Genomic DNA, 57671 nt, shown 5'->3' on the forward strand with positions numbered 1-57671 from the left:
AACTCCATAACTTGGCGCGCCATAAGGGTATCTAAATTACCCGTAGGCTCATCTGCCAGCAAAAAACGGGGTTTTCCGGCGAGCGCTCTGGCTATCGCCACCCGTTGTTGTTGCCCACCAGATAGCTGCTGAGGTAAGTGCCTGGCGCGGCTAGCTAGCCCCACCTGTTCTAAACATTCTAAAATTCGCACTTTACGTTCTTTTGCTGGTACTCCACGGTATCGCAAAGGCACTTCCACATTTTCGTAAATATTTAAATCAGGAATTAGGTTAAAACCCTGAAAAATATAGCCTATTTTTTGGTTGCGGATATCCGCGCGCTGATTATCAGACAAACCACCAATGTCTATACCGTCTAATGTATATTGCCCTGACGTAAAGGGTTCTAATAACCCTGCAATATTTAAAAAGGTGGTTTTCCCCGAACCCGATGGTCCCGTTACCGCAATAAATTCGCCTTCGTTCACCGTAAGAGAAAAGTCTCTTAATGCATGGGTTTGTACACTGTCTGTTTGGTATATCTTGCCTACGTTGTGCATGGTTAACATTGTGTGTTCCTTGTTTTAGCGTAACAGCACCGAAGGCGCTTGGTTGAATTTTTCATAATTAGAAATAACTATTTCGTCGCCTTCATTCAGGCCACCTAAAATCTCTATTTCGCGCATACTGGTTGCCCCTATTTGAATAGCCACACGTTCAGCTACATCGCCATTCACTAAATAGGCCGTATGTCCCCCTGCCTGCAAGAAGCTACCTCGCGCCACCTTTAATACATCTGTTTTGTTTTCCAGCAGAATGCGAGCAGATACCTGCTGATTTTGGCGAATAGATTGCACACTGTTCTCAGGAAAGCGAACCCTTGCTGTGACTTGTCGTTCTACCACCTCTGGGGAAATAGAAACCAGAGTACCAAGTACCGTTTGCCCTCCCATGGTGAGCTCAACGTCCATGCCAATACCAAGATCACCGGCGTAGCTTTCGGCCACATTAAGCTGTGCTTCATAGGCGGAAAGGTCCACTAGTGTCATGAGTAATTCGTTTTTGGCAACCAGGGCATTGGGTTGAATACGCACATTCCCCACCACGCCAGACACAGTGGCCTTTATCTGCAAATTGGCCAATTGACGGGCTAGTTCTACTACCACGAGCTCCTGCCTAGCCACTTTCTCTTCGGTGGTTTTAAGCTCAAAAGCCAGGGTATCGGTTGCCAATTCAATTTCGGCAAGCGCATGCTTGTGGGTCACTTTCGCTCGCGCTAAATTATCTTGGGCCTCTTCAAAATCAATTTGGCTAATAAGGTGGTTTTGAATGGATAAGGACGCCCGTTTGTCTTCACGCATTGCTGCATCAAGTTCAACTTTTGCCAAATCTGCCTGCTTGTTAAGTAGTAACGTTTGACGCCTAACATCCAATTGCTGTCTGGCGAGATCGCTGCGTAAGCTTGCAAGTACCAGTTGCTCCTGTTTCAGGTTGCTTTGCAATTCAGGGGAGTCAACAATGGCCACAGTGTCTCCCACTTCAATAAAATCCCCGGGGGTCACTTTGAGTAACACATAGCCTTGCTCTGGGCTATAAACCTGCGGCGCGTTAGCGGCAATTATTTTACCCGTGGTCACAATATCTCGAACCAAGTCGCCCTTTGACACCGTGTGTACTTTTAATGAGGCTTTCGCTACAGAAATAGCCGCAGGAGGCGCAGAAACGGCCACGTACCCCATGCAGACAATGGCAATCACACACACGCTAAAAACTATCCAAGGCGTGCGGCGACGCTGCTGCTTTACCACGACATCTTGACTACTTGTATCCTTAATCATCGCGTTGCCCTATATCCCTTGTTTTTCGACATTGGCGAGAACCAAGCCAACAATCAAAACCAAAACTGGAAGACTTATGTAGTGAAAAAGCATCATCATCATGGTCTAGCCCTCTAAATAGTGAATAGGTTCGCTAACAGACATAGACCCTTGCTTACCTTGTTGCGAGTGAATGCAATCCAATTACACAAGAACACGTACGCTCATTAGCCGTTTTATTTTTCTTACAACGACTAATACGATTTACATGCCATAATTTAAAGCAATGATAAATAATGATTTTTTAAATGCAGGAAATAGAAAAGTGTCCGCAGCGGACACTTTTGACTGTCCGATTTAGAACAGTGTCCGCGGGATCATGCAGTGGGGTGTGTGAGAGATTAAGCGGTATAGAAAGTTAATTCGCGCAGGGTAAAGGCTAGGTAAACAGTTTCATAAACCAGCCTTTCTGCAAGTCTTCTTCGCAGGTTTTAAGTTGGGTTGCGTAACGCAAAGAACGTGCTTTTACTTTCGCTGCCACCTTTTTTAACCAAGGCTTTCTGTCATAACTTCTGCGTTTGTATCCCCCCCCAGCCTTCATGGTAATTCAGGTACTGCGCGTAGGCGTCCCATTTAGACACACCATTAACTTTTTGAGACTTATAGATAAACCAGCCCATAAAGTCGATAGCATCTTCAAAGTCGTCTCTATCTGCACCGCGATTTCCCGTTTCGCGAATATAATCTGCCCATGTTGGTGTTTTAGCTTGAGAGTAACCATAAGCAGAACTCACGCGGCCCCACGGAATTAAGCCAAAAAATACATAATCTCGGGGAGGCAAGGCATCATGTCTAAACGAACTTTCCTGATACATCATTGCCATTGGAATGTGAATAGGAACGCCCCATTTATCCCGTGCGTCAGCGGCAGCGTCGTACCAATCGTCTTTCTCGTAAAAAATTTCGCAAAGGTTACTAATGTCCTTAGGAGGCGTGGTGGCGCACCCAGCGATGAGCAGCGGAAAAACAACGACCAATGTCGCTAAAAAAAGAACCCACGGTTTGAACTTTTGATGCATGACTTGTCTTAATTAATGTTCTAGTAAAATGTGTGTTTCCCTGGAACCTTTCAATGCCTGACACTTGTCAGGCATTTTTTTTTGCTGGCGGTTCGTTAAAGTAATCACGAATAAAGCTATCGAAGTCTTTGCTATCTGCAGCTTCAACATCGGCTTGGGCATCAAGGGAAGCTTGTGAAGCGGCTTGAAAAGCGTTTGCGTCGGTATGGGTATAAGCATAGCCCGCCATCTCCGCTTTGTAACGCTCTGCAAGTTCTAACCCGAATACACTATTATCTTTGTCGTCTTTAAGCAATGCATTCAATAGCACGCCTGATGGCGTTTTAGCTGGGTCTATTACTTTTTGCCATTCTTCGTCTACCGCTGCCATGTATTTATCGGTTTCATTAGCGGTATCGAGTAAAGCGGCTACTTGCTTAAATTGTGCGAACAAGGTTTCACACCAAGCGGGTAAGCTTATCTCCTCCCCACCTTGAAGCAGCTTTAACTCTGGGTTTCGCCCTTCCAATACCACTTTGTTCATATTGTCTTTTGCTTCAGTCAGCTGGGACTCATCAAGCGCTTCACTTGGCATAAGAAGACAGCTGAGTAAAAACACATCAAGAAAATGAAACTGACTTTCACTAATTCCAATAGCAGAAAACGGATTAACATCTAACGCCCGCACTTCAATATAATTGATGCCCCGCTTTACTAATGCATCAGTGGGCTTTTCCATAGACTGAGTGGGTTGCTTAGGGCGAATAGGAGAATAAAGCTCGTTCTCTATTTGCAATATATTGCGGCTTAACTGCTGATAATTACCCTCTTCTCCTGCAGCAAACTGACTAAAGCGAGAAGAAGGTGTCCCCATCGCTTCACGAAGTAAGGCAACATAATTATCGAGTTTGTTATAACAGATTTTTAGCGATGATTGTTCGGCGCTGGTGTACCCTAAATCGCTCATTCTCAATGAAGTAGCATAGGGCATGTAGTAAGTGCCTTGACCCACTTTTTTAAACGGAAGCCCGTGACTTTTACCCGCGAGAAATGAGCCACACAATGCGGGTGAAGCACCGTATAGATAAGGAATAAGCCAGCAAAAACGGCGATAGTTTCTAATTAACGAAAAATAGTCTTCTGATGTCTGTTCCTGACTATGATCTTTTCCATTAAGTTGCGCCCATAATGCCCAAAATGAATCGGGAAATGAAAAATTAAAATGTACGCCAGCAATAGCTTGCATCATACTGCCATACCGGTTCTTAAGTCCTACTCGGTACACCCGCTTCATTTTACCCACGTTTGACTCACCAAAATAGGCAATGGGTATTTGCGACTCATCTTCAATAAAACACGGCATACTCAGGGGCCATATTTGCTCCCCATCAATATTATCGATAGTAAACCTGTGAATGTCTTTTAATTGGGCGATAGTATCTTCAGCACGGCTTTCTGGCGGTGTAATAAACTCAAGTAACGACTCTGAGAAATCTGTGGTAATCGACTCGTGAGTTAGTGCCGCACCTAACGCTTTTGGGTGTGGCGCTTGTGACAACTCACCATTGCTTTTTATTCGCAGCGCTTCACGCTCAACGCCTCGCTTTATTTGCTTGAGAGAAGATAAAAATTCAGGTGATTTAAGCGCATTCAGGCGCTCGTCGAAACAAGATGAGTTTACTGTCAATGTTCAAGTCCATAGCGTAGTTGTTCCCCCGTTATGGGGGAACAGCAAATTAAAATCAAGTGGAAGCGATTAACCTAATGCGAATTAAGTATTAGTTTAGCGCTTCTTTGTGGTTCGCCTCTACCGATAATTCAATTATCGGCATGCCAAGTGATTGCAGTTGGGGCAGTAACGATGCTTTATCTCCCACTACAATGATTTGCATTTTATCGTCTATCAGGTAGCGCGATGCCAATGCTTTAATCTCATCTTTGGTTATGCTTTGAATAATGCGAACTTGTTCTTTTCGGTAATCTTTAGACAAGTTATAATTTTGTAGCTGGCGAAGAAACCTTGCCTTACTGGTGGGGGTCTCAAACTCTAGCGCGTCACTTAGCGTAAACGCATTGCGCATAAATTTAAGCTCATCGTCAGTTGGCCCCTGCTCAATATAGTTTTCTATTTCGGCAAACATCTCGTTAATGGCGACTTGGGTTTGATCTGCGGTTACATCCGCACTCACTTCAAACCACCCCAAGGTTTTCCCACCTAAAAAGGCACTATTAGCCCCATAAGTGATGCCCTTGTCTTCTCGAAGATTAAGGTTAATTCGGCTATTAAACCCGCCTCCCAATGGGAAGTTCATCAGTCTGGCTTTAAAATAGTCGCCCGTGGCGTCGTAGGCGAGCGCCCGTTGAACCACATAAACAATGGATTGCACCGCTGAGGGGCTGTCGACTAAGAAAATGTTGCGCGTATCGTATTCTGGAAACGCTTTGTAGTCTTCGAAACTGTATTCAGGCCCTTGCCATTGGCCAATAAATGCAAGGTTTTTCATTACCTGTTGTTGGGGTAAATTGCCAACCACGACCACGCTGGCCTTACTGGGAGAGTAGTACTTAGCGTAGAAGTCTTTGACATCATCTAATGTAATGCTTTGGATAGAAGCAATGGTGCCTTCATCAGGTAAACTTACCCGGTTGTGGCCGCCAAAGAGCACCAAATCCCGCGCCCGTCTTGCCAAACTTGATGGGGTTTTAGCTTGTTGCTGAAGACCCTGAATCACCCGCTCTTTCATGCGTGCGAAATCCTCGGGCAAAAATGCTGGGGAAAAGAGCTTTTCTTTCAATAAGCTTAACGTTGGCTCAATGTTTTTGGTTAACGAGGAAATGTACACTTGCGAGTAGCGTCCGGCTGAACTGAAACGAATAGAGCTACCAAGTTTTGCCAACGCATTTGCTAACTCTTCGTTGCTGGAGTTTTGTGTGGTTTCGTTCATGAGAAGCGCCGTTAAATAGGCAACACCCTCTTTGCCTTTCGGATCGAGTAGCATCCCACCATCCATGCTTATTGTCATGGTCAGCGTGGGCGTTTCATCCATAGTGACACCTAACACGTCCATGCCATTACCTAGCTTTGATTGCCAATAGTCGGGTACATTCACCACAGGAACATCACCCGCTTCAGGTGCTATGGTTCTGTCGAAACTTGATTCAGGGGTTGTCAGGTTACTAAGCTGATCTTCTGTGGTTTCCCTAGGCTCAGGAAGTGTTCTTACCGGGCGCTGGAAATTGGGCTTCGCGGCTTCAAGCTGCGGCTGCCCTTGAGGTACCACACTTAATACGACGCTATTGGCGTCTTTAATGTATTTTTTGTATACACGCATAACATCGTCGGCCGTTACTGCGTTGTACCTTGCAATGTCTTCAGACACCAAATCTGCTTTTTGGTGAAAGGTTTCGTTTGAAGCAAGGGTTGAAACTTTGCCTGCGACACTTTGTAAGCCAAACACTGTTGACGCTTCAATACTGCCCTTTGTACGCGCAAGGTCGTCAGCTTTCACACCCCGTTGTTCAAACTCAGCCAAGGTGATGTTAATGACCTTTCTTAAGTCGCTCAATGCAGATATTTTTGCTGGGTTGGCGAGTGCGAGTAACTGGAATTCACAAGCCAGCTCTCGACAAGGGTGAGAAACAACCGCTTGCACCGCTAAACCTTCTTTCACTAGGTTTTTGTAAAACAAGGAGGTTTTTCCACCACCGAGAATATCGGCTAGCACATCAAGGGGAGCTTCGTCTGGATGACGAGCATATACCGTAGGAAACGTAATTTGCAGTAACGGAAGATGCACTTTATCTTCTAGGGTCATATACCGCGTTTCCGGTAACGTCACCGGCTGAGGTTCAGGTTCTTCTACTGCTGGTCCACGGGGGATTTCACCGAAATATTTTTCAATCCACGCTTTTGTTTTGGCCACATCAATGTCGCCACCGATGGTAAGCACAGCGTTATTTGGGCCATACCAACGCTTAAAGAATGCTTTTAGGTCGTTAACATTCACTCTGTCTAGGTCTTCTACGTAACCGATGGTCATCCAAGAATAGGGGTGCCCTTCAGGGTACATAGCTTCACCGTTAAGTTCGTGTCTTAGTCCATAAGGTTGGTTGTCGACACGTTGCGCACGTTCGTTTTTAACGGTCTCACGTTGGTTCTCAAACTTGGTTTGATTTACCGCTTCTAACAAGTACCCCATGCGGTCTGACTCTAACCACAATACTTTTTCAAGTTGGTTTGCCGGTACTGTTTCGTAATAATTCGTACGGTCGGTATTGGTAGAACCATTTAGGCTGCCACCTGCATCAGTGATTATTTTGAAGTGCTGTTCATCGGCGACGTGCTTAGAGCCTTGAAACATCATGTGCTCAAAGAAATGGGCAAAGCCAGATTTCCCCACCTCTTCTCTGGCAGACCCCACATGATAAGTCACATCAACATGCACTAGGGGGTCTGAATGGTCTTCATGTAAAATAACCGTAAGGCCATTATCTAATTGATACTTTTCATAGGCGATAGTCACTGCCGTGGTGTCTTTTTCGCCCTTGTCGCCCTTTTTATCACTTGTGTTTTGACAAGCTGCCAAACTACAAAAAACAATAAACACGGTGAAAATACGTGTAGCCCGCATTACTGACATGCTTCATCCTTCTATGGTACGTCTAGTGTGTGACGCTTCGACACACGCTTTTTTAGTCGTTTTAGCCCGACAATTCACCGAAGATTACCAGACTTTTTAGCGCTTTACTTGTATTGGCTTGCTATGATTCTATTAATTTGTGCATTTCTGAAATACACTTAACGCATCACAGTTTAAAGGAACACACATGGATCAGTCGGCAACAGTCTTAGATATTGAATTCGGAATGTCTCAGCTTAGTGGTAATAAAACACTGTTGTTAACCTTACTAAATAAGTTTTCAGACGAATATCGTGGTTTAGACGATGATTTACAGTCATTCATGAAAACGAGTGAGTTTGATAAAGCGTATTCGCTGGTACATACCCTTAAGGGTGTAACAGGCAACCTGGGGCTTTTCGCACTGCACAATGCTAGCAAAGCCGTGGAAAGCAGCGTAAGGAATGAAAAAACCTTGCCGTCAGGTTACCCTGAGTTTATTGCATTATTAAACGAAACACTGGCCGCCATTGCAGCACTTTCATCCGATGCGGTGAAAGAAGAAAAGCCTGCAGTAGACAGCGCGGTGGCCTCACAAGCCAAAGCCCAGCTTATTGCTGCACTTAGAGCCAGCGAGTTCATCTCACAATCGAAGCTAGACGAGTGGTTGGATGCCTTAGCGCTACCTGCAGACACGCGCCAAGCAGTGGAAGATGCGGTAGACGAACTAGACTACGAAGAAGCCATTGAACATTTAGAAAAATAGAGCCTGCAATGATTCCAATATTGTTTGACGATGAAAATATCCTCATCGTCAACAAGCCTGCTGGCGTGGCAATGCACGACAGTGATGCTCTCCCCTCTCATCACCCAGACCAGCCGCCCAAGGGCATCGTCAGCTTACTTAGAGAGCAAACCTCGTTAGATAAGCTGTTTCTGTGTCACCGACTAGATACTGGGACGTCAGGCTGCTTATGCTTAGCCAAAAATGACGTTACCGCCGCCGAAATTGGGGCGCTTTTTGCTGAACGCAGAGTAAGTAAGTACTACTTAGCGTTAAGCAATAACAAGCCCAAGAAGAAGCAAGGTACTGTGATTGGCGATATGAAAAATCGCCGTAACGGGCAGCACATTTTATTAAAAACCACCGATAACCCTGCAATTACTCAGTTTTTTAGCCAGTCTGCTAGACCGGGTTTACGGGGTTTTATTGTGAAACCCTATTCAGGAAAAACTCACCAAATACGCGTGGCGTTAAAAAGTTTAGGAGCTCCCATTCTTGGTGATACTCTGTATGGCGACAAAGGGCAAAATAGCCACGCTGACCGTCTATATTTGCACGCTGCGGTTTTAACGCTGCCATTAAAAACACAAACAATCAGAGTAGAGGCACCGCTTTGCCAAGGTAGCGAATTTGATGACGAGCAGGTAAAAACTTGGCTAGCTTCGGTGAGTCAGCCAGAGCAACTTCCTTGGCCAGTGGTGCCTGATAAATACCAGCACATCAGTGAAAAGCCTGCGTTTACATCATTAAACAAAAACAATGACGAGCATTAACCCTACCCTACATATTGTTGGCGCCGGCGCCATTGGCAGTTTGCTAGCGGCAGGTGCCCAGCGACAACACCTTGCCTACCAACGATATCCACGAACCATGGCGAATATTCCTCATTACGCTAGGTGGCTAGATAACAGCAAGGTGCCTTTATCAATGCAAACAGCACAAGCCAATGTGCTGGCAAAAAACGACGTATTGGTGCTTCCTTTGAAGGTGTATCAGCTGGAATCGGCATTGTCCTATTGGCGGCCTTATTTGGTTCATTCCCCTGCCCTCGTTTTGTTGCACAACGGCATGGGCGGTTGGGAAATAGCCCAGCAGATATTAGGCCCGCATTATCCACTGTTATTGGCCACCACAAGCCACGGTGCATTCAAACAAATAGACGATAAGGGCAAAGCCTTTATTACCTATTCTGGACAAGGTAGCACGCAAATTGGTGCGCCCAATAAAGGCAACCGTCTTTCCCCACTACTCTCCGACGCAATAAACCTTTTGCACAACGCATTCCCCCCTGTTTCTACGCCAGACAATATTGTGCACGCCCTATGGCAAAAGCTCTCCGTCAATATGGTGATTAACCCGCTCACCGCACTTAATCATATTCAGAATAAACACATATTGGACAGTCAATTTAGCGATGTTCGCCGCGCGCTTTGTAAAGAGTTTGTAGACGTCGCCAATGCCTGCGGGCTTGTCTTTAATGAAACCAAGGTTCATGAACACGTATTAGCCGTTGCCAAAGCAACCGGTGAAAACTACTCAAGTATGCATCAAGACGTGCTTCACGGTAGGCCAACGGAAATAGACGCCATTAATGGGTATATTGTGGAAATGGCAAAGAAAAAGGGTATTCACGTTCCCGTGAATACCCTTATGGTAGAGCGTATTAAGGCGTTAAATCTTTAAAGACTTAGCGCCTAAACGTTTATCGATAATGGCCAAAGCCTACGCTTACTAACCCTCTTACTCGCCCGCTTCTTGCGCGTCTTTCGGCGCTTGAGGCTTCATGTGTGGGAACAAGATAACGTCTTTAATCGTTGAGCTATCAGTAAATAGCATAGCTAAACGGTCGATACCAATGCCTTCACCCGCTGTTGGCGGTAAGCCGTACTCAAGTGCACGAATATAGTCATCGTCAAAGTGCATGGCTTCATCATCGCCCGCGTCTTTTTCTTCAACTTGCTTTGCAAAACGTTCAGCTTGGTCTTCTGGGTCGTTAAGCTCACTAAAGCCGTTGGCTAATTCACGTCCGCCTACGAAGAACTCGAAACGGTCGGTAATGAACGGGTTGTTGTCATTACGACGTGCCAGCGGCGATACTTCCCACGGATATTCAGTGATAAACGTAGGTTGTTCAAGCTTCTCTTCAGCTGTTGCTTCGAAGATTTCACACAGGTATTTACCCGCGCCCCAAATACCGTCAACTTCAGGCTCTTTAATATGAAGCTGCTTTGCCATCGCTTTAAGCGAATCTAGGTTCGCCTCTGGATCGCGAATGGCCGCTTCGTCAGCTTCAGGCCAGTATTTAAGAATCGCCTCGCCCATGCTCAAACGGTCGAACGGCTTACCAAAGTCATACTCTACTTCAGACGTTACGTTACCTTCAGCGTCTTTCGTTGTGTTCTTGATAATGCTGGTACCAAGAATGTCTTCCGCTAACGTGCGCAGCATATCTTCGGTAAGGTTCATCAGGTCGTTGTAGTCTGCATACGCTTGGTAGAATTCAAGCATAGTAAACTCAGGGTTATGACGGGTTGATAAGCCTTCGTTGCGGAAGTTTCGGTTAATTTCGAACACACGCTCAAAGCCACCAACAACCAAACGCTTAAGGTAAAGCTCTGGCGCAATACGCAGGTACATGTCGATATCTAGCGCATTGTGGTGAGTGACAAACGGCTTCGCCGTCGCGCCACCTGGAATAACCTGTAGCATTGGCGTTTCTACTTCTAGGTAGTCACGTTCGGTCAGGTAATTGCGAATACCGTTTACGATTTTGCTACGGATCATGAACGTTTTGCGCGTTTGTTCACTTGTGATCAAGTCAACATAACGCTGGCGATATTTAGTTTCCTGGTCGCTCAAACCGTGAAATTTTTCTGGCAACGGGCGAAGTGCTTTGGTTAACAGCTCGTATTGTTCCATGTTTACGTAAAGGTCGCCTTTACCTGACTTGTGCAGGTCGCCCGCTACGCCAATGATGTCACCAATATCTAGCGCACCATATTTTGCTTTAAGTGCTTTTTGCGTGTCTTTATCAGCGTAAGCTTGAATACGGCCTGTCATGTCTTGAAGCAACATGAAAGGACCACGCTTTGCCATAATACGGCCAGCAATGCTTACCTTGTTGCCCTGCTCTTGCAAGGTTTCTTTGTCGAATTCACCGAACTTAGCTTGCAGCTCATCCGCATAGTTTTCACGACGGAAGCTGTTTGGGAAACCGTTGGCACGGCACTGCTCGCGAATAGCGCTCAATTTGGCACGGCGCTCTGCAATCAATTTGTTATCGTCTGTTTGTTGGTCAGTCATAACCTTTCACTTCGTTGTTCGGTTTACAGCCCAGATTTTAGGCTAGCTTCAATAAATTTGTCCAAGTCGCCATCTAGCACGGCTTGAGTGTTACGCGTTTCCACGCCGGTGCGCAAATCTTTAATGCGAGAGTCATCCAATACATACGAACGTATCTGACTTCCCCAGCCGATATCTGACTTGCTGTCTTCCATCGCTTGTTTTTCAGCGTTTTGTTTTTGCAGTTCAAACTCATAAAGTTTTGCTTTTAACTGCTTCATCGCCTGATCTTTGTTTTTGTGCTGCGAGCGATCGTTCTGACACTGCACCACAATGCCCGTTGGCTCGTGGGTAATACGTACCGCAGAGTCGGTTCTGTTTACGTGCTGTCCACCTGCGCCCGATGCGCGATAGGTATCTATACGTAAGTCAGACGGGTTAATGTCAATATCAATATCATCGTCAATTTCTGGGTATACAAACGCCGATGAGAACGACGTATGACGGCGGTTACCCGAGTCAAACGGTGACTTACGAACCAAACGGTGCACGCCCGTTTCTGTACGAAGCCAACCAAACGCGTACTCACCCTGAATACGCAGGGTCGCACTTTTTATACCGGCCACATCACCGTCTGATACTTCAATCAGCTCAGTTTTAAAGCCATGGGCTTCGCCCCAACGCAAATACATACGTAGCAGCATATTGGCCCAATCTTGCGCCTCTGTACCGCCAGAGCCCGACTGAATATCAATATAGCAGTCGTTTTCATCATTCGGGCCAGAAAACATACGGCGAAACTCAAGCACCTCTAGTTGTTCAATTAAGCCTTCAAGTTCACTTTGGGCCTCAACGAATGTATCTTCGTCTTCAGCCTCTACCGCCAACTCCACAAGACCTTCAACGTCTTCTGTGCCTTGGTCGAGTTTATGGATCGTTTCAACGATTTGCTCTAGGGCTACTTTCTCTTTGCCAAGTGCCTGCGCTCTGTCTGGCTCGTTCCAAACGTCAGGGCTTTCTAATTCTCGGCTAACTTCTTCTAAACGCTCTGACTTTGCATCAAAGTCAAAGATACCCCCTAAGCGCATCGGTGCGCTCGCGGATATCTTTTATCGCATTCGTAACGGGGTTTATTTCAAACATAGTCCGCTTATTTCGTTAAAAATTTAAGACCGCGGATAGTACCGAATTTGAAGGAATTTTGATAGGGGTTGGCGCAAATATTGCGGCACTTAAAACGTTTGATAGTTCGCATCGGCCCTGAGCCACTGGATGACACTTTCCTCTAATGCCTCAACGGATTGCACTTTATTGAGGATTAAATCGCTTGTGCCCCGTGTTTGCATGTTTGTCTTAATATAAGCATCCCTTAAAAACTCATTATATTTGACCAGATACTGTTTTATATTCTGACTTGAGTCTAAACCTGACTGCGCTATATTTCTCTGAATAACGCGAGAAAGGCAGATTTCTAAAGGCATATCCAGCAGTACAACTTTGTCTATTAGCGCGGAAATAGGTTCCCTGCATTTTCCAAACGGTTCTTCTACAAAAATGTATTCAGCTTCAGAACGAGATACCAATTCCAGTAATGCTTTATCCATTCGAGGCGTTTCAACATCTAAGACATTTGCACCGTTAGTCACCCATTTTTTGATGTCTTTTGGATAAGTGTGATCATCTACAAAATCGTCGAAGAGAACAGAGGGGCACGACAGAGAATGAGATAACGTTTTAACGAGTGACGTTTTTCCGCTTCCAGATATACCGCTTATTGCTACTACTTTCATCGATTAAATTTTGCCATTTACGTGAAATCTAAGTGCGAACTAACGTTGAGCTAAGAGGGGTGGATACGTGGGGCATAATCGCAAAGCCGCCCCGTTTATTGGCGTAATTTACTGGCTGTTATTGATATGTCGCTTTTCTACGTTGTTACGCAATAACCATTTTCGATACCTCTATCGTAAAACCGATTAAGGCCAAAACCAGACCAACGCCCCCAATAGCATTTCCTCTACCAAGAACAACTCCAAGTCTTACGAATATTTTACTAATATAGATAATCAGCCCGAGAAATACGGTAAATATCGTAAATGCTATGTTTGCGATAAAGCTCATCGAGGGTTCCCAGATTGAGACTACAGCGACAGAAATAACCCAAACGAAAATATAAGAACCTGTAGCTATCCAATGCCAGTCTTGTCTCGTTCCCGGTCTACGTACGAATTGAAACTGAATTCTTTCAAAGAAGACTTTGACGCTTTCCGACAGCTTCGGTAAATAAAGCTCGATCGTAACCAGCAATAAACCGATTGTTTGAATTGTAAATCCAACCCAATGTATTACGTTATCAGCCAAAATATATAACCTCTTACTATGTCGTTTTAACAATCAATATCGTTCACAACATTGGTGTCAAACGATTGGCGACGTAACGCCTTGTTTAATGTGTAGCAACCCATGGGCTAAAATAGGAAAGAAGTGACAGATGCCCACCTGTAATGCCCAGCTTACTTGGTTTGTTAAACCCTACTACTTTGCCAACGCCTGTATTTTTGATACGACTAGTTCTGGATCTGAAATATGTAAATGGTGCTTTTCTGATTCCGAATAGATGATTTCGACATCAGCTGAAAGTGAGTTGAAATAGTCTTCTGCACCCTGTTCTAATGATTCCATTTTTTCCGCAATGACGTCAGGAACAAAAGGAGGATCGTAGGGCTCTTCAGATTGTTTTGAGCGAATGACGATAATGGGCTTAGCGTCAAAATCGTTGGAGCCTGATAGTTGTTGGTAGCTTTTCATATGATCGACATTTTCCGGCACACGTTCGAACATTGGGTTTAAAACACTTTGTTCAAATTCCATATAACGTTTTAACGCTTCGTTATCGGTTTCAAAACCTTGAGGCCAACGAGTTCCCATTGTGTAAAAGTACCCAAGAGTAGGAGGAGCGATAAACACAGCACCCAATACTTCATCTGGGTAAAGGTTATTGTAAGCAGTAATAATATACGAGGCGTAAGAGCCTCCGGCAAAATAGTATGGCGGATGTATGTTTGCAGCAGATAAAAGAGCACGAAGGCGTTTAGCGTTATCGTTAATGGTAAAAGGAACTGGCCCTTTTTCGCTTTTACCCAAACCAGAACGATCATACAGACAGATACTATAGTGGCCTTTGAGCTCTTTAATATTATTCAACCAGACCCCATCAGAGCCAGAACGACCGAACCCTTGTTCAAGTATTAATTTTGGTTTGTCGTTTTCATAGCATTCCAAATAGAGACTAAAGCCTCCGACATCGTACATTCCAGATTTGGTTGGGATCAGTTCATCGGCCGAGACCCCATGGCTAAGCAGTATTAGACATATAGATAATAATTTGTGAAACATCGTGATTCCTTTCTCTTGGGTTTAACGCCCGCAGTCGCGGCTGGTTTGGAGCGATAAAGAAGCGGAAAGGCGTTCCAACAACCTGCGTTTGTTATGCCTTTGCTTTAAGCTCATCTATGGCCTTGAATAGTGCAATTCTGTTTTTTGATGATTTTATCCATGGTATATCCACATTCAACACAAGATGCTCGGACTTTATCTTCCCCGAGAGGAATAACTACAGCTTTACTTGAGCATTTAGGACAAGCAATCAAAACCGGGTCAGCTTATGTAGGTTTGCTAATTGTAAACCTATGCTCTCGCCCATCTTCAAATCGAATATTACTCATTGTTCCGTCGGTGCATAACGTTAAGCTAAGGGGTGCAGATGCGTGGGGCATAATGGCGAAGCCACCCCGCGTGTATGCGTTCCAGCCCGCACAGCGGGCGAACTTCATTTTTTGTTATACACAACTTAATTCGAAGAACTGCTTTCTTGTTGCAAAAAGAGCAGGATTTTTTCTAGAGAGTAGAAAAATAACTGCAAAACTACATTTAAGCCAACAATGATAGCCCCCCAAATAAAGCCATCCTGACTTGAATGGTAATCAAGACCTAGTTCTGAGTGATTACGAATATTTGAATCTATCAGTGCCCAGTTAGCCAATAAAGCAATAATTAAAAAAACAAACAGCCAAAATGATGAAAGAAGTTTGTATCGCTTAACAATTTTTTTGATATTTTCTTCTGTCACGTAGAGTCCCTCCTTGGTATAACGCCCGCCTAACACCCAATGTGTTGGCATGGCTTTTTGCGTTGTTTGCCAAAACCATGACAACAAACATTGTCGTAGTTGAGGTGCGTGTATGGATAATAACTCATGTAAATCATCCTGATTTTAATCAGTGTGAGGTAAAGTGAGACCCAGGCTTTAGCAGCAACTAAAGCTTTCTTTTGTGGTAGTTCGATTGAGCGATGGCTCCTCAGTTGAGAGACCGATAACAAGAAAGAACACCACAAAGGACTCCAAGCTCCACACTCGAATAGTCTACTGGGTCTCGATTGCACCGGTCACCGGACCGCATTATGCAAGCAAGAGTTAGCTTAGTATGAATACAAAAACAAAGCAAAACGTTAGCGTCGGTGTTGATACGGGTAAGTTTCAGTTGGATATTTATATCCGCCCACTCGACATATATTTCACCGTCAATAATGATGAAAAAGGCATTAAAGAAGCCGTTAGAACAATCAAGAAATATTCACCCGGTCGTATCGTTATAGAGGCCACTGGTCGTCTTGAAATGCCTTTTATCATGGCATGTGCAAGCGCTAATTTACCCTTTGTTATTGCGAATCCTATCCACGTAAAACGCTTTGCCGGAGCGTTAGGCCAGCGAGCAAATACTGATAAGCTCGATGCGCAATTATTTGCGCATTATGGTGAAGCCATTCAACCCAATCTCTCTCAGCTAAAGCCAGAAGCGATGCAGGCTATGAGTGATTTAGTCGCAAGAAGAAATTAATTGTTGGTCATGCAAACAAGGTAGGAAACGTTTTAAATTTTTCTTGCACTGGCAAATTACCAGCAATGCTTACTATTTCTCTATTCACCGCTGCGCCGAGTGGAAAGAACGTCGTGAATTGATGGGGCACATTCAATAACTCTGCAAGATCATCTACTTTTTCACGAACTTGAAAGACGCGTAATAAAGCACCGTATTGCTTATGTTTATGCGTATATTGCGCATAACCAGTTCCATTCTCTGATAACGGAATCTCAACTATGTCACCCATTTTTGGACGTTTACTCATAACTTCCTTGGAGGCTAACGCCCGCGTAATAGGCGAGCGGTAGCGAGTCCAGCCCACGTTTTTTGTGGGCGATTTTTAATGTGCTTGTTATGCATTTTCAGGTGGATGCTCCTCATATTGTGGAACGCCCTCTGGAATTACTTCCCAACTTGCTTTGGAGCCCACAAAAATGTGGCGTCCAATTTCTATTTCTGGGTCTTCGTTAAGACAACCCAACGTTACTCCGTGAACTTCACCTTGGTAAACACCACATAAAGTAGAACCACATTTCTTGCAAAACTGTAAACCGAAACCGTGTTCACCAACATAAGAAGTCAAAAACTCCGCACCAGAAACCCATTGAAATTCGGAGGGATCTACGAGCGCGTAAGCTGATGCTTGAGAACTAAAAGCTTTCCTACAGCGAGAACAGTGGCATGATCTAGCATCAAGAAGTTTACCGTTTATTTCGTATTTAATTTCACCACAAAAACACTCACCGCTTAAGTTCATTAAATTCTCCATGGTGCATAACGCTGTTTGAAGCGGCTAAAGAAAGCTGGCTATACTGAGCGAAGCGAACAGCCAGCTTTCTTTAGCCGCCTTGAAACCCCTTGTTATGTGTTGGACTCTTCGCTAGTACTCATTAGAACCAAGCGGAACTCACCAAAGTTTTTACCAAGAATAAGCTTAAATGGAATGATTGAAATTCCTAGGCCGATTAAGAAGCCAATGGGTTGAACAATTAACTTAATCGTATCTGTAGAGGCACCAAGCATACCTAGAATAAAACCTAAAACACCACCGGCAATAGCGCCAATAATAACAGCTCCAATAATTGCTATGATGTTCCGCCAAATATATGACCACCAAATCCGAGCGGCTCGTTTCCATGTTATTTCTAATTCCATTTAATACTCCTTAGTTTGATTGAGATTGACAAATAACGCCGCGCTCTGCGGCAAATTTGGAGCGCAGCGGAAAATTTGTCCGGCAGCAGCGCCTTGTTATATGCATCACGCAATCTGATACTTGTCTTTTCTTAAGGAAAACGCTGGTATAGTACCTTCCAAAACTTCTACTATCTGCTCATTGATCTTGGGATGTTCTATACCACCTGATATGAAGTAGAATTCGTTGCCATTTTCCTTATCTATACCAACTTTTATTACCTGCTCAGAATCAGCTACTACGGCCAAATTCGGGTTATGAGTTACCATGATAATTTGACGAAGTTTCTTAGCCTCTTTTATATAGGGAACCAGTACTTTAGCAACACTATTGTTATCTAAGTTGTCTTCTGGCTGATCGATAATCAGAGGGATATCTTCTTTGTCAAGAACCAAGTAAAACACAAGTAGAAGAGCACCTTTTTCTCCCGGAGATAGCTGTTCTAAACTTTTGCCCTTTTGACGCAAATCATAATATGGTTCGATAAAGCTCAACCCAAAAATATAACTATATAGCTCCTTTCTATCCTTAGTAATTTCCCCGATGAATGTTTTATCATTCTTAGAGCCAGCCCGCTTATCAAACTCCAAATATTCAATAAATCGGCGCAAAAATGTTTCCACGGACATTTCATCATTCCAGTTGGTTGATGCAATCAAATCTTCTTGAAGCAGTGTTGAACCATCTTCACTACCATAAAAAGAACCAGTTCTATTTTGCTTTATATTTCGTAGAATCGTATTTTTAAATTCATTGGAACAATAGAAAGAGCTGGCTATGCTCAGCCCGGAAACATCAGATTGTGATAATTTATTAGAAATTTCTTCTTTTATCTCTTCATAAAACTCTTGAATTTCTTTCTTTTTCGATAATATGTTTATCGACTTCTTAATCCTTAAATCTCTCTTCCCGTTAATATCTGATTCAAGGTTCTTGTCTAGATAAGCTAACTTTTCTTGCATATACTTCAAACTGTCAGCAGTTTCAGAATCCCCCTCAATTTCACTTTTTCTAATCTCCCACTCTGCCAGAGCACTTAAATAATCCTGAAATGCCTTTTGTTCTCCGGTAAATTCGGAATGAATAGCCTTTATCTGAGTTTTCAAAGATTCGAGTTTTGAAGCTGACGAAAGCAACTCATATTCCTTTTTCTCCCAACCTTCATCTACTTTAATAAGCTTGGCATCTTTTTCATTCCTTTCCTTCAGCGAGAGGATGCTGGAACAAATTACACTTTCATCAAACTCAACATGAATCGCTTTAGAAATGTCGAACCCGCACTTATTAGCAACATCGTTACCTTCAGATATAACTGAAACAAGTTCGCTATATTTGTTCTTCAAATCGCGATTTAGCTTTTCTGCTTCAACAATTAAATAGTTCCTATCTGATATTTCCTTAGTTATAAATTCAATCTCTTTTTCTAGCGCTAGCTTTGAAGATTCTAATTCTCCAAGTGCCTTTTTCTTCGCTTTGGTATCTTCTGACTCTTCGTGTTTTGACGGGTCTTCGACAGTTTCTGGCTTTAAAGACTCATGAGCAGTAAGCTCGTCTTCCTTCACTTTAATTTTACTAAGAAGATTTTTTCTATAATTTGGATCAAATTGGTTCTCAAGCTTTATGATTTCATCATTCAGCTCTAGTATCTCTTCGTGGATATGATGAATTTCCTTTTCTGCAGATCTTTTCTTTAGGTCGATAAGTTCCTCAAAAGTAGTTTGTCCCATTTTTTTCTCAGTAGGGACATATTGAAATACGACCTTCTCTATCTCTGCACGAAAAGCATCCACCTTATCAATTTCATTACAAACTTTTTCAAAGTAGCTTTGAGGCAAGTATCTAACAAGCCTTTCTTGGCTTTCATCTATTATATGGGTAAGTAAACGTTCTTCGGACTTTTTCCCGCTTTCAAACTCAACAAAAGCACTAAACCGATCAGCAAGTCCTTTCTTTTTAAACTTTTGCTTATGGAGAAATATATAATCATCAGAATGTTCCGCATCCGAACATATAGCAAGAATATCAGAAAGCGCACTCTTGCCACTTCCTTTATGTCCGATAACAGTGACAAGTTCGCTGTTCATTGGTATGGAAACGTCTTCAAACCAAATTGAACTAGTATCTTCTTTCCCTGTTCTCCGAATGTTGATGGACTTGATGTATTTAGTAGGATTATCCCTAACCCGCTTTAGGATTTCTGGTTCATCGCCAATATAGAACCGACTTTCCGGTTCATTTAGGGCATATTTCAGCCCTTTGAAAGAAGGCTCTCCCTTGATCCATAATTTCTGTTTTATTTGGTATTTATGAATATTGTGATTATCAGAACAAATAATCATTGGTATTGTTTTACCGATGTTCGGAAAAACAAACTTCCTGTAACCATCTTGGTCACTTTCCTTACCGAGCTCATAAATATCAACAGACTTGGCAATTTCTGTTTTCTGAGCAGTTCCATGTGGTAGTGAATGTGTAATATTTTCTACAGTCCCACTCTTCTCACCTGCATGTATTGTGACAATCCCACCTAATTCCTTTACCAATCCTATTGTGTCTTTAAGATCGCAATAAACTTGATTCTCCCTAAGGCCTTCTGAATCCACCTTATTGATATCTGTTCTGTGCTTAATTTGCCCCCAAATATGTTCTATATTTGAATCTTCAGGAAATACACCGATAAAGTGTACTGGATCTTTACCTCTAGCATCCGAAAGAAACTCTATGCCAGGCAAAACGGTGATTCCTTCTTTTTCACCCAAAGTTTTCAGTTCTTTGTATCTATCGATGTCGATCACGTGGTGATCGGTAACAGCAAAAGCCGCTATTGAATTTCTCTTCATTTCGTTGACGATATCGACATTAGAAATTTTCTTATCTTTATAATCATACGAAGATGGAGTGTGAAAGTGTAAGTCCCACCTATTCCATTCCGAACCTTTACTATTCATCACATTCCTTATAAATCAAATTCTTGAAATATTTAAGTATTCACCAGAGCATATAACGCCGCGCTCACCGGCAAATTTGGAGCGCAGCGGAAAATTTGTCCGTGTGCAGCGCCTTGTTAGGTGAGCTCGGTTAGCCGCTATAACCGAATGCTTTGCAAAGCATTACTCTTACCTTTTCTAGATCACCATCGGCGAACTCAAACATTTTTTTTAGGTCGCTAGAAAATTCAACTGCATCACTGCGGTAATCATTAATCGTGAAATAACCATAAAAATTGCCATCCCGATCTACCAGCACTGGTACAGAATTACTTGTACTGTACTCGTTCCATGGGCTTTCAGAGCTGTACTCATTACCAAATCCTGCATACTCGTTAAACATACCATTTGACGAGTATTCGTTCCCATAAGTACCATAACCATTACAAATAGATTCGGAGCTGGTTTCGTTGCAAGTTAAGCATCCTAAGTACTCGTCATGCCCATCTCCACCAAAGAAAAGTAACTCACTTTCTGCATTAGAATAAGCCACTATCGTTGAACTCAAAAGAAGAGCTGTAAGTATCTTTGTAATAATTCTCTTCATCCGCTACTGTTTTCCTCAAAATAAAAAATTGGTTGCTTCATGATTTAACCAGCCGAGATTGCCCACCTAACAGCTTAGTGTGCGGAAAAATTCCTTTATGCAAAACGGCATATTTCCGTATATCACACAACAATGATGTTAACTTTTGCACGAAAAAGCAGAAGGTTCAATATCCTATAAATGAATGCTCGCGAACACTTTCTTAAATACGGAATTTTTCTTTTTTATTTTAAAGCGTAACGAATTTAACTTAATGCCCGCGCTCCCCGCCTCGCAACGGTTAAAACGTTCTTTACCCATTAATAAAAGCTAAGCGCCTCTACCGCCTGGAGAAATGCGCCCCTTTTCCTTTTCGCCTCCCCGAAGTTGTACGACTTTTTCTTCTATCCACTTGACGGGAGAAAAATTAAGCTTACACTTGTGCGCTGAATGAGCGTACACTTGTACGCTTAAACTAATTTACCTTTTTATTATTAAAAAGTGTGTTTCGAAACATTTATAGGTGTGATGTCTACGTTGAAACTATTACTCGATAATTTGGCGCATCGCTTTCTCCATCACGGTTCATGGAGGGGATACTGGGAAGTGCTTATGCAGCAATTTAGGCCTGCGTGGCGAGATGGCTATTTCAGAGCACAAATTGAAGCGGTCAGAAACCTAAGATCTGACATGCTGGAAGTTATTCTAAAACCCGAGAAAGCGTGGCCTAGTCATATTGCAGGGCAACATGTTGCGCTAACCATTGAAGTGAATGGTAGGCTAACTACCCGTGTATTTACCGTCGCTTGCGGTGCAAGCTTTCACCGCAAAACGCAAAAAATTCGGCTTATCACCAAGGTGAGTAACCAAGGCGCACTTACCCCCTATCTTTCCTCAGCTAAGCCTACTACATGGGTGAATATTTCAGCCCCTAAGGGCAACTTCACATTGCCTAATTCCGATAAACCCGTACTTATGGTTGCCGGTGGCTCTGGCATAACGCCGTTTATTGCCATGCTTGAAGACGCCATTGAAAATAAACAATTAAGCAGCGCGCCTGTCCACCTGCTTTATTTTGCCAAACCTAACGAACACGTATTGCTCGGCCAATTATCAGCGCTTCAAAAACGGGACAATCGCTTTACCTATGCATTGCTCACTCGGCAACAAGATGGCCAGGTTGAGGCTCATCTTTCGCACTTTGCTCATGCTCACTGGTTGGTGTGCGGCCCTCATGCCATGTACGAACAGGTACAGAAAGTCGCGAAACTGGTAGAGGCCCCCTTACTCAGCGAACATTTTGCTGCCCTGCCCACTGTGACCACAGGCAGTCTGAGCGAAAAAGAAACCTTTTCTTTAGTTCACAACGGACAACCCTTAGCGGTAAACAACCAAGAAACCCTGCTTTCGCAACTTCAACAAGCCAAACAGCCTGTAACGTATGGCTGCGGTATGGGCATTTGTCATCAGTGCCAGTGTGTGAAAAAGCGTGGTGTAGTGCGCGATACCCGCACTGGCGAGCTTTCCGATAGCGCCGAGCAACTCATTCAGCTGTGTGTATCGCAGGCCGTAACCGATTTGGAGATTCAACTATGAACACTCGCGTCTCAATAAACACGGAGACATTGCAAGAAGCGTCTAGTCAAAGTGACGCGCAATTACATCAAGCAACCATCCCTTCGCCTAGCGTAAGTAAACCCGACTACAACAAGCTAGAAGCCCAGCTTGATGCAATTAAGTCGGAAGTGAAGGGCAAAATTGGCGCTGAAGATGCTGCCTATATTCGACGTATTATTCTCATTCAGCGTATTTGTGAATGGAGTGGCCGTGTATTAATAATGCTGGGGTTCATACAGCCGCTACTGTGGGTCGTTGGCGTACTCAGTTTAGCCACAGCAAAAATACTGGATAACATGGAGATTGGCCACAACGTGATGCACGGTCAATACGACTGGATGAACGACAAACACATCAAATCAAAGGGCTACGAGTGGGATATAGCCTGTGATGGGGCAAGCTGGAATCGGGTGCACAACTACGAGCATCACACCTACACCAATATTATTGGTAAAGATAGAGACTTTGGCTACGGCTTGCTTCGCTTGTCCAACGATTTTAGATGGCGGGTAAAAAACGTATGGCAGTTCGCCACCTATATTATGCTAAGTGTATTGTTTCAGTGGGGGGTGTCGTATCACGAAATGGCGGCAGAGCGCGTGTTCTTTGGTAAGAAAAAAGATAATCGTAAAAACCAAGTTACGCACAGCGAACTCAAAAAACGCTTTTTCAGTAAAGGTGCGCGTCAGTTGGTAAAAGATTATGTACTCTTCCCTTTGCTGGCTGGCCCACTGTTTTTGTGGGTGTTGTCGGGCAATCTTATTGCCAATTTGCTGCGCAATCTATGGACTTCAACCATCATCTTTTGTGGTCACTTTACCGGCGATGTAGAAACCTTTAAAGAAGAGGACTGCAAAAACGAAACTCGTGGTCAGTGGTACTATCGTCAAGCGCTAGGCTCCTCAAATATTCAGGGGGGTAATTTATTTCACGTTCTGACCGGGCATTTAAGCTTTCAGATAGAACACCATTTATTTCCCGATATTCCCGCCAAACGATATAGGGAAATGGCCCCTAAAGTACAAGCCGTATTTAAAGAGCACGGCATGCACTACAACACGGGCGGTTTTTGGAAGCAGTATGCAAGCGTATTAAAACGCATTATTCGCTACTCTTTTCCTTAAAGGCCTGAAACCCTAACCAGCCAGCCATAGCGCTTGCGCTGGTTAGGCAGGTTCCCCACGCCCAATCAATAGTCATAATAAACAAGGTAAAGCCTTCAATAATGCTGTACGCCGTTAGGTTATAAGCGCCATAACTTGCTAAACCTAAAAGTGCCCCATCTATACCTGCGTAAAGTAGTGATTTGTCTCGGTTAGCTACAACCGCCAACACGAACACCACGCCCCCGTACATTAAGTAAAAGACAAGCCAAGGCCAGGTAATAAATTGGCTTCTAAGCAAAGGGGCCATTTCGCTCTGATACCAACTGTCGGCAATAACGCCAAGCCACAAGAAATCGAGTACGGCAAAGCACACAAAGATGGCGATTAAAGCCCCCAAGATGCTTTGTATATAACGTACAATATTTTTAATCATGCTATTTGCCTCAAACGTGAATACTCCCTTGATCTATACGGTGAGATACCGATTTAGCGCTGTAGATAGGCGGCCAGAACTAGGTGCGCATCTTCACCCTGTGAAAAATTGATGAAGATGCGCAGGTAAAAGCGATATACTATTCGTTGTGAGCTTCGCTTTCTAACACCTCAAGCGTCACCCATACCATTCTGTGATCTGAACTGGCGTTTCTATCTTTCACCAGCCGGTAAAGTGGGCTATCACTTGGTGGCCAAAATACGCCTGCGTCTTGCACATTAAACCCATAAGTGGATGGCAATACATAATCAGCCCTTGCCCCCCAATAAGCTGTAAATCGACGGCTATAATCTTGTTCAGATAATGCAGCGCCGCCTTTACTGGTGGGGATTAGTCTATTATTCACATAGGGGCTTTCTGTTAGCTGTTCTATCACATCGGGTCGGTGTTTATCGCCAATATCAGCGGCGTTAAAGTCTCCCACCAGTACAAAGCGCGTGTTCTTTGGCAACGACACCTTGTGCCCAGCGTCATCGTAGATGTAGCTGCCCTTACCCGGCGTTAAGTAATCTGCCATTAAACGAATTTCGTCGTGATTTCTCTTGCCGTTTCTATCTTCTTCCCCATCAAAGTTGGGCGGCGTGGGATGCATTGCAAGCACATGAACCAAGCTGCCATTCACCTTCACAGGTACATCCCAATGAGACTTTGAACTTAACCTCAACGACGTCCACTCTTCCTCGCTGTACCAAGGTTCGCCATTTTCCATACTGCCATCTTCAGCAGGTAAAACGGGAATTTGCGCATTGGGCATATGGTGCCACTTGAACATCTGGAAGGTTCGAATTTGCTCGTATTCAATAGGGTATTTAGAAAGAATTGCCATCCCGTATTGGCCTGGGTAAAGCCCATATCCGTATGCATCACCACCGAACTTCTCTGCCTTACCGTTGTTGTCTAAATCAAACTCAGTGGGCACACCAGTATTAACAGGGGCCACATAGGTGTATGGATAATCTACAGCCGCTTGGCCTGCCTGCGGCACATTGAGAAAATGCTTAACAAAAGCATCTATGCCTTTGGATTTGTCGGCAATATAGTCAAACTCGTTGAGCAACAGGATATCTGGGTTGACCCGTTGAATTATCTCCGCAATATTACGCACCTGCAGGTTATCTTTCGATGACAACACCTGCGCTAACACTTTATCACTCGGTGCCATGCCCAGCGACGTGTAGTTTGTAGACTCCATACTTACATTGAAGGTAGCCACTTTGAGTGTTTGGGCTAGGGTGGTAAAAGAGGCAACGAACGACGCTAAACTCAAGCCAATAATTAGGGTTTTCATGTCACTGTTCTGCAAAGCTAAAAATTAAAAATCCACCATAGCAAGTATTTGATGGGTTTGCCTGCTTCAGGTCGCAAGGTTTGCGTAAATAGTCCCGAAAATCGCCGTGATAAGCAGCTTGCTTTTTTTGTAATTTTTGAAAAAAGACGCAGGAATACTGATATTCTATAACCTCGTTTTTCTCGTTGGATTCATTGTCATGGTGTCGTGGACTTCACAAGCAATAAGTAAAATAAACGCCGATTATCAACGCTCAGCAGATACGCATTTAATTAAACTAGACAGAGTGAAAATACCTGGCGTCGATCTTTACCTCAAAGATGAGAGCACCCACCCTACAGGTAGCTTAAAACATAGGCTGGCACGCTCGTTATTTTTGTATGCACTGTGCAATGGCAAAATCAAACAAGATACCATCATTGTAGAGGCTTCGTCGGGCAGTACCGCAGTTTCAGAGGCCTACTTCGCGCGTATGATTGGCGTTCCTTTCATTGCTGTTATGCCCCGCTCAACGGCGCAAAGTAAAATCTCTCTCATTGAACAATTCGGTGGACAATGCCATTTCGTCGACTGCTCCACGCAAATGCATGACGAAGCCATTTCCATCGCGCGCGCCAAAAATGGGTATTTTATGGACCAATTTATGTACGCCGAGCGAGCCACCGATTGGCGAGGCAACAATAATATTGCCGAAAGCATATTTGACCAGATGCGTGCTGAGCCCCACCCCATCCCCCATGCGGTTGTTATGGGCGCTGGCACAGGGGGCACCTCAGCCACCATTGGTCGCTATATTCGCTATAAAGGTTTACCCACTACGTTAACTGTTGTCGACCCCGAGCACTCTGTGTTTTTTCAAAGCTATACGCAAAACGACCTTACCATTACCGCAGACAGAGGCAGTAAAATAGAAGGGATTGGTCGTCCAAAGGTAGAAGCGTCTTTTCAAGCAGATGTGATTGACCACATGATAAAAGTCCCTGATGCCGCGAGTGTCGCTGCGATGAAATGGTTGGCGACAAAAATAGGTATAAAAGCCGGGCCATCCACGGGTACAAACTTGTGGGGCGCATTAAACATTGCAAAACGCATGAGTGAAGAACGCCAAACCGGTTCGGTGGTAACCTTAATGTGTGATAGCGGCGCGCGATATCAAGATACCTATTATAACAACGGGTGGGTAGAAAAAGAGATTGGTGATATTGCGCATTATGCTGCGCAATTAGATGAGTATCACCTGGCATAATTTCTTTCCTATTGGCAGACTTTATTTTGCCCTTTAAATGTTTTAGCATAATGAATTATCGCATTCGCGATGCCTGGATCAGCAGACAGGGCATAACTGAGCTGGCAACTTAAACGAATGTTATGGAGCCAAGTTATGCCTACTACCTGTTGGATAAAAAACCCACAAGCTATTTTTACTGCGAATCAAGAAGACGCTCGCGGTGGTGTGGTTATTCAAAATGATAAAATTATAGAGTTAGTCGCGCTAGGCAAGCAGCCTAACTCTCACGTTGATGTTATAGAAGATGCTTCAGATTTGGTTATGCTTCCTGGCTTAATCAATACTCATCATCACTTTTACCAAACGCTAACACGTGCCTGGGCTCCTGTGGTAAACCAGCCACTTTTTCCATGGCTTAAAACCCTTTACCCTGTTTGGGCAAAGCTGACGCCTGAGGCCTTATCGTTAGCCTGTGACGTTGCTCTGGCCGAGTTGTTGCTATCTGGGTGTACCACCACCACCGATCATCACTACCTTTTCCCCACAGGAATGGAAGACGCCATAGATGTACAAGTCGATAGCGTAAAACGCATGGGCATGCGAGCTTTATTAACTCGCGGCTCTATGAGCTTAGGGGAAGATGAAGGCGGGCTGCCCCCTCGTCATACGGTACAAACCGGTGATGAAATATTAAAAGACAGCGAACGACTCATTAAAACCTATCACCAACGGGGTGAAGGCGCTTGGATGCAAATAGCGCTCGCCCCATGCTCCCCTTTTTCCGTTACTCGGGAGATTATGGCTGATAGCGCTAAACTGGCTGAAGCGGAGGATGTGCGATTACATACCCACTTAGCAGAAACCTTAGACGAGGAAAATTTCTGTTTAAAAATGTTTGGTATGCGCACGGTCGACTACTTAGAAAGTGTAGGCTGGTTAAGCGATAGAACCTGGCTTGCCCATGGCATTCATTTTAACCAAGACGAAATTCAACGGCTCGGAGCTGCGGGTACCGGTATTTGTCATTGCCCTGTTTCAAACATGCGCTTAGCGTCTGGTATGTGTCCAACCCTTGAATTAATTGATGCGGGCTCCCCCATTGGCTTAGGCGTTGACGGCTCAGCATCTAATGACGCGTCTAATATGATGTATGAAGCGCGCCAGGCGCTTTACCTTCAACGTCTAAAATACGGTGCTGAAAAAATCACGCCGGAAAAAGTGCTGGGATGGGCGACAAAAGGTTCTGCGTCACTGATTGGGCGAACCGACATAGGTGAAATTGCGCTGGGTAAACAAGCTGACTTTGCATTTTTCAAACTTGACGAATTACGCTTCAGTGGCAGCCACGACCCCATTTCCGCACTGCTTTTGTGTGGGGCTGAAAAAGCGGAACATGTGATGGTAGGTGGCAAATGGCGTGTGCGAGAAGGCGAAATTATAGGCGTGGATACCCAAGCCTTAATGGCGCGCCACCGAAAAGTAGCGGCGCAACTTGTAAGCTAGCAGCTAGTTAGCCAGTTCCTGCTGGTAAATTCGCAGGTAGTTTTCCACATCAACATCACAGCAAACTTTTTGTGATGGATAATCTGACCATGCATCAACCGGGTAACGTTTTGTTTGCGTCTTTTGCATGGTATGCCCAATAGCAGGCCCTTCTGTAATCACTCGGATAGGGCCTTCTACTGTAGTAAAGAGATGAGGTGCGCTTACGTACATTATTGCCGAGGAATCATGTACATAAATGCCATCTACCTGGTCGGTTTGTTGATGGAAATTGGCATAAAACCGCGTAATATCGTAAATAAACTTTCCGTACTTAGGCGACGTTTTTTGTAACCCATGTAAGTACGCATTGCTCATTATCGTTTTGGTTGTCACATCTAATCCCACCACAGTGACAGGCCAATCGGCCCTAAGCACTTCGTCAGCTGCGTGAGGGTCGCCAATAATATTGGCTTCTGCAAAGGGGGTTACATTTCCCGTTTTACCATTGTGTCCAAACGCCCCGCCCATGATAACAACTTGCTTAACCAAACTTTTTATTTCTGGGCACTTACGCAGAGCCAGCGCTAAATTGGTCATGCGACCTACGGCAACCAGCGTAATTTCACCTGGGCTTTCCTGTAACTTTTCAATAATATAATCAGGGGCGGCTAAAGGGGCAACGCTGGGCAAGTTGCTTTCGTCTATATCGATATTCCCTAACCCATTGTCTCCGTGAACAAAATCGGCAGGCTCATCCACAGGAATAACTAAAGGCTCTGCGGCTCCCCGTGCAACATCGGCAGCGAGTTTAAATTGCTTTTTCAAAAACAACGCATTACGGGTTGCCGTGGCAATATTTGCATTTCCAAAGCCTGTAGTTATGCCAATTAAGTCGATGTTTGAACACGCTTGCGCGAACAAAATAGCCATTGCATCATCAATACCAGGGTCGGTATCAAATATAATTTTCTCCACCTTATATTCCTTCTTTCATTATATGGCGCACACCTTGATGGCGCTTTTCTAGCCACAGACAGGCGCCAAATAAAAGCGCCACCAGCGAATACCCTAACCATGCCATTGTCATGGCGCTATGAACGCCAAATTGCCCTACCACCCAACCCGACAGCGCCGGTGCAAGCGTGCTTCCAATACTGCCACTAAACAGTAAAAAGGTGATTAATACGGCTGGAGCACGAGGTAACTGTTGCGAGCCCACTGACATAGCAAGCTTATAAATACAGGTAGTCGCAAAGCCAAAAAAGTAACTCAACAGCAAAAACTGCGTGCCTTGCTCAATAAGTACGAAGCCAAGTGTGAACACGCTGGCCAGCACTGCTACTATCATTAAAAAGCGTCGTTGCGGCACTCTATTTACCAAAATTGCCGCCGAAATAAGTCCAAAAATAGACATCCCCCAATAATTACCCACAACGCTGGCAGCCTTAGTTTCACTTAGCCCAAATGCCGCTTGCAGATAATTAGGGGACCAGGTTAAAAAAGTAGTTTGCGAGATTAGATAAATACACACCCCAAGGGCAATCAGGCATACACGTGGCGTAAGAATACCGGTAAACTGCTGCAATGCAGATAGTTCGCCTGTTTCATCGGCCTCTGTTTTCGGAAACGTGGTAAAAAACACTAGCCCCCACAATGCCAACGCAAGCGTACCTACCGCTGCGTAGCTAAGGGTCCATTCGTAGTGGCTTGCTACTATTAGCACGGCTAAAGAAGGGAAAATATAGCCGGCAGCACTAAAGGCACAGTCAGTGGCAATAAACGCTGATGCTCGTTTCGCTTCGTGATACGTTTTAGAAATAATCACCGCACCACCAGATAACCCACAGCCACAACATACACCTAGTACAAACAAAAGTATGGCTAGGCTAAAAAATTGGTTAGGCTGGCTTATTGATAACGCTAACAAGGCACACAGAAACACACTGTAATTCGTTAGCAGTATCGGCTTTAGCGAGAATTTAGCGTATAAGAATAGAGAGATAAAAGTACCACAAAGCGCCCCGCCGGTTAGCCAAGAAAAGACCCCAACGGATTGTGAAGGCGTACTACCAAGGACGCTAGAAACAGCGTTCAAAATAACCCCAATTTGGGTTAATAAGCCCGCCATTATCATATAGCTCATAAAGGCAATAGCGGTAAGGAAAACTCGGTTCAAGGGGGCATCCATGACAATGCTAAAACCATGTTATACCGAGTTATGTTTAAAACAACAATCCCTCGTGATAATTATTTGACCATTTAGTCAATAAAAAAGGCTGGGATTTAGCCAGCCTTTCACTATCAACGCTTAGCCATTACAAGTGTTCGATAAAGTAATCACTTATCAGGGTTTTAAGATGACGAGTGGTATTTTTACCTTCATAAATGCCATGGGAACGATTGGGATAAGACATAAAGTCGAATTGCTTATTATGCTTAATCAATTCGTTGATTAACCGTTCTGAGCCTTGGTAATGCACATTGTCATCGCCAGTGCCATGTATCAATAACAAGTCACCTTGCAGACCATCGGCATAATAAATTGCCGAACTGTGCTTGTAAGATTCAGGATCGGTTTTGGGATTGCCCGAATAACGCTCTTGGTAAATTGTGTCATACAAGCTCAAGTCAGGTACCGGCGCCACTGCCACCCCCACTTTGTACTGCTCTGGATATCTAAACAATAAGTTTAGAGTTTGCGTACCACCACCAGAATGCCCCCACACACCAACACGATCGGTATCGATTACTGACCAACGCTCTGCCATGGCGTTAAGGGCATCCGATTGATCGCGAACGGTAATGACCCCAAGTTCTTTGTATATAGATTTACGCCAGTCTCGCCCTTTAGGCGCACGTGTGCCTCTATTATCCACAGAAGCCACTATATAGCCTTTTTGCGTCATCATAGCGTCCCATAGATAACTGCCACCACGCCAGCTATCTTTTACGGTTTGCCCCCAAGGTTCACCGTAAACGTAGAAGATAATAGGATACTTTTTACTTGAATCCATATCCGGGGGAAACATAATATAGCCATCAAGGGTAACGCCATCTTGCGCTTGAACCTGGAAAAACTCATGGGAAGGTAAGTTTTCTTGCGCCAACTTTTCGTTAAGCTCGTCATTGGTCACAAGGGTTTTTACCGGCTCATGCCCTTCCACTTTAATCACTTGACGCATAGGTGCTGTGGTAAAGTTACTGAAACTATGGCGGGCATAAGATCCGTCTTCCGACATATAATAACTATTCGTACCCGTAAACGATTCTGGCGTAATACGCTGTACAGAAGAAGTCCCATCTAGGCTTGCTTTATATAAGTAGCGCTGCGATACATCTTCTGGAGAAGCAGTGAAATAAAGAGCATTGTTTTTTTCACTCACCGCCAATAAATCCACTATGTCATATTCGCCCGGCGTGAGGTCAACAACACGACTGCCATCTTTGGCAATTTTATATAAATGACGCCATCCATCTCTTTCGCTATGCCAGATAAACGCTTCGCCGTCGTTAATAAAGGTGGCGTCGTAGTACCATTCTAGAAAGGCATCATCTTTGTCTGTAAAGATATTCGTGACTGTGTTTTTCTGCCAATCAAATGTCCACAATGTGTTGGTATTTTGCGGGCGGTTTACGTCTTGAATAAGTAAGGTTTCACCTTTTCCAGCCCAAGAAATCCGTGGAATATAGCGGTCTCTGTTATCTCCCGCTAATTGCGCCCAATGGGTTTGTTTATTGGTAATATCCACGACACCCACTTTTACGGCAGAGTTCTGCTCTCCCGCTTTCGGGTAAGGGAATGTGGTTAATGTGGGATAAAGCGCATCTGTATTATTGATCATGGTAAAGGTTTTCACCCCAGATGTATCAAGTTGCCAATATGCAATGCGCTGGCTGTCTGGGCTCCACCTAAATCCATCACGAATACCAAATTCTTCCTCGTATACCCAATCGAAATTACCATTTACGATGCTGTCATCGCCGTCTGTGGTCAATTGCTCAACATTGTTGCTGCCCACAGGCTGCATAAAAATATTATTGTCTCTTACCCAAGCCACATACTTACTGTCCGGCGAAAATTTAGCGAACATCAACTTGGCATCACCGGGCTGTTCACCTCCCAATTGCATTAACGCATTTGTTTCCAAATTCAGCACGTAGAAATCGCCACGGCTCTTTGAACGCCAAACTTTTTGCCCATTCGTGAATACCAGCAACCACTTGCCATCTTCAGACCAACTGTAGCGCTCAATGCTTATGGGTTTCTCTTCGCCTTCGGGAATAAGGTTTTCAAAGTTAACCAGAACTTTTCTTCCCGTACTGTCTGGCTTGTAAAAAACAATGTCGAAACCGGATACTGACGATTCATTTTCACCCACTACATCGCTGAGCGCGTCAATACCGCTTTTTTCGCTGTCCTCATCTTTGGCGTCTAATACTGTTTCTCGTTTTTCCAGTACCGTAAAACCAGAACCATCTTTTAGCCACGTGAAATAAGTGCTTCGCTCGCCCGTGAATTCACGATCTTGATAAATTCTATCAAGGGTTAAGGTAGGTTTTACTTCCATAGTCTCTGTCGTAATGTCGTCTTTTTGTGTGGCTGCACACCCCGCCACGACTAAGGTCGCGAGTGCTGCGCCAAGCATATTTCTTTTTATCATCAGTTGATGTCCCTGTTACTCTTTATTCTTGTCGTTTTACAATTTTTATTAATTGTTACTTTCGTACAGTAGCACTTTTCTCACCTACTGTTATCTTACACAGGGTAGATTAGCCATAATTACCGTTAAAACCAAAAAAGGCGGATTGTGAGCATAAAAAAAGCTAACACTCGGTGTTAGCTTTTTCGTATTTAGCTTAGTGAACTATTCGACATACACCGAAATAGTGAGCGTCTGCGCAGACTCTTACATTTTTTCTAGTGTTTCAATTCCCAACAGCGTTAACCCTTGTTTCAGTGTATTCGCCACCAATGCAGACAACGCCAAGCGGCTATCGCGTACTTGTGGCTCTATACCCTCTTTCAGCATTGGGCACGCTTCATAGAATGTCATGAATGCTGACGCTACATCGTAAAGGTACGTACACAACACGTGAGGCGTCGCTTCGCGCGATACCAGACCAATCACTTCTTCAAACTGCATAAGCAATACGGCTAGTGCGTGCTCTTGTTTTTCAACAATAGTAATATCTACCGGCATAGTAGCCATATCAACACCCGCTTTTCTAAACAAGCTCTTCACACGGGTGTAGGCGTATTGAAGGTAAGGCGCAGTGTTACCTTCAAAGCTTAGCATTGAATCCCAGTTGAACATGTAATCGGTCGTACGGTTTTTAGAAAGGTCGGCGTATTTCACCGCGCCAATACCTACCTTGCGAGCGACTTCTTTAAGCTCTTCTTCGCTTAAATCGTTGTCGCGCTCGGCAATGAGTTTACCTGCACGTTCTACCGCTTCATCAAGCAGTTCAACGAGCTTAACGGTTCCGCCAGTACGGGTTTTAAATGGCTTGCCGTCACTGCCTAGCATCATGCCAAATGGGCAGTGCTCGTAGGTTTGCTCTTCTTTCATGAAGCCTGCTTTACGGCCTACAATTTCCGTTTGCTTAAAGTGCAGCGCTTGGCGAGCGTCGGTAAGAATAAGGGTACGGTCGGCATTTAACTTGCCGCTGCGATAGCGCATAGCCGCAAGGTCGGTGGTGGCATATAAATAGCCGCCACCAGATTTTTGCACAATATATACCGCAGGGTTGCCTTCTTTATCGGCAAGCTCAGGAATAAACACCACCTGAGCACCTTGGTCTTCTACCGCAATGCCTTTCGCTTTAAGGTCGCTAATGACGTTGGCTAGGTCTTCGTTATACGCCGACTCACCCATAATGTCTTTGCGCGTAAGGCTTACGTTTAGCTTGTCGTACACTTCTTCAGAGTGGGCAATAGACACATCGATAAACTTTTCCCACAGCGCTAGGCACTGTGCATCGCCGCCCTGTAGCTTAACTACGTATTCACGGGCACGGTCGGCAAAGCCTTCTTCTTCATCGAAACGTACTTTGGCTTCGCGATAAAAGTCTTCAAGGTCAGACAGCGCTGTTTCGGCCACTTCTTCTTGCAACTTATCAGAAAGGTGCGCAAGCAACATGCCGAACTGTGTACCCCAGTCCCCCATGTGGTTTTGACGAATTACGTTGTGGCCCAAGAACTCGAGTACCTTAACTACCGCGTCGCCAATAATGGTGGTACGCAAGTGCCCTACGTGCATTTCTTTCGCTAAGTTAGGCGATGAGTAATCTACTACAATGTTTTGCTCAGGCGACTTTGCGATGCCTAACCGAGGGTCGGTTAACGACAGTTCACATTGATTAGACAACCATGCGTCGTTTAGATGAACGTTGATAAAGCCAGGGCCCGCCACTTCTAGCTTGCTGGCAATATCGTCGAGCTTTACTGTCTCAACGATTTTTTCTGCAATATCACGAGGCTTTTGCTTAAGCTGCTTAGCCAGCGCCATGGCGCCATTAAACTGATATTCACCAAACTCAGGTCGAGCACTGCGCGATACTGGCACTGGCGCATTTTCTACGCCCATCTCTTGTAGAGCTTCAGTGAAACGGTTAACTAGTAGTGCATGTATATTCATAATGTATCTTTTCTTAATTTTCGCGCGTGTTCGTAAATTGAATATCAGGATAGCGCTCTTGCGCTAGCTGTAAATTCACCATAGTCGGTGCGATATACGTTAGGTTGTCGCCACCATCTAAAGCCAGGTTTTGCTCACCTTTACGGCGGAATTCATCAAGCTTTTTCTCATCACCAGAGTATACCCAGCGGGCAGTTGCTACGTTAATGTGCTCGTAAAGTGCATCTACGTTGTATTCCGCTTTTAAACGCGCCACAACCACATCAAACTGAAGCACACCTACCGCCCCAACAATCAAATCGTTATTTGCAAGGGGGCGGAATACTTGAACCGCGCCTTCTTCGGATAGCTGAATAAGCCCCTTAAGCAATTGTTTTTGCTTCAACGGATCTTTTAAGCGAATTCGCTTAAATAGCTCGGGCGCAAAGTTTGGAATACCGGTAAAGCGGTAGTTATCCCCTGACGTGAAAGTATCGCCAATACGGATAGTACCGTGGTTATGCAGGCCGATAATATCGCCAGCATACGCTTCTTCCAGCAGAGAACGGTCACCTGCTAAAAAGGTTAATGCATCAGAAATACGCACGTCTTTGCCTAAGCGGCTGTTGCGCATTTTCATGCCCTTTTCGTATTTGCCTGACACGATACGACAAAACGCAATACGGTCACGGTGTTTCGGGTCCATGTTAGCCTGAATCTTAAACACGAAACCGCTGAACTTGCCGTCGGAGCTCTCGATAGTGCCTTCTTCAGTTTCGCGGCCAAGTGGTGCTGGCGCCCACTCAACCAAGCCGTCAAGCATGTGGTCAACACCAAAGTTCCCCAATGCTGTACCGAAGAATACCGGCGTTAACTGACCTTCACGGAATAGCTCTTGATCAAATTCGTTAGATGCGCCGCGCACCAGCTCAAGCTCGTCGCGCAAGGTTTCGGCAAGGTCGCTACCCACTGCCGTTTCCAGCTCTGGGTTGTCTAGCCCTTTAATAATGCGCACATCTTGAATGGTGTGACCATGGCCGCTTTGATACAGAATAGTTTCGTCCCTATGAAGGTGATAAACCCCTTTAAAGCTTTTACCACAGCCAATAGGCCAAGTGATTGGCGCACACAAGATATCAAGCTCGGTTTCTACTTCATCAAGCAGCTCCATTGGGTCGCGAATATCGCGGTCGAGCTTGTTCATAAAAGTGATGATTGGGGTATCGCGCAAGCGAGTGACTTCCATCAACTTACGGGTTCTATCTTCTACCCCTTTGGCGGCATCGATAACCATTAAACAGGAGTCAACGGCCGTTAGCGTACGATAAGTATCTTCTGAAAAATCTTCGTGCCCTGGGGTATCTAGCAGGTTTACCAAATGGTCGCTGTAGGGAAACTGCATAACCGAGGTGGTGACCGAGATACCACGCTCTTTTTCCATTTCCATCCAGTCTGACTTTGCATGCTGGCCTGACTTTTTACCTTTCACGGTACCGGCGGTTTGTAGCGCGCGTCCAAACAACAATACTTTTTCAGTAATGGTGGTTTTACCCGCATCCGGGTGCGAGATGATAGCAAAGGTCCTTCGCTTATTGATTTCATTAAGAAAATCTTGGTTTGCCATGTATAAATTCTTTTAGTTTGTACACGGATTTGTACACACTTTTGGAAGTACTCTCTTTTCAGTTCTTCGCTTGTCAAATCCGTCGTGTTAATCGTAATTGGCCGCTATTTTCGCTGATCTTGACTTTATAAACAATCAATGGTTATCTAATCGGTTACCATTTACTCTCAGCGTGCGCCAATGCTCAGTTGTAGCTGTTTGCAATCGTTGCTTCTTCAGCTCATGAACAACTGTGGCTAAACCACAAATTCCTTCGCTACCAAAAATCGATGATAGCTTGTTTAACAACGCCTATAATTGAGCAGTTGCCGTTGATCGGTATTGCTGGATACTGTGGATTAAGAGGCTTCAAATATTTTTGCTCACCATCCAAGACTAATTGTTTAAAGGTTGCTTCTCTTGAATCGTCAAGCCGCGCTACAACCAATGAACCAGATGAGTAAGGAGCATCAGGATCTACAACTATAACAGCACCTTCTGGTATTGATTTTTTGCCGCTTGGATTTTCCATACTGTCGCCTTTCACGCGCAGTGCGAAACAACCTTCATGTGCTTTCCCAGTGACTTCACGCCACTCCTCTGCATCTTCAAAGGCAAATCCCTCCGCTATTTCAGTCCAATCCCCAGCCTGAACCCAATTAATAAGAGGAATACTCCCTTTAATGTCAGGCCCTACTTCTACATTACCGACCCCCAAGCCAATCTCGCCATCACCTGTGGCGAGCCAATGAGCATTCACGCGAAGCGCCTCCGCGATCTGCATGGTGTAACGAGACCTAGCCGATTTACCAGAGCAAATCTGGCTGATCGACTGCTGTTTGATACCAATGCGACGAGCCAACTCAGACTGAGTCACCCCAGTAAGCTGCAAGGCATGGTTTAGTCGTTCTGATAAAGTTTTCATAAGCCCGTATTCTACAAATAAAACTGTAGCCTTTCAACAATTTTAACTGTTGACTTATCTACAGTTTAAACTGTAACATTCAATCTTGTAACAGTTATTATTGTAACAGGAGACGGTATGGAAGTGTTCAACACGACACAAAAACATCTCCGCCGTGCCATTGACTTGGTCGGCGGGCAATCAGCATTAGCACGAGCCATCAACTCAAAACAGCAAAACGTCTGGTTTTGGTTGAATAAATCAGGGCGTGTTCCCGCTGAATTCGTTTTACCCATCGAACAAGCTACGCAAGGACAGGTAACCCGATCTCAGTTAAGACCGGACATCTACCCCGAATGCCCAAGCGAACTGAAAGCCAGTAACCAGTAGGATTTAGGGCAAGTAATGGTCAGCATTTTACGTAAACACAAAAGCGAGTACCTCCATGCGTGATTATGGCAAGGTCTATACCCGCTTTTGGCTAAAGCAAAATGTTTTGTCCTGGAGTGACTCAGCGAAGTTGCTAGGACTGTATTTGCTTACATGCCCACATTGTAATTTGCTTGGCTGCTTTCGATTGCCGATTGGTTACGTTGCTTCTGACTTGAACTGGGATGAGCAACAGGTTGCCAAGGCTCTAAATGAGTTAGAACAAGATCAGTTCCTGATTCGTTGCGAGGAATCTGGTTGGACTTTGATTCGAAGCTTTCTGAAGCACAACCCAATCGAAAACCCAAACCAAGGTAAAGCAGCCTTTCGGTTGCTTAAAGATGTACCTGCCGACTTCGTTGGTATGGCATCGCTTTTGAAATCTCTTGCCGCTTTTCAAGCTCGGCTTCCAGAAGAATTTTCATCATTGTTTACGCCTGATGGCAACCCGGTAAGGGACTCTCAACGGTCGGATGACTCTGAGAGAAGCAATAAACCAACAGTTAAAACTGTTGACCAGATACAGTTTGAAGACTTCTGGGATGTACAAATACGCAAAGAAAAAAAAGCGAAAGCCAAAGAAGAATGGCTTCGCATGGGCCTCAATGAAGACCATGAACTCGCCTTGGAAGTCCTAACACGCTGGAAAGAGCAACGAGACAACCGATTGCAGTATCAAGATCGGACTAAGACCCCTATGCCACATAACTGGCTTTTAAACCGGCAATGGGAAGACGAGTACGTTCGCATTGATGAAGTACAGCAATCATCGACGAGCCTAAAGGTCAGCAATCACCAATTGAATATTGAAGAAAGCAATCGCCGCATTGCTGAAAGCTGGGCCGGACCAGGTATTCGGGAGGTTCGTTCAAGTGCAGGAGGTTGATAAACGCGAGTTTGCTGATGTTTGGGGAGCAGCTTGGGCCATGTATGGCAAAAGCGTATCACCACAATTGCTATCCATCGCATTTGAAGCCCTTCGTGCTTATAGCATTGAAGAAGTGCGAATCGGTCTGACTCGGCATATTCAATCACCGGATACTGGGCAATTTTTTCCAAAGCCCGCTGACGTCATCAAGCATATCGATGGCAACTCGGGTTCAAGAGCCATGGTTGCTTGGAACAAAGTTGACAAGGCTGTTCGTCAGGTTGGCGCTTGGACATCCGTGATGTTTGACGATGCGCTTATTCACCGCGTGATTTCAGACATGGGGGGATGGGTTGAACTCTGCAAGGTTGACGACAGGGAATACCCCTTTAAGCAAAAAGAGTTTTTAACACGCTACCAGGCTTACTTACTGCGGGACGAAGTGAGTGAATACCCAAGGCTATTACAGGGTATTGCAGACCATCAGAACCAGCAAAAAGGATTTGATATGCAAGCGCCGGTTGCCGTGGGCGACTGGTCAAAAGCAGCACAAGTTTATACAAGAGGCATCGCTGACTTTAGCGCAGTGCCTTTGAAAAGAATAAGCCCGAAAGCCATTCAGGCGCTTCTCGGAAATCAATTAGAGGATAAAAATGAAAACGATTAAAGCAAAAACCATTGCCCTAGTGATAGCCATGTCCGCAAGCACTTCAGTCTATGCGTTTCCGGGCTATCAGTGGGAAAAAGCAGCACAAAGCGTTGGTATTGATCCAGTCATGCTCTTCGCCGTTGCCTTGGCTGAGTCGGCCTCACATCGTGGTCTTAACATGACCAGTCCATGGCCATACGCAATTCGCAATGGTTCAAATGCAACCTACGCCAAATCTAAGACAGAAGCTGAGCAACTGTTAAACCAGGCACTTCAAAAGAGTGAAAAATACCAGCTCGATATTGGCCTAATGCAAATCAATTTGCATTGGCATGGGCATCGGGTGAGCTCAGCGGCGGAACTGCTAGACCCCATCACCAACCTTACCGTCGGCTCAAGTATTTTGGCCGAAGCAATCAAGTCTTCACCAAACGATTTAGAGCTTGGCATAGGCCGCTATCACAGTTGGAACGAAGAGCGTGCACGCTGGTATGGGCAAAGAGTGCTTTCTATCTATCGCAATATTTTACATGAACTGGAGGTCCGTCAATGACAACCAATCAACAAGACTTCTATCAATTAAATTTGGCGTACCTGCACGCAGCACGGGAATTGGCGCGCATTGATCCGCAAGAGGCTGTCTTGCGCTTTGGACTTACACGCGATGTGGTTGATGCTCTGATTAATGCTGGTGTTGACGACCTGCAACGAGTGGCGACCTCATCATTCATGCTGTTTCAACCAAGGGGTAACCAAAGCCAACTGATTGAGATGGTGAAGAGCAAAGGCACCGGTATTCCAAGAATCGCTTATTTATTATCAACCCTAAACAACAAGGGGGATACATGATTGATAACCTGTCCAAAAGTGAGCTGTTTACCCGAGCCTCGCTACTTATTAAATATGGATTTCGAACAACCATTATCGCGCTCGATACTGGTTTGCCAATCCACATTATCAGAAGGCTTCACAAAGAAGTGACTGGCAAGTCACCTTGTCCTGGTCAATTGCCAGAATCTGATGCCATTGTTAAAAGCAGAAGAGCCTTAGTTGAAGGCTCCCTGCTGATGGCGCTTTATATCAATATTGGTGGTGACAATGTCTACAAGCAATTAAATATTGATGCTTTGATGAAGGCTTACGATGCGTACTTGGTTGCAAGAGAAGAAGCAGATCTTCCAGCTGAGATCCCCTGGAAAAAACTGACCATCAATGAAGGTTGGGTTCTAGCTCGTGATTTAAGATCACAGCTTGCATCCTTACACCGGTGTCGATGCGGTAGTCTGTATTTGACGGTATCTCAACAGCGCATTCAGCTTAAATGTCCTGTGTGTGAGATTATGGCCGAGCAAACCACTAGAGCACTTTTTGAGAACTAACATGCTGATGCATGATTTGATTGTGCACCGCCCGTGCACTTTGAGAGTACTAAGAAGATGACAAACTTACTTAAATCTTTACCAGCACGCTGCTGGGTTATATCACTGGGGCTTTTTCTGGCGACTTTGGCTGCGGCTCACTTTTTTCCATCAGAAATATTAACAGCATCAGCCAAGTTAGCGGCTTTACCATTTCTGTTCTGCACCGTCGTTTTTTTCGGCTACTTGGGATTCAAAGCGACCTGTAACCCCATCGGCCTAATAGCCATCATCACGATGCTTTTAGCAATCGCATATTGGCAAGCGAGTTGGACAATTGTTGGTTTGGGACTCTTTTTCATAGCTATTTGTACTGGAATTAGATTCTTGAGCAGCCAAGTTAAAGATTCGGGTAGAACTTTGAGCATTGAAGAAAAATGGTATTGGTATAAGCTCCATTCGTTTTTTGATGGCTTTTATCCAAGGTATCCCAAAAAGCCAAAAAAATAGCCAGCCCACCACAAGCTGGCTACCTTCTATTTTCAGTTCCTTCCTGATGCCTGGTTATAGGCTCTAATATCGATCAAGTTGTTCTGAGCATAATCTCCCGCAAGGGATGCATTTGAGATCACCGCTATCTGCTTATCCACAAATGCTTTATCTTCTTCGGACACACTGTCAGGGATGTAAGCGCCACTCTCATCCTTTTGACGATAGTCATTTAGCATTTGCTCCCTTAGATCAAGCATTTCAGGCGACCAACTCGATGAGTCTTCAGAGTTGAAAACGCGCCCCGCCAAACCTTCATTGAAAGCTTGAGCGAACACTTGACTTTGAATCGGGGTCAATCCCATTCTCTGCCCTTCGCTGTATGCTTCCTGTTTAAAATCATCGGCGTACTGTTCTAAGAACTCACCATACCGATTGTTAACTGCCGCACCAAATGCCCCCGCCAACATGGCTTCAGACTTAGTGCCCCAGTTTACTTCGGAGGCATACTGCGAACTCGATCCACTGTATGCATCATTAAACGCCGTCAATGGGTTTTCCAAAGAGGTTCCTGCGTCAACGGCTGCTTTTAAGCCATCCCATGTTGATTTGCTGGCCACCGTAGCATTGTGCAAGAAACCTCGTGAGCCAGGATCTTCAAGCGCCTGTTCTTTGTAACTCTCATAATCTTCGCCAAAATGATTCAAGGTATGCAATGCTGCATCAGTATGCTTGCCACTGAAATCACCAATAGCACTGGCGCTGTTGAAGAACATTTCAGCACCAGAGACTCCGCTATCATCAGCCATAATGCGAGATCGCCACTGAGAGCCAGCTTCACTGTTTAGTCCAGATTGATAGGTACTTGTGTCAGAAGCTACGGCCTGCTGGGCTTGTTGCTGATGCGCATTCAGCTGTCCATCTACACCAGAAAGATTGGTTTGGTAAGCAGATTGAGCCGAATTGAACTGCGTTTGAACTGTTGCAGCATCCTCATAGCCTCCCAAAACACCTGATTCAACTTGGCTTTGAGTGCCACCAAAAGTAGGTGCCGTTGATGACAAGCCTTCATTAGAGCGTGGCTGAATAGATCGTAAATCGGCTCCGGTAGCCATGGCCATAACAGTCATTGCTGCTTGATAGTCATTGTCTCGTTCAGCGGGCGTAGAGGAGTTGCTATAGGTTAAAGACTCCATAGCTGCTGCCACATACGCCTGATTATCATCAGGTAGCAAGCGCTGATACATTGGAAGGTTTTCACGTAATCGGTTACCTGCTTCAACATGTTGGTTCATATAGCGACCTAAATAATCCATGACTTCAGGATTATCCGCTGCTAATCGAGTTAACGTCGCACCATCCGTGTTCCTTTGTCCTGATAGACTGTAGCTGGCCTGATCAAGCTCACTAAAGCGGTTTGATGCCGTGATAACGTCTTGTGCTGAACTCTGAAGTGACTGATAGTCTTGATTAGACAACGACATCTCAACGCCAGAGCGTCTTGAATCTGAAAGGTCCTTAACCATCGCATCGCGAAACTCAGCACGTCGTGAATCACTCGATGCCAAGCTTTGCATCTCCCCAGTGAGCGTATTTGCGCTCGTAGACCGAGAACTGCCTTCTGACGACTCAACTTGGCCACTAAAGTTACCACCTAGATCCAACCCAGCTCGTACCCTTGATAGTTTTGGTACACGAGATGAATCTGGCTTATCAACTCCAGGCAAATTACCTTGTGGAGAATCATTGCCTCCCGTTCCAAGAAGCCTCCCAAGAAAACCCTTATCGGCAACTTCTTTCTCACCGGGATTAGTAATGGTTCCATCTCCACCGACCCTAAGGCCTCCCGATAACACGCCCGATACCAAGCCACGTACAGCGTCTTTTTTATCGTCTCCGAAACCATACCGTGTTTGCAGGTCATCAGTAACCTGATTAACAACGGCGCTAGATGCGGAATTAGAAGAACCGATCTGACGTCCAACCGAAGAAAGGTTGTCGTAACTTAGCTTTTCACCAAAGGTTCGGCTCATGGTATTGCCAACCTGACGGCTAAAGGCTTGAGTTGCCTGAGTCATGGATTCTTTTGCAGAGCCGACCATTGAACCCACTGCGTTTCCGACAGAGAAACTGCTTAGTAGGTTTGACGCGCCGGTCATAGCAGAACCCGTAAGGGCTGAATTCTGGAACATTGACTGTGATTGCATCACCGGGGCATTTTTCGCGACATCTGGACTTGCCATCTTTTCATCAATGGCATCACCGTTTTGAAGACGTCCAGCCAAGTGGGTTGCAGTTATTGCTGAGCCATACACGAGCATGAGCGAAATCGCCGGAACACTCGACGCCAACATGCCGCCAGTAGCTATCCAGGTTTGCAGCACTGAATCCATCTGCATCATCCCAGCAAAAGATGGCACTTCTGTACCTGCAAAGGCATCAAGAGCCGACATTTTCCCAGCAACAGTTAAATGGATATATAGGTTAATGATGGCCATGACAGGCATCCAAAGTTGAATCCAAAGCAGGATTAACAAGTACTTCCCGGCCATTCGCATCCCGATTTGGCCAAGGGCTATCACAAAGGCCATCAAAGGGGTGATGGCGTAAATGAATCCCTCAAAAAATGTCATCATCGGACGAACGATACTTTGGAACAGGGTCTGCTCTGCCGCCCATTGCGTATTGCGCTGCTCAATCGCTTGGTTAACCATAACGGCTGCGGTGAAAGCTTGATCATCCATATATTTGCCCGTCACGCTTTGCTCATAAATAGGCAAAAGCACCGACGCGGTCATGTACTCTTGGGTGTTAACCGAAGCCAAACCAAGGTTATTCAGTGCATTTCGGATCACGTCATCAGTGTCCGTTGCTGACGAAGTCCCCAATGAGGCCGACAGAACCTGTTTAAGCCTTGGAATGAAGGTTGATTCTGTTATGAGTTTCAGCTGGCTGTAGGCATCGGTGCAGTCCAGATCGCTACTGCTACCACTGAGCATGATTCGAGTGCCATAAATGCGCGAATCAAACTTAATCGCAGTCATCGGGTTAGGATCACTCAGCACCTGATCGAGGTTCTTTTGGCCGATGTCGATACCAATCAAGGTGCATTCTTTGATGTAGTTAAACCACGATTGTTCGATATCTGAGCCACCGACACGATTTGCATCACCCAACCCAGAGCGATCCATCACCTGTTTTCTCACTTTAATCAGTGACTGTAAACTGGATGCAAAGCCGTATTCCGTCATGGCGGGAGTTGAGAACGCCGTTTCAAACAATCGCGTGATTTGAAAGCCAACAGTCGAAATCGTACTGCCTGCGGCAGCAACACCGATGGGCACATTATCAACCACTCGAACTTGTCCCGTGTACGCATCCTCAATGCTCACTCGGGTACTGGGCCCAAACATGGTTGCAAAGACTAGCCATGAGACTAAAACATGTTGAAAGTTAATCCCACGACCACCTTGCATTAAGGCCTGAACAGAGACCATCAATACCCCAATGAGCAAGCCAATGCGAACCATTGAAGTAAAATCGCCTGTACCAGTGATCATCGCGACAGCGTTCAGGACCTGCTCTAAAAAAGCCGAATCCCCGATGGAATAGATCTCCCACATAACCTATTCCCCCAGCGCCGTAGATTTAACGGTGTAATAACGCTGTTTGCGAATGGTCTGAATCACTTGGTTAAAGTGCGCCAGCAATTCTTGCTCTGAGCCGTATCTTCGCTGCAACGCGGCGTACTCCTCATTGATTTGGCGACGTGCACGTTCAAGATCTTCCGTTAACAACTTCGCATAGGCATGATCTTCCACACCCGATGTGCTTCTAGCTGCGTTGAGCATGTCTTCAACCAATGCTCGGGCCATCTCAACAGCAATAAATGGAGCCGCTCGTGAAGCAAACGACCTAGCAGCCCCTTCATTTAATGCAGAAAGTGTTCTAATCATGCCGCCAATGCTCGCGGGAGCCGAGGTCATAAAAGCCTGTTCGGTGGTGCTAGCAGCCCCTGTATTTCGAGCAAATTTAAAAATAATGCCGTTACTAGAACCTGTACCAAGAAGTAAATTTTCTACCTGAGTTGATAACCCGGTAAGGGTCACGTTAGTGATTGTCGGGTTCAAACAACCGTCTTGCGTCACTGTGTCACATCGGTACATAGCGACGTTACCGCCGTGAATTAGATGCTCAATAGTCACTTTATTGCCATTCAGTCTGGTCAGTTTCGGGGCTTTACCTTGGCCATCAGCGGCATTAGCTAGATCACCAACAATGATCGAACCCGTCACCGACATAACTGCTTCAAGAAAACGGTCATCCCCCGATGCAAACCAGCTTGATGCCGAATGACGTTTCAGTGCTCGCCAAACCAAATTACCTTTAATCGTTCTGTTTACATCAGATGCCGCGACACTCGAAGCGTTCTCATATGGGTTCTTACCATTGGATTCACTCCAACTGGTAAAAACGTCTCCAGCCCCTTTAAGTGAGCTCAACATGCTGGCTTCTGTTTGCCCCTTTATACCAAAAGCAGCCAGGGTATCGTTCACAACTCCCTGAGCCATTTGACAGGAATTGCCGAAATACTCGTTCAACTGCTGGATTTTCTTTTGCAGTGTCTCCATGTGCTGGGAGCATTTCTCACACATAGCACTGAGCGCCAATTGGAATGCGTACCCCTTGGCGTTTGCAGCAACAGAGCGAAGTAATTGAACAAACTGATCCGCGTTAACAAATGACAAACTTCCCGCGAACATATCAATGCCACCACAACCGGCTTGGAATGACGGAGGCACCATAGAGACGAGGTTCTCGTTCATGATTCTGTTACGGACAACAACGCTTCCACCAGATATAACGCCACGCCGCTGACTCTCGAATACACCTGGCGCAGTGGTGTTGGTCATTGAACCAAACAACTGGTTCATCTCCTGTTGCAAGCTTGCTTGGCTCATAGATGAAAAACCAATCGCACAGGCGATTAGCGATACTCGGAATACTTTTTTCATCGTTATAACCCTCCTTGTGCACGCAGATAGCGAACAAGGAACTCAGGGTCCTGTAATATCTTTTCGTTAAGCTCTTGGGCTGACATCGCGAGTGACACGCCGGGTTGAACAGGTCTGGTGGCATAGTAAGTTTGATCGTCAATCCAACCGGCTTGATGGGCTGCGAGAATGATTCGATTATTGAGCTCATCAAGGCTCATTGCGCCTTGGCCAATCGGAGTGATGACATTAGGCGGATCAACTAAGAACACGGCAGGGACAGTCGTAACGGACAATGATTGAGCTTGTCCTGAATCGACTTTGAAATTGGGAAACTCTCCACCCGGTAAAGGCAAGCCATCGACAGCAATAGCAAACACCTCAAAACCGTAGTTCAAAGCCATGGATTCGATGATAGGCGCTTGAGCATGGCAGTAAGGGCAATCCGAACGATAGAAGAAGAACAAGCCAGCTCGTTTTGCTACCTCAACTAAAGCAACATCCCGTTGAGTGCCAGCTTCTCTATCCATCCGATTGGCGGCATAAGTCGCCAAGGGTCTTCGACTGATTTCATCCAAAACAGGATCACCCATGACCACCTGCTGACTAACATCAGCAAATAGTGAGCCCTTATCCATCATGACGCGCTGAAGATAAAGATAGGCTCTGACATTCTCACTCGTTGGCTCATCAATTGCCTTGTCCATAAACGATTGCATATGCTCTCGGAACCATGCGGCACTGAAGGGCTTTAGTTCGCTCTGACTGGACTCCACGACACCAGCTTCCGGCTCTATCAGCTCATCAGGCTGCTCAGGTTCAGGAATGACCTGATACCAAAACCAGCCTTCCTGACCACGCTGATAGAATGGCCCATCACTGGCATGGGCGGGCAAGATGAATAGAAATAAAATAATGATTGGGATGGTCACCCATAGGATAAACCAAGGTAACAAAGGGGTTCTCATTGTCAGCTCCAGAAAATTTCATAGAGCTAACATGCTAAAGATCCCCATAAGAGCGATTGGCCAGATAGATGAAGGAATCGTGTGTGTTTCTGACTAGCTGTTTTGACCAGTAACAACAGCTAACTTTAATGAGCAAAATATATGACGACGATTGATGGGGGGAGCCGATCAGATCGTAGCTTCTTGATTTAGTTCCATCGATTTAAGCAACAAAGCCGGATGCAGTGTAAATATGGGATAATAATCTCCTACCTTTGTGATGCTCTTTTAATCGGGGTCTGTTCCGTTATCGCTATCTAATCTAAGAACAAGGGCACTCGTATTTGAGTGCCCATGGTTTATCTGGATTCAATGGCTGGCTAATCAGGAGGCTACATCATGCCCGTGACAAGGCCTGCCGCCACAAAAAATACGATCATCCACAGCACCGAAAGGTTGAGCTTTTTGTGTAGATAGAAACCTACAATCACTAACGCCATGTCGATGGGAGCAACAACTGCGCTGCTAAATACTGGCTGGTAAAGTGCCGAGAGTAGCAATCCTACTACCGAGGCGTTTACACCGTTGATGGCGCCGGAGACCAACGGTTTGCTTGCCAGTGCTTGCCAGTTTTTAAGTACGCCAAGCAGTAAAAGAAAACCTGGTAGGAATACACCAAGCGTTGCGATCAGCGCACCTAAAATTGGCGTATCCGAAAGCTCATAACCGATAAAAGTTGCAAAGGTGAACATTGGCCCCGGTACAGCTTGTGCAGCGGCGTAGCCTGTTAAAAATACATCTGGGCTGAGCTGATCGCCAACAATGTTTTGCAGAAGCGGCAGCACCACATGACCGCCACCAAACACTAAGCTACCAGCTTGGAAAAAATCACTAAACAGCCCAAGCAAAGGCAACGTATGAGCCACTAACGGTAAGCCGAGTAAAAGCACCGCAAATAGAGCCAGTGGCGCTATAGACGGTTTAAACGGCTCGGTTGATGGCACGGAGCCTTTCCTCAGATATCGCAAACCGACAATACCGGCTCCGAGCAACACGAACATTTGCGTCATGATGCTTGGTGCCACCAACAACGCAATCGCAGTCGCGACGCACAAACCAGCGGTCAGTTTGCTTTGGCAGAAGTTTTTGTACATGCCCCAGGTCGCATCCGCCACGACAACGACAGCTAGTAGTTTTAGCCCGTGAACGATGTTTTGAAACATTGCGGTGTCGGTGATTTGGCTACTCACCATCGCTAGCGCCAACATGATGATCACCGAAGGAAGCGTGAATCCGACAAATGCTGCGCATGCACCACTTAAACCGCCGCGCTTATAACCCAATGCAAAGCCGACTTGGCTTGATCCCGGTCCCGGCAAAAACTGACTGAGCGCGACAATTTGAGCGTACTCGCTGTCATCAAGCCATTTCAGTTTCTCAACAAAGGTTTGGCGAAAATAACCAATATGAGCCGCTGGGCCGCCGAAGCTGAACCAACCCAGCCAGAAAAAAGTCTTGAAGATAGTGAACATGTCGAGCCTGTTTATTTAAAAAGCATTTTTGCTAATTTATCGAATGCTATAAAATGACTCAAATTGATGATTTTGATTTCATCTATGAATGAAATGGGATGAGGGTGTTGAAGTGAAAGAGGACATTCAGTGGCGCAACATTGACTTGAACTTGTTGGTGACGTTTTCCTACCTGTATCGCCATCGAAGCGTTAGCGTCGCGGCAGAGAAAAGTTGCGTTAGCCAGTCGGCGATGAGCCATAGTTTATCTCGTTTGAGGTTGTTGTTTGATGACCCGCTTTTTGAGCGCAAAGGGCATAAGATGCAGCCCACAGAGCACGCTCACCACATCGCGCCAACCGTGCATAACTTGCTGGACTCTATCGCCAAAGACTTGCTCACTAAGTCTGCCTTCCAACCTGAAAATTACGCGGGTGTATGTCGCATTGGGTTAACGGATTATGCTGAGTTTATCTTTGCGCCTCGGGTTTATGACGAAATACGTCAGCGCGCACCAGAGGCGCAGATCAGTTTTATTAACGTCAATCGTAGCAACTACGTGGCATTAACAGAGCAGGAAAAGCTCGATGTCATTATTGGCAGCATTCCGTTGTTAGATGACAACTTTGAGAGCTTGTACTTGTACACCGAAAAACACGTGTGCATGTGTGATAAACAGGTATTGAAAGGGGAAACACAGCTGTCTCTGGAAGCGTTCGCTAACATCGAGCAAGCTCTGGTAAGTCCCGATGGGAGCTTAAAGACACAAGTAGACCAAAAGCTCGCAGAACACGGCTTGAGGCGTAAAGTCACCGTGGCTTCGCGCAATTTTCTCACCATTCGGCATTTATTGAAAAAGCGCGATCTAATTGCCATCGTGCCAGAAAAAATGGCGTTGGCGGAGGGCTTTTCGGACGATCTCATTACTGTTAAGCCGCCGATCGCCGTTGCGGATTTTGATATTGCCATGCTGTGGCATTCCAGCCGAAACAATGAAGACAAAGGCATTTGGCTACGCGAGTTAATTTCTTCGACCATCAGCTCTAAATGATAAACATTTTGGGCACTCATCGTGCCTAGAGTTATTTGTTGTTGAACTTCTTACTACCCACTGAGTTATTAGCGTTATACCGAAATAGTACTGATTAAGTAAAATGAATGTCTTTGGTTAGGAGTAATGATACTCCTGATTTAATTCATAAAAGAGGATAATGGAAAAGGTATCATTGAGTTGTACCAGGTTGCTGAGGTCTGCTATCGGCACCTAAGTAAGTATCGCCAATACACATTAGCTCACTTTACTTCGAAAACCGTAACCAACGTTTTAATTGAGCCACCAGGAATCATAACAAAGTACATATTGCTCCCCACATGCTGCCAGACCTCGGCCTCTTGTGCATATTTTTTTGCTTTTTGGATAGCGACGTTTTCTGGCAACTGAGTTTTAGTTAGCCCCGAACATAGCAGCTTTGAGCACAAAGACTTCCAAGGATGCTTAGGTACGCCGTCTGAAAGCCGTTCCACGAATCTTTCAAGCGCGTGACGAGTCACCACGACAGGTCCAATTTTCGGAACGTTGATGACCTCATCGATGTCTCTCACTGTAGCATTATCGACGCTGTATTCTTCGAAGGAATGTGAGAGCCAATCGTCCTGCTTCTCTACCGAGATCTGTGCTTCCTGGTATCGAGTTAGCAAAAACCTAGTCAGGCTGTAAAGTGAATGCTGAGTTGAGCGTTGTTTCTGTAACTTTTTGATAGCTCCTTTACTGACCCGGATTTGAAGCCCATGACCGCTTCGGTTACTTCCCATCACCTCTTTCACTGACAGTAGGTGATGAATAGCATAAAGCTCAGCTGCAATTGGCTTTTGCTGCTCAGGTAGCTTGTCGTATTGCTCACCTAAATCGACCTTTAGCTCACCACCTCTTCGAAGGCCGGTCTTCCAGTAAACCGTAAATTCACCATCAATCTGCTTTGTTAACAGGGTTAATACCATCATGTTTGTTTCTCCTATTGGTTCTCTATTTTTCATTCTCCATGTTTTTTCAAATATGCAAGGCGTATCGAGTAGGGTGAGGCTTGCGCCTCATCCCTCTCACAGAACCGTACGTACGGGCCTCGTATACGGCTCCTGCATACTTCATATCACTTGCTAAGTGACACAATGCTAATTTGCAATCTAGTATCGTGCGCCCTATGGACATCGTTCATTTTCTAACATTGTGGTAACTTTCATTGCAGGGTTTGGCGTTCTAGCACTGAGGCAATCTACCAAATTTGACTACAATTACTTCCCATATACGGCCTGTCTCACCAGACATCACTATTCCTAGCGCACCGATTCGACTTGTCCCGCTGATCTGGCGGCTTGTGTATCAATGATAAAAAAACTCACAACTCATCAGAGTCTTAAAGTCTGCTTCCCCCCTTCGCAATCCATTTAAGCTTTTGGCTAAAATAGATCCTATCAAACACAATGCTGATAGTCGGCTTGGTTTTACCCTCCACACCATTACTGGCTTTCATCGGCCTAGCCTTACTCACTACTACGGGTTCATCTGCCACCTCACACTCGCAACATTCTTGGATCACTCCTTGAACGATACGTCCAACCATTTGATTGGATCTAATGCCAGGCTTCCCCAGTTACTGCACTGGCTCCCTGTTAGAAATTCCACCCTCAAACACAAAACAGGACTGACTGAGTATCGGGCTTCGCGCTATTTTGCACGCTTACCCTCCTGTCTTGCCGAATCAGGTTCACTTGCGTTGTGTACCTCTAACTTCCTATGGCTTCCTTCAGACCCTGCCGTTGGCCAACAACGCCCTTGCCATTCGGATTATCTTCCCCTCAGTCAGGGTGATTCAGGTTTCTTTCAACCTGACGGGTTTGCCAGCTTCGCTGGGCAAACAAAAAAAGGGGCCGAAGCCCCTTGGATCAGATATGAACTTTCGGAAAGCCCATGGCACCGTAAACATTCAGCACATCATTCCAATCCCAACTTTTCACGCCAAGTGACGTTGGTATCGGAGGGATCAAGACTTGTGTCAGAATGCCTTTCTGCCAGGCTTTTTTCTTGAGTTCATTCGCTGCATTCAGGCCGGTCTCAGAGAGATCATGATCTGCCCAGATGTACAGCATTTTCACATTACTTGGTGGTTCAAACCTAGCCAGTAGGGTTGCATTCACAACCGACCAACATGTTTGTCCCGTTGCTCTGGTAACCGCTAAAGCCGTTTCGATACCTTCAGAAACACCTAGTACCTCACCAGGCTCACCAATCGGAATGGCACCACCTGTGATTGTTCTGTCACTTGGTATCGGCATCATCTTTTTAGGCCTTTCAACCGGCGCTTTGAATCCATCTTCACTTAGGTAGATCCGATGGAACGTGGCCGAACGCCCTTGCTGAGTAACGATTTTACCTAGCAGCGCTGGGTAGCTATCGATAAACAGGCCATCTTCATCATGGTAAGGCAAGTTTGGATGAAACCTCAGCACCGAATCCCATTCAGGACGAAGCCGGGTAACAATGCCACGACGATGCATGTAGTTCCAAACTGGTTGCGCACGAGTATCTGCAAGAGAAAACGTTTCTCCCCAGGTTTGATTCAAGCGATGGATAATCGCTTTGTCCTCTTCCTGCCTTTTCGTCTTCCAGTCAACAGCGTTACTCGGTATTACCCGAGTTGGTACTTGTCCGGGTTGAATACCTAGAACTTGACCGATTGCTTCAATAGACTGAGCAAAGTTCCATCCATTAATCCAAGACAACAGTTCAAAGCCATCATGAAAGATACCGCAGGTATTACAAACGCCACCACCGGTATATTCAGCATCTTTGAACAGCCTAAAGCCATCACGACCGCCATGAACAGGACAAGCCACATGACGGCCTTTTCGAGCAATAGCAGCATCAAGTTCTGGCACCAACGCCGCCAAGACTTGAAGCCATTGGCCATTGAGATATGGCCTTACTGTGTCAATTTGTAAAGGTAACGCCATATAACCTCCTTAAGTAAAATGCCGACTCCTACCACAGGAGGTAAAAGTCAGCTTGGGTCCTGCAATGAGCCGTTTGGTTAATGCAGGAACGTTAGTCAAGCTGGATACCATGTCGTCTTAATAGCCACATGATGGAATCACGAAGCACATCAGGATCGACAACCGCAGCCATTGAGCAAACACGAAAGCAAAATGGCGCTATTTCGTCATTTTGAATCCACGACAACACATCCTTGCGCAACCGAGTGCTGACACGACCGTCCAGCAATACTCGGATCGCATCCAATAGAATGCCTTCGCGTAACTGCCAGATTTCCGTGTCAGACCAAGTGACTGGGGCATCATCAAACTCAAATAGAAATTCGAGCTGTGATGATGTGTGTTGATGGGACTGCTTTTGTGATGTAGGAGAATGGGCAATGCGCCCATTCATTAAAGATAACCGCGTTCGGCAAGCGAAACGCAGCCCTCGGATGCGACCACAACATGGTCAAGCGTTCGAATATCAACAAGTGACAAGGCGTCACGGAGTCGATGAGTTATGCGTTTATCAGCTTCACTGGGCTCAGGATCACCCGATGGATGGTTATGAACCAGTATCACTGCTGCCGCATTAAGCTCTAGCGCACGCTTTGTTACTTCCCTTGGATACACGCTCGCCGCATCTAAAGTGCCTTTGAACAGCTCTTCAAATCGAATAACGCGATGCTTTGTATCAAGAAACAGCACGCCAAAGACTTCGTGCTCATACTCGTGCATCAGTGTTTGCAGGTATGAGAACGCCGATGATGGCTGTTCAATTTTGCGACCTTTACTCAATCGACCACGGGCAAGCTTGAGCGCCATATCTAAAATATCCGCTTCAGTCACTTGCTCAGGAACGATGTAAGTACCGGCTTCTTCGCCAGCTAAGAACTTTTTGTTTTTCATAGGAGTCTCCACAAAAAAAAGCGGAGACGAACCCATGCCCTGAAGGGGACGGAATCGTCCCCGCAGGGTGGTATAATTGATGTGGTTACTGAATTAACAGTTGTTGTGTTACTTCGAATAACTCACGCTTTAGATCTTTGACGTCATTAATCACAATGCTTTGAGGAAAGAATTTCTCAACACTGCGTGTTTGAATCCCGATCCCCAGCAGCTCAAAGCCACTGCGTCTGCACCGGTCAACAATGTCATGCGTGGCAGCCCAATCATCTGGGTCACCATCCGTTAGCACTATCATTAGCTTTCGCTTCTGTTTTTGCGCTAACAAACTGTTTGCCGCAAACCACATTGCTTGTGCCATAGGCGTACAACCTCGTGGTTTTTGGTCAAAACAGGCGGCCCGATGTCGAACCGATTGCTTGGGCAATAACGCGATAGAAACTTCCTGATGAATACCAGGAAAATAACTGACCGCAGGTACAACACCCGGTATGCCTTCCAGTGCCATGGCCAAAGCCAAAGCGGCTTCATTGGCAACATGAAAGTACTTTCGATTACCTTCGCCAATGGGTTTACCCATTGAACCCGATATATCGACCAGCAAGTGCACAGCAGCATTAGGCGCAATGCGAGGTTGCCTTTGAATAAACAATCTCGACTCACCTGCTTGTGAAGCGGCAAGACGATGGGTTGCAACTCGAAGACCGTGCCGTTTGGCATGATTCCGATTGTCCTGACTGGACTGAACCATGCCCCTAAGTCGGGCTCGAATTTGAGCGGACTCAGACGCCGATAAGGTCAAGATGGCCTCATCACCCAACATAGCGTGCTCTGCTTGGGGCAAACTGAGTGGAGTGACACCCTGATGTCCTTCAGCTTGTTCCGACAACACTTCTGCCACTTGGGCAAAGGTATCGGGTTCAAACTGAGCAGCACTGGCCTCTAAGGCTTGTCGCAAATTGTCAGCTTGATCAGAGTGATCTGAATCCCCCGTTTCAGCAGCATCCCCCATTGCAGACGAGTCTGCTTCCGGGGTTTGACTGTCACTACTGTTATTGCTGTAATTACTCGCATCTTGTCCAATGTCATCACCGCCATCAGCATCCGACTCATCCTGTGGTGGACGAGATTCTTCTTCCAACATGGAAACGATGGCATCGACAAGTTTTAGCACTTCACCTGTAGACACTAGGCTAGGCACTGCTGTCAGCATGGCGCTTAACCGGCTCATCGCTGCGGCAGGAAAGAGTTGTCTCACTCTTTCATCGACTGCTTGATACAAAGGCGTCAGCGCTTTCTGGCCCAGAAAATGGCATCTCAAACGGAACAACAACCATGCTTGCAAGTTAGATGCAGGCTCAAGCTGTTCAGGTACACACATTTGCTGTGTGTCCACCATGTACTCAATCACTTGCGAAATACTGCGCCGGGTTCCGGGGTAATCCTTTGCCAATTCGTTTTCAATGCGAACATCCTCAATGATATTGAGAAGTGCCTTTCGGATCGGCTTGGACGACGCCTTCTGCACCATTTCAAAATTAGTATGCCGAATATGCGCCGCTTCATGAGCCAGATAACCCCAAGCTATCTGTTGATAGTGTGGGTCGTCTGGGTTTGCTGTTGGGATCACAATCCGCTCACCATCGGTAAACGCATCTTGTCCTTGAATAAGCACCTTCACACCAAACTTTTCGCCATAAGCGGCGGCAACGATTGGCAGTGCGTTTTTTAATGGATGATTCATGGGAGTCTCCTAATCATTAGGGGGAATACTCCCTCAGCGGGAGCGTTTCCCCGCTGGGAATGTGGATGTTTAAACCTGTGCTTTTAGCTTATCCAGGTCGTATTTTTGACCTAACCAAGCCACCAATTGAGCTGGACTCTCGTGCTGTTCAAATGACGTTTTAAGCTGGTCTAAACTCAGGATGTCATCCAATGTCAGACCGTACTGGTCCTGTAACTGAGTAGACACCTCGTGTTGATATTGCAGCCAGTCCCGCTCAAAAGCGGCTTGCTGCAATGCCATGTTTGGAACAAATACCATGGCTGATAACCAAACACCTTGTGCGTCCGCATCTGCGATCAGCACAGGGTTCTTAGGGATCACGACACTATGTGTTGAGTACGACCGTTGTACTAACGCTCGACAACACGCCACTTCTGGTATCGATTCACTTTCAACCGCATCAGTCACACCACGAAAATGCGGTTCAAACTGGTTCAGTTGGCTGGGGTTATGGATGGTTGATTGCATAATTTCCTCTTACATAGTTCAGAGGACATGCGCCCTTCAGGGCAACATGCCCTCAAGGACGTTAGAAATAAAATGAGTTTGGTACAGTCGAACCAAGGTTTGGTCTGACGGTTGGTTGTGGTATTGCACGTAAGTTATCTGCCTGAGTAGATACTGGCTGTGCGGGTTTAGGTTCAGGTTTGGGCATCAGTTGTCTGATATCCAATTGACCTTCACCGTGCATTCTCATCTTGTCTGGATCAGACAAAATTAAAATGGTCGCCATCAGTTCGTGATAGAGATTGTCTGTCACAGGGCCGGTCTTCGGCAGACGAACAAATAAATTGTCCATCGCTTCAACCATCGGCTGAACTCGATGATCCAGGAATGACAAACCATCCAACTTGTCTCTTAATCGCTTGAGAGGATTAAGGGCTCGCTGGCTGATTTGATTCTTACCTGCAACGGAACGCTCAAACAGTTCATTGGCATCACGAGCCACCTCCCTAAAGAGGGTGTGTCCCATGCCATTGACCTTGTCATCTAAGCCACCACCTTGTTCAGCCGGTTGCATTCGATAGATGGCATAATCGAACTGAAGCCGTTGTTCCACGTCTTCGATGGGTGACAGCGCACGCCGGATTGCATCTGCAAATTCCGGGTGTTTTGCAACCCAGTCAAACGTCACCTGATCATAGTTGTCCAAGAACAACTGCTTGCACTGCGCAAACTCCTGACCGATCCGGTCAAGCTCTGGAACAATCTGATCAATTCGGTCCTCAGGGACGGCATAGCCACCTAAAAACCGCACACCGACTTGCTCACACAAGCGCTGCGCTTCTTTCTTAAGCCTTTCAAAGTTCGCCAATGCCTCAGGGTCGCAAATTTTTTTACTCCCTAAGCTGGCAACATCCTTCGGTGGAAGTTGGCTACCATTGGCTAATCTGAAATCTTCAGGCCTTAGTTTTTTTCTACCGCTCCAGATGGAACAGTCGATGTGACAAATCAAAAGTTTGTCGAGGGTTTGAATACTCATAGTGCATCCTCATGCGAGATGGGGACGCACCACTCCCAACAGGAGCAATGGCCCCCATTTGGGTGGTAGTAGTTGACGCGCTAATGGCAACATCACTATCAGAAATAGTAATTTTGCGAATCAGGCGACGATTGGTTGAGATCGATTTTCGCAGGCATTAAGTCCAGTGCTTCAGCTATCGGGCGAACCCGCTCTAAATCACTGCCTAAAAGCCTCAATACATCTTTTTCCAACTTCAGTTGGTCAGATACTTCTATCCCATCAGGACTCGCTACTGTGAGCGAACACAGTGGTGGTAATTGACGCTTAAAGGCCAGTAACAATAACAATGGCCATGGGCCATCATCAGTGTTAACAATGCCAGCGCCTTCACCTGACACCATGCTGATTTGATTGGTACTAGGTAATCCGCTTTTGCAAAATCCTAATGACCATTCTCCAATCCTGACCCGGTTATCATCAATAACAGCCAAGCCATAGGCTTCAAGCAGCTTTGCCATATCGAACAACGCTTTTTGCGCCAGCGAGATTTGGCCATTGACGTCCTTGCGAGTACGAAACTCCCAACTGACGTTATTGGCGCACGCGACACTATCAAGCGCATTTGAGAGTTCAAATGGCCGCCCTTGATGATCAATACCGACGTGTCCAACAAATCGATAACCCTTGTTGATTTTCTCATTGATTCTTCGGTCTGCTTCTGCGTTAGGAT

The 57671-nt window shown here is 45.5% G+C and carries 50 protein-coding genes and 2 pseudogenes (2 of these 52 only partly in view); 16 read left to right on the forward strand and 36 right to left on the reverse strand.

Annotation, left to right across the window (positions count from 1 at the left end):
* The 5 genes and pseudogenes from IUA53_RS13475 to IUA53_RS13495 form a co-directional block, all read right to left on the reverse strand.
* Positions 1-548: the 5' portion of an ABC transporter ATP-binding protein gene (locus IUA53_RS13475; RefSeq protein ID WP_044056491.1), read on the reverse strand. The gene continues 193 nt to the left of window position 1, outside the view; the window shows 548 of its 741 coding nt (coding positions 1-548); it begins with the start codon at positions 546-548; its stop codon lies off the left edge, out of view.
* A gap of 15 nt (positions 549-563) precedes the next feature.
* Entirely contained in the window at positions 564-1817 is a 1254-nt protein-coding gene (locus tag IUA53_RS13480) for an efflux RND transporter periplasmic adaptor subunit (protein ID WP_196897267.1), read from the reverse strand.
* A 418-nt stretch (positions 1818-2235) separates the two neighbouring features.
* Positions 2236-2875: pseudogene (locus IUA53_RS13485) on the reverse strand (transglycosylase SLT domain-containing protein).
* A 67-nt stretch (positions 2876-2942) separates the two neighbouring features.
* On the reverse strand, positions 2943-4541 hold the full coding sequence (gshA, locus tag IUA53_RS13490; protein WP_196897268.1) for a glutamate--cysteine ligase: 1599 nt from the start codon (positions 4539-4541) through the stop codon (positions 2943-2945).
* Between the two features lie 91 nt (positions 4542-4632).
* Entirely contained in the window at positions 4633-7485 is a 2853-nt protein-coding gene (locus IUA53_RS13495; protein ID WP_196899547.1) for a M16 family metallopeptidase, read from the reverse strand.
* 196 nt (positions 7486-7681) lie between these two features.
* On the opposite strand from IUA53_RS13495, the gene IUA53_RS13500 reads away from it, so the two are divergent.
* The 3 genes from IUA53_RS13500 to IUA53_RS13510 are packed head-to-tail and all read left to right on the forward strand — an operon-like array spanning position 7682 to position 9940.
* Positions 7682-8239: an Hpt domain-containing protein gene (locus IUA53_RS13500; protein WP_044056486.1), complete on the forward strand. Its 558-nt coding sequence runs from the start codon at positions 7682-7684 to the stop codon at positions 8237-8239.
* An 8-nt stretch (positions 8240-8247) separates the two neighbouring features.
* Positions 8248-9030 carry a pseudouridine synthase gene (locus IUA53_RS13505; protein WP_231401159.1) on the forward strand — a complete coding sequence of 261 codons (783 nt, stop codon included), beginning with the start codon at positions 8248-8250 and terminating at the stop codon, positions 9028-9030.
* Positions 9017-9940: a ketopantoate reductase family protein gene (locus IUA53_RS13510; RefSeq protein WP_196897269.1), complete on the forward strand. Its 924-nt coding sequence runs from the start codon at positions 9017-9019 to the stop codon at positions 9938-9940. Before IUA53_RS13505 ends, IUA53_RS13510 begins: the two co-directional genes overlap by 14 nt.
* Before the next feature lie 57 nt (positions 9941-9997).
* On the opposite strand, the gene lysS is transcribed toward IUA53_RS13510, so the two are convergent.
* The 6 genes from lysS to IUA53_RS13540 all read right to left on the reverse strand — a co-directional run bounded on the left by lysS (position 9998) and on the right by IUA53_RS13540 (position 15668).
* Entirely contained in the window at positions 9998-11560 is a 1563-nt protein-coding gene (lysS, locus tag IUA53_RS13515; protein WP_044056484.1) for a lysine--tRNA ligase, read from the reverse strand.
* A gap of 23 nt (positions 11561-11583) precedes the next feature.
* Positions 11584-12682 (reverse strand): peptide chain release factor 2 gene (gene prfB, locus IUA53_RS13520; protein WP_141153572.1). Its coding sequence is split into 2 segments (ribosomal slippage): positions 11584-12606 and positions 12608-12682, totalling 1098 coding nucleotides; the frame shifts between segments, so codons are not numbered across the junction.
* A gap of 89 nt (positions 12683-12771) precedes the next feature.
* Positions 12772-13329: an AAA family ATPase gene (locus IUA53_RS13525; protein ID WP_196897270.1), complete on the reverse strand. Its 558-nt coding sequence runs from the start codon at positions 13327-13329 to the stop codon at positions 12772-12774.
* A 145-nt stretch (positions 13330-13474) separates the two neighbouring features.
* Positions 13475-13900: a hypothetical protein gene (locus tag IUA53_RS13530; protein WP_196897271.1), complete on the reverse strand. Its 426-nt coding sequence runs from the start codon at positions 13898-13900 to the stop codon at positions 13475-13477.
* Positions 13901-14074: 174 nt separating this feature from the next.
* Positions 14075-14935, reverse strand: coding sequence for an alpha/beta fold hydrolase (locus IUA53_RS13535; RefSeq protein ID WP_196897272.1), 861 nt, complete (start codon positions 14933-14935; stop codon positions 14075-14077).
* A 454-nt stretch (positions 14936-15389) separates the two neighbouring features.
* A complete protein-coding gene (locus tag IUA53_RS13540) occupies positions 15390-15668 on the reverse strand; it encodes a hypothetical protein (protein ID WP_196897273.1) in 279 nt (92 codons plus the stop codon).
* 355 nt (positions 15669-16023) lie between these two features.
* Here IUA53_RS13540 and IUA53_RS13545 point away from each other — a divergent pair.
* Positions 16024-16434, forward strand: a pseudogene (locus IUA53_RS13545) (IS110 family transposase); the annotation flags it as partial.
* Positions 16435-16444: 10 nt separating this feature from the next.
* On the opposite strand, the gene IUA53_RS13550 reads toward IUA53_RS13545, so the two are convergent.
* From IUA53_RS13550 to IUA53_RS13570, 5 genes are all read right to left on the reverse strand, one after another.
* The gene (locus IUA53_RS13550) at positions 16445-16726 is read right to left on the reverse strand and encodes a hypothetical protein (protein ID WP_196897274.1); all 282 of its coding nucleotides are present in this window, start codon (positions 16724-16726) and stop codon (positions 16445-16447) included.
* Between the two features lie 87 nt (positions 16727-16813).
* Complete coding sequence (locus tag IUA53_RS13555) at positions 16814-17218, reverse strand: GFA family protein (protein WP_196897275.1); 405 nt, start codon at positions 17216-17218, stop codon at positions 16814-16816.
* A 104-nt stretch (positions 17219-17322) separates the two neighbouring features.
* Positions 17323-17616, reverse strand: a complete 294-nt coding sequence (locus IUA53_RS13560) for a hypothetical protein (protein WP_044446583.1) — start codon at positions 17614-17616, stop codon at positions 17323-17325.
* A gap of 105 nt (positions 17617-17721) precedes the next feature.
* On the reverse strand, positions 17722-20604 hold the full coding sequence (locus IUA53_RS13565; protein WP_196897276.1) for a TrlF family AAA-like ATPase: 2883 nt from the start codon (positions 20602-20604) through the stop codon (positions 17722-17724).
* 130 nt (positions 20605-20734) lie between these two features.
* A complete protein-coding gene (locus tag IUA53_RS13570) occupies positions 20735-21190 on the reverse strand; it encodes a hypothetical protein (protein ID WP_196897277.1) in 456 nt (151 codons plus the stop codon).
* Positions 21191-21697: 507 nt separating this feature from the next.
* Between IUA53_RS13570 and IUA53_RS13575 the strand changes: the two genes are divergently transcribed.
* Both IUA53_RS13575 and IUA53_RS13580 read left to right on the forward strand, forming a co-directional pair.
* Positions 21698-22765 carry a flavin reductase family protein gene (locus tag IUA53_RS13575; RefSeq protein WP_231401160.1) on the forward strand — a complete coding sequence of 356 codons (1068 nt, stop codon included), beginning with the start codon at positions 21698-21700 and terminating at the stop codon, positions 22763-22765.
* Entirely contained in the window at positions 22762-23910 is a 1149-nt protein-coding gene (locus IUA53_RS13580) for a fatty acid desaturase family protein (RefSeq protein ID WP_196897278.1), read from the forward strand. The genes IUA53_RS13575 and IUA53_RS13580 overlap by 4 nt, the downstream gene beginning before the upstream one ends.
* Here the strand turns inward: IUA53_RS13580 and IUA53_RS13585 are convergent.
* Together IUA53_RS13585 and IUA53_RS13590 are read right to left on the reverse strand one after the other, a co-directional pair.
* A complete protein-coding gene (locus IUA53_RS13585; RefSeq protein WP_044056429.1) occupies positions 23888-24325 on the reverse strand; it encodes a DUF2177 family protein in 438 nt (145 codons plus the stop codon). The two genes, IUA53_RS13580 and IUA53_RS13585, sit on opposite strands and share 23 nt — an antisense overlap.
* Before the next feature lie 139 nt (positions 24326-24464).
* Positions 24465-25673 (reverse strand): endonuclease/exonuclease/phosphatase family protein, encoded by a 1209-nt coding sequence (locus tag IUA53_RS13590; protein WP_196897279.1) that lies wholly within the window; start codon positions 25671-25673, stop codon positions 24465-24467.
* A 199-nt stretch (positions 25674-25872) separates the two neighbouring features.
* Here IUA53_RS13590 and IUA53_RS13595 point away from each other — a divergent pair, with 199 nt between their 5' ends.
* Together IUA53_RS13595 and IUA53_RS13600 are read left to right on the forward strand one after the other, a co-directional pair.
* The gene (locus IUA53_RS13595; RefSeq protein WP_196897280.1) at positions 25873-26919 is read left to right on the forward strand and encodes a PLP-dependent cysteine synthase family protein; all 1047 of its coding nucleotides are present in this window, start codon (positions 25873-25875) and stop codon (positions 26917-26919) included.
* Between the two features lie 135 nt (positions 26920-27054).
* Complete coding sequence (locus tag IUA53_RS13600) at positions 27055-28404, forward strand: 8-oxoguanine deaminase (RefSeq protein ID WP_044056425.1); 1350 nt, start codon at positions 27055-27057, stop codon at positions 28402-28404.
* A gap of 3 nt (positions 28405-28407) precedes the next feature.
* On the opposite strand, the gene IUA53_RS13605 is transcribed toward IUA53_RS13600, so the two are convergent.
* From IUA53_RS13605 to IUA53_RS13630, 6 genes are all read right to left on the reverse strand, one after another.
* The gene (locus IUA53_RS13605; protein WP_196897281.1) at positions 28408-29361 is read right to left on the reverse strand and encodes a nucleoside hydrolase; all 954 of its coding nucleotides are present in this window, start codon (positions 29359-29361) and stop codon (positions 28408-28410) included.
* 1 nt (position 29362) lies between these two features.
* Complete coding sequence (gene tsgA / locus IUA53_RS13610; RefSeq protein ID WP_196897282.1) at positions 29363-30574, reverse strand: MFS transporter TsgA; 1212 nt, start codon at positions 30572-30574, stop codon at positions 29363-29365.
* Positions 30575-30701: 127 nt separating this feature from the next.
* Positions 30702-33047, reverse strand: coding sequence for a S9 family peptidase (locus IUA53_RS13615; RefSeq protein WP_196897283.1), 2346 nt, complete (start codon positions 33045-33047; stop codon positions 30702-30704).
* A 246-nt stretch (positions 33048-33293) separates the two neighbouring features.
* The gene (argS, locus tag IUA53_RS13620; protein ID WP_044056421.1) at positions 33294-35024 is read right to left on the reverse strand and encodes an arginine--tRNA ligase; all 1731 of its coding nucleotides are present in this window, start codon (positions 35022-35024) and stop codon (positions 33294-33296) included.
* Between the two features lie 13 nt (positions 35025-35037).
* Complete coding sequence (prfC, locus tag IUA53_RS13625) at positions 35038-36627, reverse strand: peptide chain release factor 3 (RefSeq protein ID WP_196897284.1); 1590 nt, start codon at positions 36625-36627, stop codon at positions 35038-35040.
* A gap of 256 nt (positions 36628-36883) precedes the next feature.
* On the reverse strand, positions 36884-37531 hold the full coding sequence (locus tag IUA53_RS13630; protein WP_015066602.1) for a LexA family protein: 648 nt from the start codon (positions 37529-37531) through the stop codon (positions 36884-36886).
* Between the two features lie 117 nt (positions 37532-37648).
* Between IUA53_RS13630 and IUA53_RS13635 the strand changes: the two genes are divergently transcribed.
* Genes IUA53_RS13635 through eexS form a run of 7 tightly spaced genes read left to right on the forward strand, consistent with a single transcriptional unit; the run spans position 37649 to position 41324 of the window.
* The gene (locus tag IUA53_RS13635; protein ID WP_000451746.1) at positions 37649-37900 is read left to right on the forward strand and encodes a helix-turn-helix domain-containing protein; all 252 of its coding nucleotides are present in this window, start codon (positions 37649-37651) and stop codon (positions 37898-37900) included.
* A gap of 55 nt (positions 37901-37955) precedes the next feature.
* Positions 37956-38825, forward strand: a complete 870-nt coding sequence (locus IUA53_RS13640) for a hypothetical protein (RefSeq protein ID WP_015066601.1) — start codon at positions 37956-37958, stop codon at positions 38823-38825.
* On the forward strand, positions 38812-39474 hold the full coding sequence (locus IUA53_RS13645; protein WP_015066600.1) for a DUF6475 domain-containing protein: 663 nt from the start codon (positions 38812-38814) through the stop codon (positions 39472-39474). The genes IUA53_RS13640 and IUA53_RS13645 overlap by 14 nt, the downstream gene beginning before the upstream one ends.
* Complete coding sequence (locus IUA53_RS13650; protein WP_015066599.1) at positions 39461-40009, forward strand: lytic transglycosylase domain-containing protein; 549 nt, start codon at positions 39461-39463, stop codon at positions 40007-40009. The genes IUA53_RS13645 and IUA53_RS13650 overlap by 14 nt, the downstream gene beginning before the upstream one ends.
* Complete coding sequence (locus IUA53_RS13655; protein WP_015066598.1) at positions 40006-40305, forward strand: flagellar transcriptional regulator FlhD; 300 nt, start codon at positions 40006-40008, stop codon at positions 40303-40305. The genes IUA53_RS13650 and IUA53_RS13655 overlap by 4 nt, the downstream gene beginning before the upstream one ends.
* The gene (locus IUA53_RS13660) at positions 40302-40835 is read left to right on the forward strand and encodes a FlhC family transcriptional regulator (RefSeq protein ID WP_015066597.1); all 534 of its coding nucleotides are present in this window, start codon (positions 40302-40304) and stop codon (positions 40833-40835) included. The genes IUA53_RS13655 and IUA53_RS13660 overlap by 4 nt, the downstream gene beginning before the upstream one ends.
* A 57-nt stretch (positions 40836-40892) precedes the next feature.
* The gene (gene eexS, locus IUA53_RS13665; protein ID WP_015066596.1) at positions 40893-41324 is read left to right on the forward strand and encodes an entry exclusion protein EexS; all 432 of its coding nucleotides are present in this window, start codon (positions 40893-40895) and stop codon (positions 41322-41324) included.
* 32 nt (positions 41325-41356) lie between these two features.
* Here the strand turns inward: eexS and IUA53_RS13670 are convergent, their stop codons facing one another.
* The 4 genes from IUA53_RS13670 to chrA form a co-directional block, all read right to left on the reverse strand.
* Entirely contained in the window at positions 41357-44926 is a 3570-nt protein-coding gene (locus tag IUA53_RS13670) for a conjugal transfer protein TraG N-terminal domain-containing protein (RefSeq protein WP_015066595.1), read from the reverse strand.
* Positions 44927-44929: 3 nt separating this feature from the next.
* Complete coding sequence (locus IUA53_RS13675; protein WP_015066594.1) at positions 44930-46318, reverse strand: conjugal transfer protein TraH; 1389 nt, start codon at positions 46316-46318, stop codon at positions 44930-44932.
* Between the two features lie 2 nt (positions 46319-46320).
* Positions 46321-47265, reverse strand: a complete 945-nt coding sequence (locus tag IUA53_RS13680) for a thioredoxin family protein (RefSeq protein WP_015066593.1) — start codon at positions 47263-47265, stop codon at positions 46321-46323.
* A 371-nt stretch (positions 47266-47636) separates the two neighbouring features.
* Positions 47637-48776, reverse strand: a complete 1140-nt coding sequence (chrA, locus tag IUA53_RS13685; protein WP_015066592.1) for a chromate efflux transporter — start codon at positions 48774-48776, stop codon at positions 47637-47639.
* An 88-nt stretch (positions 48777-48864) separates the two neighbouring features.
* Here chrA and IUA53_RS13690 point away from each other — a divergent pair, with 88 nt between their 5' ends.
* Complete coding sequence (locus IUA53_RS13690) at positions 48865-49806, forward strand: LysR family transcriptional regulator (RefSeq protein ID WP_041702643.1); 942 nt, start codon at positions 48865-48867, stop codon at positions 49804-49806.
* A 242-nt stretch (positions 49807-50048) separates the two neighbouring features.
* Here IUA53_RS13690 and IUA53_RS13695 read toward each other — a convergent pair whose 3' ends face one another.
* The 8 genes from IUA53_RS13695 to IUA53_RS13730 form a co-directional block, all read right to left on the reverse strand.
* Positions 50049-50756, reverse strand: a complete 708-nt coding sequence (locus IUA53_RS13695) for a hypothetical protein (RefSeq protein ID WP_015066590.1) — start codon at positions 50754-50756, stop codon at positions 50049-50051.
* 939 nt (positions 50757-51695) lie between these two features.
* Complete coding sequence (locus tag IUA53_RS13700) at positions 51696-52763, reverse strand: DUF7146 domain-containing protein (RefSeq protein ID WP_015066589.1); 1068 nt, start codon at positions 52761-52763, stop codon at positions 51696-51698.
* A 91-nt stretch (positions 52764-52854) separates the two neighbouring features.
* On the reverse strand, positions 52855-53196 hold the full coding sequence (locus tag IUA53_RS13705; RefSeq protein WP_015066588.1) for a hypothetical protein: 342 nt from the start codon (positions 53194-53196) through the stop codon (positions 52855-52857).
* Positions 53196-53693 (reverse strand): RadC family protein, encoded by a 498-nt coding sequence (radC, locus tag IUA53_RS13710; RefSeq protein WP_000791199.1) that lies wholly within the window; start codon positions 53691-53693, stop codon positions 53196-53198. Before radC ends, IUA53_RS13705 begins: the two co-directional genes overlap by 1 nt.
* Positions 53694-53778: 85 nt before the next feature.
* Positions 53779-55434, reverse strand: a complete 1656-nt coding sequence (locus IUA53_RS13715; protein ID WP_015066587.1) for a VWA domain-containing protein — start codon at positions 55432-55434, stop codon at positions 53779-53781.
* A 69-nt stretch (positions 55435-55503) separates the two neighbouring features.
* A complete protein-coding gene (locus IUA53_RS13720; RefSeq protein WP_015066586.1) occupies positions 55504-55944 on the reverse strand; it encodes a hypothetical protein in 441 nt (146 codons plus the stop codon).
* A gap of 61 nt (positions 55945-56005) precedes the next feature.
* Complete coding sequence (locus IUA53_RS13725; protein ID WP_015066585.1) at positions 56006-56959, reverse strand: DUF3150 domain-containing protein; 954 nt, start codon at positions 56957-56959, stop codon at positions 56006-56008.
* Between the two features lie 98 nt (positions 56960-57057).
* A protein-coding gene (locus tag IUA53_RS13730; RefSeq protein ID WP_442855911.1) for a hypothetical protein crosses the window boundary here: on the reverse strand, positions 57058-57671 show its 3' portion. It continues 151 nt past the right edge of the window; 614 of the gene's 765 nt are visible here — the last part of the coding sequence; the start codon falls outside the window, past its right edge; its stop codon occupies positions 57058-57060.

This window comes from Alteromonas sp. B31-7 (assembly GCF_015767655.1).
Classification (GTDB): domain Bacteria; phylum Pseudomonadota; class Gammaproteobacteria; order Enterobacterales; family Alteromonadaceae; genus Alteromonas; species Alteromonas australica.

What these genes read in the sequence shown, in the direction of transcription:
- IUA53_RS13480 (WP_196897267.1), bottom strand. Translation starts at nt 1,817, where the DNA reads ATGATTAAGGATACAAGTAGTCAAGATGTCGTGGTAAAGCAGCAGCGT.
- IUA53_RS13495 (WP_196899547.1), bottom strand. Translation starts at nt 7,485, where the DNA reads ATGCGGGCTACACGTATTTTCACCGTGTTTATTGTTTTTTGTAGTTTG.
- IUA53_RS13500 (WP_044056486.1), top strand. Translation starts at nt 7,682, where the DNA reads ATGGATCAGTCGGCAACAGTCTTAGATATTGAATTCGGAATGTCTCAG.
- IUA53_RS13505 (WP_231401159.1), top strand. Translation starts at nt 8,248, where the DNA reads ATGATTCCAATATTGTTTGACGATGAAAATATCCTCATCGTCAACAAG.
- IUA53_RS13510 (WP_196897269.1), top strand. Translation starts at nt 9,017, where the DNA reads ATGACGAGCATTAACCCTACCCTACATATTGTTGGCGCCGGCGCCATT.
- lysS (WP_044056484.1), bottom strand. Translation starts at nt 11,560, where the DNA reads ATGACTGACCAACAAACAGACGATAACAAATTGATTGCAGAGCGCCGT.
- IUA53_RS13525 (WP_196897270.1), bottom strand. Translation starts at nt 13,329, where the DNA reads ATGAAAGTAGTAGCAATAAGCGGTATATCTGGAAGCGGAAAAACGTCA.
- IUA53_RS13535 (WP_196897272.1), bottom strand. Translation starts at nt 14,935, where the DNA reads ATGTTTCACAAATTATTATCTATATGTCTAATACTGCTTAGCCATGGG.
- IUA53_RS13550 (WP_196897274.1), bottom strand. Translation starts at nt 16,726, where the DNA reads ATGAGTAAACGTCCAAAAATGGGTGACATAGTTGAGATTCCGTTATCA.
- IUA53_RS13555 (WP_196897275.1), bottom strand. Translation starts at nt 17,218, where the DNA reads ATGAACTTAAGCGGTGAGTGTTTTTGTGGTGAAATTAAATACGAAATA.
- IUA53_RS13560 (WP_044446583.1), bottom strand. Translation starts at nt 17,616, where the DNA reads ATGGAATTAGAAATAACATGGAAACGAGCCGCTCGGATTTGGTGGTCA.
- IUA53_RS13565 (WP_196897276.1), bottom strand. Translation starts at nt 20,604, where the DNA reads ATGAATAGTAAAGGTTCGGAATGGAATAGGTGGGACTTACACTTTCAC.
- IUA53_RS13570 (WP_196897277.1), bottom strand. Translation starts at nt 21,190, where the DNA reads ATGAAGAGAATTATTACAAAGATACTTACAGCTCTTCTTTTGAGTTCA.
- IUA53_RS13575 (WP_231401160.1), top strand. Translation starts at nt 21,698, where the DNA reads ATGTCTACGTTGAAACTATTACTCGATAATTTGGCGCATCGCTTTCTC.
- IUA53_RS13580 (WP_196897278.1), top strand. Translation starts at nt 22,762, where the DNA reads ATGAACACTCGCGTCTCAATAAACACGGAGACATTGCAAGAAGCGTCT.
- IUA53_RS13585 (WP_044056429.1), bottom strand. Translation starts at nt 24,325, where the DNA reads ATGATTAAAAATATTGTACGTTATATACAAAGCATCTTGGGGGCTTTA.
- IUA53_RS13590 (WP_196897279.1), bottom strand. Translation starts at nt 25,673, where the DNA reads ATGAAAACCCTAATTATTGGCTTGAGTTTAGCGTCGTTCGTTGCCTCT.
- IUA53_RS13595 (WP_196897280.1), top strand. Translation starts at nt 25,873, where the DNA reads ATGGTGTCGTGGACTTCACAAGCAATAAGTAAAATAAACGCCGATTAT.
- IUA53_RS13600 (WP_044056425.1), top strand. Translation starts at nt 27,055, where the DNA reads ATGCCTACTACCTGTTGGATAAAAAACCCACAAGCTATTTTTACTGCG.
- tsgA (WP_196897282.1), bottom strand. Translation starts at nt 30,574, where the DNA reads ATGGATGCCCCCTTGAACCGAGTTTTCCTTACCGCTATTGCCTTTATG.
- IUA53_RS13615 (WP_196897283.1), bottom strand. Translation starts at nt 33,047, where the DNA reads ATGATAAAAAGAAATATGCTTGGCGCAGCACTCGCGACCTTAGTCGTG.
- argS (WP_044056421.1), bottom strand. Translation starts at nt 35,024, where the DNA reads ATGAATATACATGCACTACTAGTTAACCGTTTCACTGAAGCTCTACAA.
- prfC (WP_196897284.1), bottom strand. Translation starts at nt 36,627, where the DNA reads ATGGCAAACCAAGATTTTCTTAATGAAATCAATAAGCGAAGGACCTTT.
- IUA53_RS13630 (WP_015066602.1), bottom strand. Translation starts at nt 37,531, where the DNA reads ATGAAAACTTTATCAGAACGACTAAACCATGCCTTGCAGCTTACTGGG.
- IUA53_RS13635 (WP_000451746.1), top strand. Translation starts at nt 37,649, where the DNA reads ATGGAAGTGTTCAACACGACACAAAAACATCTCCGCCGTGCCATTGAC.
- IUA53_RS13640 (WP_015066601.1), top strand. Translation starts at nt 37,956, where the DNA reads ATGCGTGATTATGGCAAGGTCTATACCCGCTTTTGGCTAAAGCAAAAT.
- IUA53_RS13650 (WP_015066599.1), top strand. Translation starts at nt 39,461, where the DNA reads ATGAAAACGATTAAAGCAAAAACCATTGCCCTAGTGATAGCCATGTCC.
- IUA53_RS13655 (WP_015066598.1), top strand. Translation starts at nt 40,006, where the DNA reads ATGACAACCAATCAACAAGACTTCTATCAATTAAATTTGGCGTACCTG.
- IUA53_RS13660 (WP_015066597.1), top strand. Translation starts at nt 40,302, where the DNA reads ATGATTGATAACCTGTCCAAAAGTGAGCTGTTTACCCGAGCCTCGCTA.
- eexS (WP_015066596.1), top strand. Translation starts at nt 40,893, where the DNA reads ATGACAAACTTACTTAAATCTTTACCAGCACGCTGCTGGGTTATATCA.
- IUA53_RS13670 (WP_015066595.1), bottom strand. Translation starts at nt 44,926, where the DNA reads ATGTGGGAGATCTATTCCATCGGGGATTCGGCTTTTTTAGAGCAGGTC.
- IUA53_RS13675 (WP_015066594.1), bottom strand. Translation starts at nt 46,318, where the DNA reads ATGAAAAAAGTATTCCGAGTATCGCTAATCGCCTGTGCGATTGGTTTT.
- IUA53_RS13680 (WP_015066593.1), bottom strand. Translation starts at nt 47,265, where the DNA reads ATGAGAACCCCTTTGTTACCTTGGTTTATCCTATGGGTGACCATCCCA.
- chrA (WP_015066592.1), bottom strand. Translation starts at nt 48,776, where the DNA reads ATGTTCACTATCTTCAAGACTTTTTTCTGGCTGGGTTGGTTCAGCTTC.
- IUA53_RS13690 (WP_041702643.1), top strand. Translation starts at nt 48,865, where the DNA reads ATGAAATGGGATGAGGGTGTTGAAGTGAAAGAGGACATTCAGTGGCGC.
- IUA53_RS13695 (WP_015066590.1), bottom strand. Translation starts at nt 50,756, where the DNA reads ATGATGGTATTAACCCTGTTAACAAAGCAGATTGATGGTGAATTTACG.
- IUA53_RS13700 (WP_015066589.1), bottom strand. Translation starts at nt 52,763, where the DNA reads ATGGCGTTACCTTTACAAATTGACACAGTAAGGCCATATCTCAATGGC.
- IUA53_RS13705 (WP_015066588.1), bottom strand. Translation starts at nt 53,196, where the DNA reads ATGAATGGGCGCATTGCCCATTCTCCTACATCACAAAAGCAGTCCCAT.
- radC (WP_000791199.1), bottom strand. Translation starts at nt 53,693, where the DNA reads ATGAAAAACAAAAAGTTCTTAGCTGGCGAAGAAGCCGGTACTTACATC.
- IUA53_RS13715 (WP_015066587.1), bottom strand. Translation starts at nt 55,434, where the DNA reads ATGAATCATCCATTAAAAAACGCACTGCCAATCGTTGCCGCCGCTTAT.
- IUA53_RS13720 (WP_015066586.1), bottom strand. Translation starts at nt 55,944, where the DNA reads ATGCAATCAACCATCCATAACCCCAGCCAACTGAACCAGTTTGAACCG.
- IUA53_RS13725 (WP_015066585.1), bottom strand. Translation starts at nt 56,959, where the DNA reads ATGAGTATTCAAACCCTCGACAAACTTTTGATTTGTCACATCGACTGT.